Origin of the sequence: Alteromonas gracilis (assembly GCF_002993325.1) — a bacterium.
GTDB classification, from domain to species: domain Bacteria; phylum Pseudomonadota; class Gammaproteobacteria; order Enterobacterales; family Alteromonadaceae; genus Alteromonas; species Alteromonas gracilis.
Genome location: NZ_PVNO01000005.1, coordinates 57,672 through 115,342, shown reverse-complemented (window position 1 = coordinate 115,342; position 57,671 = coordinate 57,672). Strand labels below are relative to the sequence as shown.

The 57,671-nt window shown below is 46.4% G+C and carries 51 protein-coding genes and 1 riboswitch (1 of these 52 only partly in view); of the genes, 21 read left to right on the top strand and 30 right to left on the bottom strand.

What is annotated here, in order from left to right:
- Positions 1–113: 113 nt before the first annotated feature.
- Both C6Y39_RS03255 and C6Y39_RS03250 read left to right on the top strand, forming a co-directional pair.
- A complete protein-coding gene (locus tag C6Y39_RS03255) occupies positions 114–1,595 on the top strand; it encodes a methyl-accepting chemotaxis protein (RefSeq protein WP_105929893.1) in 1,482 nt (493 codons plus the stop codon).
- Between the two features lie 37 nt (positions 1,596–1,632).
- Complete coding sequence (locus C6Y39_RS03250) at positions 1,633–2,151, top strand: DUF6436 domain-containing protein (RefSeq protein ID WP_105929892.1); 519 nt, start codon at positions 1,633–1,635, stop codon at positions 2,149–2,151.
- 89 nt (positions 2,152–2,240) lie between these two features.
- Here the strand turns inward: C6Y39_RS03250 and C6Y39_RS03245 are convergent, their stop codons facing one another.
- The 6 genes from C6Y39_RS03245 to C6Y39_RS03220 form a co-directional block, all read right to left on the bottom strand.
- Positions 2,241–3,221 (bottom strand): histone deacetylase family protein, encoded by a 981-nt coding sequence (locus C6Y39_RS03245; RefSeq protein ID WP_105929891.1) that lies wholly within the window; start codon positions 3,219–3,221, stop codon positions 2,241–2,243.
- Positions 3,218–5,059, bottom strand: a complete 1,842-nt coding sequence (locus C6Y39_RS03240) for a bifunctional acetyl-CoA hydrolase/transferase family protein/GNAT family N-acetyltransferase (RefSeq protein WP_105930014.1) — start codon at positions 5,057–5,059, stop codon at positions 3,218–3,220. Before C6Y39_RS03240 ends, C6Y39_RS03245 begins: the two co-directional genes overlap by 4 nt.
- A 229-nt stretch (positions 5,060–5,288) precedes the next feature.
- Complete coding sequence (locus tag C6Y39_RS03235) at positions 5,289–5,789, bottom strand: YqiA/YcfP family alpha/beta fold hydrolase (protein WP_105929890.1); 501 nt, start codon at positions 5,787–5,789, stop codon at positions 5,289–5,291.
- A gap of 55 nt (positions 5,790–5,844) precedes the next feature.
- Positions 5,845–8,946: an efflux RND transporter permease subunit gene (locus tag C6Y39_RS03230; RefSeq protein ID WP_105929889.1), complete on the bottom strand. Its 3,102-nt coding sequence runs from the start codon at positions 8,944–8,946 to the stop codon at positions 5,845–5,847.
- A 21-nt stretch (positions 8,947–8,967) separates the two neighbouring features.
- The gene (locus C6Y39_RS03225; RefSeq protein WP_105929888.1) at positions 8,968–10,113 is read right to left on the bottom strand and encodes an efflux RND transporter periplasmic adaptor subunit; all 1,146 of its coding nucleotides are present in this window, start codon (positions 10,111–10,113) and stop codon (positions 8,968–8,970) included.
- A gap of 310 nt (positions 10,114–10,423) precedes the next feature.
- A complete protein-coding gene (locus C6Y39_RS03220) occupies positions 10,424–11,095 on the bottom strand; it encodes a DNA-J related domain-containing protein (protein WP_105929887.1) in 672 nt (223 codons plus the stop codon).
- A 161-nt stretch (positions 11,096–11,256) separates the two neighbouring features.
- Here C6Y39_RS03220 and C6Y39_RS03215 point away from each other — a divergent pair, with 161 nt between their 5' ends.
- A complete protein-coding gene (locus C6Y39_RS03215; protein ID WP_105929886.1) occupies positions 11,257–11,973 on the top strand; it encodes a DUF1499 domain-containing protein in 717 nt (238 codons plus the stop codon).
- Positions 11,974–12,093: 120 nt separating this feature from the next.
- On the opposite strand, the gene C6Y39_RS03210 is transcribed toward C6Y39_RS03215, so the two are convergent.
- Both C6Y39_RS03210 and C6Y39_RS03205 read right to left on the bottom strand, forming a co-directional pair.
- Positions 12,094–12,411 (bottom strand): DMT family transporter, encoded by a 318-nt coding sequence (locus tag C6Y39_RS03210; RefSeq protein WP_105929885.1) that lies wholly within the window; start codon positions 12,409–12,411, stop codon positions 12,094–12,096.
- 102 nt (positions 12,412–12,513) lie between these two features.
- On the bottom strand, positions 12,514–13,116 hold the full coding sequence (locus tag C6Y39_RS03205) for a LysE/ArgO family amino acid transporter (protein ID WP_105929884.1): 603 nt from the start codon (positions 13,114–13,116) through the stop codon (positions 12,514–12,516).
- 195 nt (positions 13,117–13,311) lie between these two features.
- On the opposite strand from C6Y39_RS03205, the gene C6Y39_RS03200 reads away from it, so the two are divergent.
- Positions 13,312–14,196, top strand: a complete 885-nt coding sequence (locus tag C6Y39_RS03200) for an ArgP/LysG family DNA-binding transcriptional regulator (protein ID WP_105930013.1) — start codon at positions 13,312–13,314, stop codon at positions 14,194–14,196.
- 7 nt (positions 14,197–14,203) lie between these two features.
- On the opposite strand, the gene C6Y39_RS03195 is transcribed toward C6Y39_RS03200, so the two are convergent.
- From C6Y39_RS03195 to C6Y39_RS03185, 3 genes are all read right to left on the bottom strand, one after another.
- Positions 14,204–15,748 carry a GGDEF domain-containing protein gene (locus C6Y39_RS03195; protein ID WP_105929883.1) on the bottom strand — a complete coding sequence of 515 codons (1,545 nt, stop codon included), beginning with the start codon at positions 15,746–15,748 and terminating at the stop codon, positions 14,204–14,206.
- Positions 15,749–15,943: 195 nt separating this feature from the next.
- Entirely contained in the window at positions 15,944–17,149 is a 1,206-nt protein-coding gene (locus tag C6Y39_RS03190; RefSeq protein WP_240618795.1) for a diguanylate phosphodiesterase, read from the bottom strand.
- A gap of 148 nt (positions 17,150–17,297) precedes the next feature.
- Positions 17,298–17,606, bottom strand: coding sequence for a hypothetical protein (locus C6Y39_RS03185; protein ID WP_105929882.1), 309 nt, complete (start codon positions 17,604–17,606; stop codon positions 17,298–17,300).
- Between the two features lie 245 nt (positions 17,607–17,851).
- Here C6Y39_RS03185 and C6Y39_RS03180 point away from each other — a divergent pair, with 245 nt between their 5' ends.
- Complete coding sequence (locus C6Y39_RS03180) at positions 17,852–18,319, top strand: hypothetical protein (RefSeq protein WP_105930011.1); 468 nt, start codon at positions 17,852–17,854, stop codon at positions 18,317–18,319.
- Here the strand turns inward: C6Y39_RS03180 and C6Y39_RS03175 are convergent.
- The 13 genes from C6Y39_RS03175 to gmk all read right to left on the bottom strand — a co-directional run bounded on the left by C6Y39_RS03175 (position 18,316) and on the right by gmk (position 32,238).
- Positions 18,316–19,497 carry a BaiN/RdsA family NAD(P)/FAD-dependent oxidoreductase gene (locus tag C6Y39_RS03175; protein WP_105929881.1) on the bottom strand — a complete coding sequence of 394 codons (1,182 nt, stop codon included), beginning with the start codon at positions 19,495–19,497 and terminating at the stop codon, positions 18,316–18,318. The genes C6Y39_RS03180 and C6Y39_RS03175 overlap by 4 nt on opposite strands.
- Positions 19,490–20,530: an ABC transporter ATP-binding protein gene (locus C6Y39_RS03170; protein ID WP_105929880.1), complete on the bottom strand. Its 1,041-nt coding sequence runs from the start codon at positions 20,528–20,530 to the stop codon at positions 19,490–19,492. The genes C6Y39_RS03175 and C6Y39_RS03170 overlap by 8 nt, the downstream gene beginning before the upstream one ends.
- Positions 20,530–22,053 (bottom strand): ABC transporter permease, encoded by a 1,524-nt coding sequence (locus C6Y39_RS03165; protein ID WP_105929879.1) that lies wholly within the window; start codon positions 22,051–22,053, stop codon positions 20,530–20,532. Before C6Y39_RS03165 ends, C6Y39_RS03170 begins: the two co-directional genes overlap by 1 nt.
- The gene (locus C6Y39_RS03160) at positions 22,050–23,084 is read right to left on the bottom strand and encodes an extracellular solute-binding protein (RefSeq protein WP_105929878.1); all 1,035 of its coding nucleotides are present in this window, start codon (positions 23,082–23,084) and stop codon (positions 22,050–22,052) included. Before C6Y39_RS03160 ends, C6Y39_RS03165 begins: the two co-directional genes overlap by 4 nt.
- A 9-nt stretch (positions 23,085–23,093) precedes the next feature.
- Positions 23,094–23,903: a hypothetical protein gene (locus tag C6Y39_RS03155; protein WP_105929877.1), complete on the bottom strand. Its 810-nt coding sequence runs from the start codon at positions 23,901–23,903 to the stop codon at positions 23,094–23,096.
- Positions 23,904–24,248: 345 nt separating this feature from the next.
- Positions 24,249–24,722: a peroxiredoxin gene (locus C6Y39_RS03150; protein ID WP_105929876.1), complete on the bottom strand. Its 474-nt coding sequence runs from the start codon at positions 24,720–24,722 to the stop codon at positions 24,249–24,251.
- A gap of 1 nt (position 24,723) precedes the next feature.
- A complete protein-coding gene (locus tag C6Y39_RS03145) occupies positions 24,724–25,509 on the bottom strand; it encodes a class I SAM-dependent methyltransferase (RefSeq protein WP_105929875.1) in 786 nt (261 codons plus the stop codon).
- Positions 25,502–27,574 (bottom strand): ATP-dependent DNA helicase RecG, encoded by a 2,073-nt coding sequence (gene recG, locus C6Y39_RS03140; protein WP_105929874.1) that lies wholly within the window; start codon positions 27,572–27,574, stop codon positions 25,502–25,504. Before recG ends, C6Y39_RS03145 begins: the two co-directional genes overlap by 8 nt.
- Positions 27,575–27,768: 194 nt before the next feature.
- Complete coding sequence (gene trmH, locus C6Y39_RS03135; protein ID WP_105929873.1) at positions 27,769–28,476, bottom strand: tRNA (guanosine(18)-2'-O)-methyltransferase TrmH; 708 nt, start codon at positions 28,474–28,476, stop codon at positions 27,769–27,771.
- Between the two features lie 3 nt (positions 28,477–28,479).
- Positions 28,480–28,866, bottom strand: coding sequence for a RidA family protein (locus tag C6Y39_RS03130; RefSeq protein ID WP_014975316.1), 387 nt, complete (start codon positions 28,864–28,866; stop codon positions 28,480–28,482).
- Between the two features lie 24 nt (positions 28,867–28,890).
- Positions 28,891–31,002 (bottom strand): bifunctional GTP diphosphokinase/guanosine-3',5'-bis pyrophosphate 3'-pyrophosphohydrolase, encoded by a 2,112-nt coding sequence (spoT, locus tag C6Y39_RS03125; protein ID WP_105929872.1) that lies wholly within the window; start codon positions 31,000–31,002, stop codon positions 28,891–28,893.
- Between the two features lie 151 nt (positions 31,003–31,153).
- Positions 31,154–31,426 carry a DNA-directed RNA polymerase subunit omega gene (gene rpoZ / locus C6Y39_RS03120; protein WP_105929871.1) on the bottom strand — a complete coding sequence of 91 codons (273 nt, stop codon included), beginning with the start codon at positions 31,424–31,426 and terminating at the stop codon, positions 31,154–31,156.
- A gap of 170 nt (positions 31,427–31,596) precedes the next feature.
- Complete coding sequence (gene gmk / locus C6Y39_RS03115; protein WP_105929870.1) at positions 31,597–32,238, bottom strand: guanylate kinase; 642 nt, start codon at positions 32,236–32,238, stop codon at positions 31,597–31,599.
- A 281-nt stretch (positions 32,239–32,519) separates the two neighbouring features.
- On the opposite strand from gmk, the gene C6Y39_RS03110 reads away from it, so the two are divergent.
- Complete coding sequence (locus C6Y39_RS03110; protein WP_105929869.1) at positions 32,520–33,191, top strand: alpha/beta hydrolase; 672 nt, start codon at positions 32,520–32,522, stop codon at positions 33,189–33,191.
- A gap of 2 nt (positions 33,192–33,193) precedes the next feature.
- Here the strand turns inward: C6Y39_RS03110 and C6Y39_RS03105 are convergent, their stop codons facing one another.
- Positions 33,194–34,255, bottom strand: coding sequence for a GGDEF domain-containing protein (locus C6Y39_RS03105; RefSeq protein WP_105929868.1), 1,062 nt, complete (start codon positions 34,253–34,255; stop codon positions 33,194–33,196).
- Between the two features lie 195 nt (positions 34,256–34,450).
- Between C6Y39_RS03105 and hemC the strand changes: the two genes are divergently transcribed.
- The 11 genes from hemC (at position 34,451) to C6Y39_RS03050 (ending at position 46,926) form a co-directional block, all read left to right on the top strand.
- On the top strand, positions 34,451–35,389 hold the full coding sequence (gene hemC, locus C6Y39_RS03100; protein WP_105929867.1) for a hydroxymethylbilane synthase: 939 nt from the start codon (positions 34,451–34,453) through the stop codon (positions 35,387–35,389).
- Between the two features lie 101 nt (positions 35,390–35,490).
- On the top strand, positions 35,491–36,222 hold the full coding sequence (locus C6Y39_RS03095; RefSeq protein WP_105929866.1) for a uroporphyrinogen-III synthase: 732 nt from the start codon (positions 35,491–35,493) through the stop codon (positions 36,220–36,222).
- Positions 36,223–37,395 carry a uroporphyrinogen-III C-methyltransferase gene (locus C6Y39_RS03090; RefSeq protein ID WP_105929865.1) on the top strand — a complete coding sequence of 391 codons (1,173 nt, stop codon included), beginning with the start codon at positions 36,223–36,225 and terminating at the stop codon, positions 37,393–37,395. It abuts the gene before it with no gap.
- The gene (locus tag C6Y39_RS03085; RefSeq protein WP_105929864.1) at positions 37,392–38,567 is read left to right on the top strand and encodes a heme biosynthesis HemY N-terminal domain-containing protein; all 1,176 of its coding nucleotides are present in this window, start codon (positions 37,392–37,394) and stop codon (positions 38,565–38,567) included. Before C6Y39_RS03090 ends, C6Y39_RS03085 begins: the two co-directional genes overlap by 4 nt.
- Before the next feature lie 150 nt (positions 38,568–38,717).
- Positions 38,718–38,829: riboswitch (TPP riboswitch) on the top strand.
- A 261-nt stretch (positions 38,830–39,090) separates the two neighbouring features.
- Positions 39,091–41,007: a phosphomethylpyrimidine synthase ThiC gene (thiC, locus tag C6Y39_RS03080; protein WP_105929863.1), complete on the top strand. Its 1,917-nt coding sequence runs from the start codon at positions 39,091–39,093 to the stop codon at positions 41,005–41,007.
- Positions 41,004–42,563, top strand: coding sequence for a thiamine phosphate synthase (thiE, locus tag C6Y39_RS03075; RefSeq protein WP_105929862.1), 1,560 nt, complete (start codon positions 41,004–41,006; stop codon positions 42,561–42,563). The genes thiC and thiE overlap by 4 nt, the downstream gene beginning before the upstream one ends.
- Positions 42,556–43,371 (top strand): HesA/MoeB/ThiF family protein, encoded by an 816-nt coding sequence (locus C6Y39_RS03070; RefSeq protein WP_240618794.1) that lies wholly within the window; start codon positions 42,556–42,558, stop codon positions 43,369–43,371. The genes thiE and C6Y39_RS03070 overlap by 8 nt, the downstream gene beginning before the upstream one ends.
- Positions 43,358–43,567 carry a sulfur carrier protein ThiS gene (thiS, locus tag C6Y39_RS03065; RefSeq protein ID WP_105929860.1) on the top strand — a complete coding sequence of 70 codons (210 nt, stop codon included), beginning with the start codon at positions 43,358–43,360 and terminating at the stop codon, positions 43,565–43,567. The genes C6Y39_RS03070 and thiS overlap by 14 nt, the downstream gene beginning before the upstream one ends.
- Position 43,568: 1 nt before the next feature.
- Positions 43,569–44,339, top strand: coding sequence for a thiazole synthase (locus C6Y39_RS03060; RefSeq protein ID WP_105929859.1), 771 nt, complete (start codon positions 43,569–43,571; stop codon positions 44,337–44,339).
- Positions 44,336–45,469, top strand: a complete 1,134-nt coding sequence (thiH, locus tag C6Y39_RS03055) for a 2-iminoacetate synthase ThiH (protein WP_105929858.1) — start codon at positions 44,336–44,338, stop codon at positions 45,467–45,469. The genes C6Y39_RS03060 and thiH overlap by 4 nt, the downstream gene beginning before the upstream one ends.
- Positions 45,470–45,699: 230 nt before the next feature.
- Positions 45,700–46,926 (top strand): threonine/serine exporter family protein, encoded by a 1,227-nt coding sequence (locus C6Y39_RS03050; RefSeq protein ID WP_105929857.1) that lies wholly within the window; start codon positions 45,700–45,702, stop codon positions 46,924–46,926.
- Positions 46,927–47,031: 105 nt separating this feature from the next.
- Here C6Y39_RS03050 and C6Y39_RS03045 read toward each other — a convergent pair whose 3' ends face one another.
- From C6Y39_RS03045 to C6Y39_RS03030, 4 genes are all read right to left on the bottom strand, one after another.
- Positions 47,032–48,144 (bottom strand): YcjF family protein, encoded by a 1,113-nt coding sequence (locus C6Y39_RS03045; protein WP_105929856.1) that lies wholly within the window; start codon positions 48,142–48,144, stop codon positions 47,032–47,034.
- Positions 48,141–49,532, bottom strand: coding sequence for a YcjX family protein (locus C6Y39_RS03040; protein ID WP_105929855.1), 1,392 nt, complete (start codon positions 49,530–49,532; stop codon positions 48,141–48,143). The genes C6Y39_RS03045 and C6Y39_RS03040 overlap by 4 nt, the downstream gene beginning before the upstream one ends.
- A gap of 212 nt (positions 49,533–49,744) precedes the next feature.
- Entirely contained in the window at positions 49,745–50,506 is a 762-nt protein-coding gene (locus tag C6Y39_RS03035) for an MBL fold metallo-hydrolase (protein ID WP_105929854.1), read from the bottom strand.
- A 195-nt stretch (positions 50,507–50,701) separates the two neighbouring features.
- A complete protein-coding gene (locus C6Y39_RS03030) occupies positions 50,702–51,637 on the bottom strand; it encodes a LysR family transcriptional regulator (RefSeq protein ID WP_240618793.1) in 936 nt (311 codons plus the stop codon).
- Between the two features lie 221 nt (positions 51,638–51,858).
- Between C6Y39_RS03030 and C6Y39_RS03025 the strand changes: the two genes are divergently transcribed.
- The 3 genes from C6Y39_RS03025 (at position 51,859) to C6Y39_RS03015 (ending at position 55,052) form a co-directional block, all read left to right on the top strand.
- The gene (locus tag C6Y39_RS03025; RefSeq protein WP_105929853.1) at positions 51,859–53,079 is read left to right on the top strand and encodes an acyl-CoA dehydrogenase family protein; all 1,221 of its coding nucleotides are present in this window, start codon (positions 51,859–51,861) and stop codon (positions 53,077–53,079) included.
- 162 nt (positions 53,080–53,241) lie between these two features.
- Positions 53,242–53,778, top strand: a complete 537-nt coding sequence (locus C6Y39_RS03020; protein ID WP_240618805.1) for a heme NO-binding domain-containing protein — start codon at positions 53,242–53,244, stop codon at positions 53,776–53,778.
- An 8-nt stretch (positions 53,779–53,786) separates the two neighbouring features.
- On the top strand, positions 53,787–55,052 hold the full coding sequence (locus tag C6Y39_RS03015) for a sensor histidine kinase (protein WP_105929851.1): 1,266 nt from the start codon (positions 53,787–53,789) through the stop codon (positions 55,050–55,052).
- 101 nt (positions 55,053–55,153) lie between these two features.
- On the opposite strand, the gene C6Y39_RS03010 is transcribed toward C6Y39_RS03015, so the two are convergent.
- Positions 55,154–57,247: a TonB-dependent siderophore receptor gene (locus tag C6Y39_RS03010; protein ID WP_105929850.1), complete on the bottom strand. Its 2,094-nt coding sequence runs from the start codon at positions 57,245–57,247 to the stop codon at positions 55,154–55,156.
- A 109-nt stretch (positions 57,248–57,356) separates the two neighbouring features.
- On the opposite strand from C6Y39_RS03010, the gene C6Y39_RS03005 reads away from it, so the two are divergent.
- Positions 57,357–57,671 carry the beginning of a class I SAM-dependent methyltransferase gene (locus C6Y39_RS03005; protein ID WP_240618792.1) on the top strand. It continues 375 nt past the right edge of the window, so the window shows 315 of its 690 coding nt (coding positions 1–315); it begins with the start codon at positions 57,357–57,359; the stop codon falls past the right edge of the window.

Below are 57,671 nucleotides of genomic sequence, written 5' to 3'. Positions count from 1 at the left end.
ACTAGACAAAAGTTAAATGGTTAGAAAACGTCAGTTTTCATAAAATAGCGAAAATTAGCACAGTTTGAACTTCTAACCTACAATTTCAGTTCAAACACTCGTCGGAGATTGACATGCAGTACCCTTGGCTTCTTGATGGACACAAGATTTTTCGAGTTGTTATCGTTGTGCAGCTTATTATCGCTGTCGCAATCGGACTCTTTACCGGGGAACTCCTTGCCGCATTCATTTTTGGAGTTCCGATTGCCGCTGTGCCTTTGATGTTGAGTTTCCAAGACCCTTACTCGTCACTGAGTCGCCACGCCATGGCCATAGGCGTGCAGTTGCTGACGGCGTTGCACATACACCAGTCATTTGGCTTGATTGAAGTTCATTTTGAAATTTTCGTATTGCTAGCCTTCTTATCTTGTTTTAGAGATTGGAAAGTCGTGGCTACGGGTACCGCAGTAGTTGCTGTCCATCATATCTCCTTTTTCTTGCTTCAAGCCGGTGGCGCACCGCTTTTCATATTCGAAGAGGGTCACGTTAGCTTTTCTATTCTACTGATGCATGCGGCCTTTGCACTCGCTGAAGGTGGCGTATTAATGTACATAGCCAAACAAAGCCACCAAGAGGGTGCTGGTGCAGCAGAACTGCGTTTAGCCATTGAAACCATGCAGAAAAGCGATGGCAAGCTTGACTTGGGCGTTGCGCTCAACCGCGAACATAAAATTATAAGACCGTTTGCCGATCTTATCGACCAAGTGAGAGCGCTGGTCGAATTAGCTTCAAACCTCACCGAAGATGTTGTGCGCGGATGTGGAAAAATGGAGCACGCCGCCAATAACATGTTCGAGATAAGTCGCAATACCGACCAAGAGATCGCGATGGTGTCTGCATCGTCTGAAGAAATTGCACAGACTATGCAGCTTTCTACTGAACAAACAACCCTCGCAAGTGATAAGGCATCATCTGCTGAGGCGTCTTCAAGAAGCACCCGTGACACCATTTCTAATACAAGCCATACCATCGACTCATTACGCAACACTCTGAATGCGGCGGCGCAGACAAATTCAGCGCTCAATGAACAATGCTCTCATATTTCAGAGGCGATGCGCTCAATCACTGCGGTTGCGGAGCAAACGAATCTTCTAGCATTGAATGCAGCTATTGAGTCAGCGCGGGCGGGGGAACATGGTCGCGGTTTTGCCGTAGTTGCAGACGAAGTCCGCACCTTGGCAATTCGCTCTAAAGAAAGCGCCGACCAGATTACCAGCATTACTGAACAACTGGTCGCTCAGACAGCGAGCTCCGTTGAACAAATGCAGAAGTGCATTTCGCTTGTTGATGAAGCGGTTATATCCAGCAATGACGCTACATCTGCCATGACCGAAATCATGCAGCAAATTCGAGATGCCAGCGAGAGCATGACAGAAATTGCAACATCGGCGGTGGAACAAGAAACCGCTTCAGCCTCTATCGCAGAGAGTACAGCTCGATTAAGCGAGTTTACCTCTGAAGAGCTTGCAACCGCAGAAGGTCTTGCTAGAGAAGTTGACGTACTGTCTGAGATTTCAAAGCGCATGCGAAGCGCCATTGAGCGTTTCAAATTGTAATGTGTAGCCTTGCACTGAAATTGAGGCCTTAGACAGAATGCGTACACGATGGGGCTGGGCACTTTTAATGCTTTGGGCGGTGAGTTTACTTACCGCCCTCTTAGTTTATGGGCAACGTCAACTGTCGCTATTTGACCCAGACGGAAAGCTCCTTCACCTTACCACCGCCACAGAGTTTGATACGCAACTTGTAGCAATACTCAATGATGCAAATATTGAAGCGGGGTCTATTTTGCACGTCGGCACGTCCTCTCGTTGCTATTGTGAATCTTTGACCACACCTCACCAAAGCCAGCTTTCAGACAAGCTTGGTACCAATTATGAAATGGTGCGCCTTAACATAGAAGATGTTCCAGAATTACAAAACATAATTCCTGCTGTACCCGCATTGATTGTGGTGGACGAACTCAACCATCTGCGATATTTAGGCCCCTATGCAACGGGTTACGGCTGCTTTACCGGTGAGGACCTCGTAGATCAAGTAGTGAGCTATTCCCGTCAATCTCCATACACAGGTGCAGTTATTAATGCCGATGCTGAAGGCTGTTTTTGCTAACGACTGGCACAAATCATGTGGGCTCAACTATGCTTTTGAACTGGCTAGCTCTCTAGCGCAGCTCATTTATAGCAGATAACACCACGCTTTTACGCGGTCACTGACGAAGGGCGACTCATTCCTTTGATGTGCGATACAACGCTACGACCCAGTGCACTCAAGTCATAGCCTCCTTCCAGCATGCTAACCATGCGACCATGACAGCACTCATCGGCGATGAAACGCAATTGCTCACTTATCCAGAAGTAATCGTCCTCAACCAAGCGCAAATGCGCCATAGGATCTTCTGCATGAGCATCAAAGCCTGCAGAGATAAAAATAAGCTCCGGTTGAAAGTTGCGAAGTGCATCAAACCAATGCTGCACTTTTTCTCTAAACACATCACCTGTGGCCCCAGCCTCTAAGGGAACGGATAAAATATTACTTGCTGATACTGGTGAGCCACTATGTGGATAAAAAGGATGTTGAAAGCTACTGCACAACATAATGCGCTGATCACCAGCAACAATTTGTTCAGTTCCGTTGCCATGGTGAACATCGAAGTCAATAATGGCAACCCGTTTCAATTCATAGGTTTGAAGGGCATAACGAGCAGCAATAACAATGTTATTAAACACGCAAAAACCCATAGCGCTGTCGTAGGTGGCGTGGTGCCCAGGTGGTCTGGTAGCACAAAAAGCTTGCCTGTCGTCACCATCCATTACCCAGTCTACGGCATTGCAGCCTGCCCCTGCCGATTCTAACGCAGCCGTTAGGCTGTGGCGCATAAGACCAGTGTCTTCATCAAGCCACGCCACGCTGTCTTTATTTTCTGAATATTGCGTTTTTTCGTGATCACTAAACATCGCCTGCGCAGCGTGCTCAAACACGCTTTTTACATAGTAAGGATCATGCGCCAGCGACAGGTGAGCTTCAGCAATCGGTGTAGCATCAGCGTGCTCACACACCATATCTAAACCAGAGGAAAGCAGCTGATCATCTATGGCAAACAACCGGTCGGGTGACTCTGGGTGGTCTTTACCTAAATCGTGTTTTGTACCGTGCTTGCCTCGAAATATTTTTACTGTCATGTCAATGATGCCACATCTAAAACTAACTCTATATCACTGGGGTCGCCAGTGAACTTTCTTTTAAATTTCGCCTGTTCAAAAATGGCGATCATCGGACTATTGTCACCGCGGACATAAGCCATCATTTTTGCTATGCCACGCACCTTTGCAACATTAATCAACTCGTTTAGAAGCCGGCTAGCCATACCTTTGCCTTGCTGGGTTTCTCGCGTTACAAAAGCGGCTTCGCACGTATTGTCGTGAGGGTTATAGTAAAAGCGCCCTACCGCATGAATAGTAATGCGCGACCCTTCTTGTCTTACAATACACAGTGCAGCATCTGAACTTTGATCAACCGAAACCAAGTTACATGACTTCTCACGGGACATTTGTTTAGGATCATAGTTGTATCTGAGTCTGAGCGTTTCCTTGGTGTGAGAGTAGAAAAACTCTTGAAGACGTCTTTCATCGGCTGGATTCAAAGGCCGCATGTAAAATGTCTCGCCCTGAATATTTAGCTTTTTTAACTGAATTACGCCTAATTCAGGAATGTCAGTCGGATACTTTTCTTGGTAATGAGGCACCCAATAGTGCTGGCGAACATCTTCAAGCAGTGCTGCACGAAATTTAGGATGTGCCACACGTATAAGCTCGAGCGCTCGCTCTCGAATGCTTTTTCCCTTTAGCGATGCTATGCCGTATTCCGTTACAACATACTGAACGTTTCCTCGTGAGGTGACGACCCCTGCGCCTTCGCTGATGCGCGGAGTTATGCGAGAAATCGTTTCGTCTTTTGCAGTGGACGGCAGCGCGATAATGGCTTTACCGCCTTTACTAATAGACGCACCGGTGACAAAGTCCACCTGCCCGCCTATGCCGCTATAGAAATCGTACCCCAGCGAATCCGCTACCACCTGCCCCGTCAAATCAACTTCAAGTGCACTGTTTATTGCAACCATGTTATCGTTTTTGGCAATGTTGGTGGGTTTGTTCACATAGCTACTAGGGTAAAACTCAATGTGCGGGTTACTGTCAATTAAGTCGTAGAGCTTACGGGTACCAATCGCAAAACTAGTTACAATTTTACCGGGGTGGAAGGTCTTCTTTTTATTGGTAATAGCGCCCGACTCTAGCAACTCAATAATGCTGTCTGTGAGCATTTCACTATGAATCCCCAAATCCTTGTGATTACACAGATACTTAAGGGTAGCGCTTGGGATTTTTCCGATGCCAAATTGCAGCGTTGCGCCATCATCAACAAGCATTGATACATACTGACCGATACGCTCGGCGACCGAATCAATCGGCGGCGGCGTTACTTCCACCAAAGGCTCTTCCGCTTCAATACAGGCAGTAATTTCGCTGATATGAATGTAGGAATGTCCGGCGGTTCTGGGAACCTGAGGATTAATTTGAGCAATAACTTTCTTGCTTTGCCTGATTGCTGACATAGCGATATCTACCGCTGGACCTAGTGAGCAATAGCCAAACTCATCAGGTGGGCTAACATTTACTAAAGCAGCATCTAACGCTAGGGTACCATCGCTAAATAAGCTTGAAATTTCTGATAGAAAAACCGGCGTGTAGTCGGCGCGTCCCTCATCGACAGCTTTACGCATGGCCTCTCCACCGATAAAGAAAGTATTCGCCTTAAACAGGTTTTTATATTCTTCTTTAACCCAGCGGGTATCGCCTAAGGCCAGCATATGCACAAGCTCAATGTCACTAAAGCCTTCGCTGTTATCAATTAGATGCTGTACAAGTGCATGAGGAACCGACGCATTGCCGCCCACAAAGACGCGGCAGCCAGACTTTATTAATGATGACCACTGTGGTGCTTGAGGTAAACTAAATGCCATATCCATCTGCCCTTTTTCTCGCAATATCTCATCATGCCATAAAAACAAACGATTTCCTGCATTAGCTCAAACGCGGGCTATAAGCGATTGGTCGTAGACATAGGCAATATAAATCGACAAAAAAGGCCCAGCAGTATTCACCGCTAGGCCTCTGAAATTTTCAGGCTAAGTTCGCCCCAGGCCCTTTAACTTAACATCAAGCGCACCCGTGCAAATTTACAAAGCACGTTTACTGATATCGGAACTTTTCCAACCAGTTTCTGAAAAAGGGTGATATGACTGACTTACTATTTGCCAGTCGGTGGCCGTCATTTAATAGTAAAAGCTGCGCTTTTTGGTGTCTGGCGTATTTGAGGCTGTTTTCAATTGGCACAATATCATCATTCCAACCATGTACTAGGCTCACATAACCATCATAGGGGAACCGCTGAATTTTATAGTTCGGCAGATACAGAGCAGGCGCCATTAGAAATACGCCTCTTGCTGATATTTGACTTGCCGCGGCCAAAGAGACATAACCGCCCATGCTCGAACCAACTAAAATAACGTCATTGCACTTTTCGGCAATGGTTTCTTTCAAACGTTCTAAACGGGCTTCAGGGCAGTCGAGGTCTTGATAGTCGATACTCTCTACGCCAAAGCCCATGTCATTCGCCACGTTTGAAAGCGTGGTGATTTTGCTGCCCCAAGGGCCACTTTCTTTACCGTGAGAAAATACTACAGTGGTCATTACCAATATCCCTATTTTTGAAATAAGCGTTTTTTTCTCACTCTAGCGCACTTACTTATTGCTTGTCTTGTTTATGAAACAGTTTTTCTACCATTACGTAAAACATAGGCACAAAGAAGATTGCCAAGAACGTGGCTGCAAACATGCCACCCATCACCGCAATACCAATCGCATTTTGGCTGGCTGCACCAGCGCCGCTCGCCAATGCGAGGGGTGTTACCCCTAAAATAAACGCCATGGACGTCATCAATATAGGGCGGAAACGTTGCGATGCAGCATTAGAAACAGCAGTCATCAAATCTTCACCATTTTCATACTGCTCTTTTGCAAATTCGACAATAAGAATCGCATTCTTTGCGGCAAGACCTACCGTGGTCAAAAACGCGACCTGAAGGTAAACATCGTTGGGTAAGTTGAAGATAAATGCCGCCGTTACGGAGCCTAAAATCCCAAGCGGTACTACCAACATAACAGCAAAGGGAACAGACCAACTCTCGTATAGCGCCGCAAGGCATAAGAAAACGATAAGGATAGAAAGCGCGTAAAGCATAGGCGCTTGAGAGCCCGCTTCTTGCTCTTCGAAAGACAAACCAGACCATTCAATGGCAAAGCCCGGGGGTAGCTGCTCCACAAGCTTCTTCATTTCGGCCATTGCCTCACCCGAAGACACTCCTTCGGCTGCACTACCTTGAATATTTACTGAAGATATACCGTTAAAACGCTCTAGCTTGGGCGAGCCGTATACCCACTCTGTCGTTGAGAACGTGCTGAAAGCAACCATCTCACCGTCACTGTTACGAACAAACCATTTATCTAAGTCTTCAGGGGTCATACGATGGGGCAAGTCTGCCTGCATATAAACCCGTTTTATTCGGCCTTTGTCTATGAAGTCATTAACGTAGCTGGAGCCCCACGCAATTTGCAGCGCGTTGTTTATCTCGCTTAGATTAAGACCTAGCGCTGACGCTTTTTCGCTATCAATATTTATCTTAAATTGAGGTACATCACTTAGCCCGTTTGGACGAACGCCCGAGAGCTTAGGGTTTTGAGCGGCCATACCTAAAAGTTGATTTCGAGCATTCATCAAGGCTTCATGACCATTTCCGCCTCTATCCACAAGCTGCATATCAAAACCTGTGGCGTTACCTAACTCCATAATTGGCGGAGGCACAATTGGGAACGCTGATGCATCTTGAATTTGACTGAAAGCGCCGAATGCTCTTCGCGTGACCGCAAAGGCTGAATTATCTTCATCCCGCACACTCCAGTCATTGAAATTTAAAAACGCCATACCCGCATTTTGTGCCTGACCAGCAAAGCTAAAGCCAACCACAGCGAACATACCGTTTACCGCTTCTTGTTCTTCTTCGAGAATATAGTCTTCAACCTGTTTGATAGATTCAAGAGTTCGCCCAGCGGTCGCGCCCGGCGGTGTACTAACAAGTACCATCATGCGGCCTTGATCTTCATCTGGAAGGAATGCACCCGGCAATTGGCTGAATATAAACACCATACCGCCTACTAATAAGCCGTACACAACAAAATAGCGCTTCGCCCGTTTAGCCATATGGGTGGTAGTGCGTTGATAGCGGTCGCGACCTTTGTTGAACGTTCGGTTAAACCAGCCAAAGAAGCCTTTGTTCTTATCATGATCTTCCGGATGTTTTTTCAGCAATGTGGCACATAAAGACGGGGAAAGAACGATAGCCACCAGCACGGAAAACGCCATGGCTGACACAATAGTTACTGAGAACTGACGATAAATAGCTCCGGCTGAACCGCTAAAGAAGGCCATGGGAATGAACACGGTGGATAACACCGCAGCAATACCGACCAGTGCGCCTGTAATTTGTGTCATTGACTTCTTAGTGGCTTCGGCAGGCGATAAACCTTCCTCTTCCATAATTCGTTCAACGTTTTCTACCACAACAATGGCGTCATCTACCAACAGACCGATAGCAAGCACCATAGCGAACATGGTAAGCACGTTTATACTAAAACCAAAAGCGAGCAGCACAGCAAACGTACCAAGCAATACAACAGGTACCGCAATGGTAGGAATGAGCGTCGCGCGCCAGTTCTGCAAGAAAAGCAGCATGACTAAGAACACCAGCACCACCGCTTCAATTAGCGTGTGCACTACCGACTCAATTGACAGTTCAATGAACGGTGAGCTATCTACGGGATACACGACTTTTACCGTATCAGGCAGGTTTGAGCGCAGCTCTTCTACGCGTGCTTTCACCGCTTTGATGGTGTCTAGCGCATTCGCGCCAGAGGCTAGACTAATAGCCATACCGGAAGCTGGCTTGCGGTCGTAACGAACAATAACGTCGTAGCTCTGGGCGCCAAGTTCAACGCGAGCTACATCACGCACGCGCACTTGGGAGCCATCGGTATTAACGCGAAGAACAATATTTTCGAAGTCTTCGACAGTTTGCAGGCGGCTTTGTGCCTGAATGGTCGCATTAATCTGTTGGTTTTCAATAGCCGGCATACCACCTAGTTGCCCCGCAGAGACATCAGTATTTTGTACCTGTACGGCGGCCTGTACGTCGGTAGGCGTTAGGTTATAGCTATATAATTTGTCAGGATCTAACCAAATACGCATGGAGCGCTGTGCACCAAAGACACGCACATTGCCCACACCGTTAACGCGCGAGATAGGATCTTGGAAACTAGACACCAGCATGTCACTTAAGTCGTACTGTGTCATGGTGTCATCTTCTGAGTAGAACCCCACGGCCAGCGCAAATGCACTGTTCGCTTTGGTAACGGTTACACCCTGCTGTTGTACTTGAGTAGGCAGAAGCGGCAACGCACCCTGCACCTTGTTTTGTGTTTGTACCTGCGCAATATCTGGGTCTGTGCCAGGCTCAAATGTCAAAGTAATCGACATCGTGCTGTTCGAGCTACTTGCCGAGAAATAACGCAAGTTATCAATACCGGTTAGGCTTTGCTCAATAACCTGTGTAACGGAATTTTCAACGGTTTCCGCTGACGCTCCAGGGTAAGATGCAGAGATGGTTACCGACGGTGGCGCCACCTTTGGATACTGCTCAATTGGCAGCGAAGTAATGGCTAAAACACCAGCCATCATAGTGATAATTGCGAGCACCCATGCAAACACGGGCCTGTCTATGAAAAAACGAGCCATATTACTTAAATTCCTTGTTTGCTATCGTGAGCCACGTGACGACGGTTGCCACTCTGATGGATTCACTTTCGCGCCAGGCTTAACCTTCTGATAACCGGTTACAATAACTTTTTCACCTTCGCTCACACCGCTTTTCACAACGTATTGGTCGCGATATATTTTGCCAATGTCTAGAGTGCGACCTACAACCTCATTGTTCTGATTCACCACATAGACTGACAGCGAGCCATCTGGCTGACGGGTTGTGGCTCGTTGAGGCACTAACAACGCGTTCTCGCGACCTGTAATCACATGGCCCTTTACAAACAAACCTGGAAGTAAAACACCGTCGGGGTTCGGCATTTCAGCACGGAGGGTAACTGAGCCAGTGGTTTCATCTACGGTGACTTCAGAAAACTTTACACTGCCCGTCTGGTCATAGCGCTCACCTGTCACCTCGTCTACCGTTACTTCAACGTCCATTGAGCCCTGCTTTCGCATAGACTGACGAAGGGTGATGATAGAAGAACCAGACTCCTGCATATCGATATACACTGGATCTAACTGAGTTATGGTCGCTAATTGCTGCGCTTGATTTGTAGTAACCAAAGTACCTTCGGTAACAAACGAACGGCTGATACGGCCACTGATAGGTGCATAAACCTTGGTATAACCCATGTTTACTTTAGCCACATCAACAGCGGCCTCTGCCACACTGATCGCTGCCTGCGCTTGGTCTTTTTGGGCAATTACATCATCATACTCTTGCTTACTTACGGCATTTTGGGCCACTAAGTCATCGTAACGACGGGCCTTTGCTTCCAACGTTTTAAGGTTTGCTTCCACGCTCTTAAGATCGGCCTTAGCACTATTTAACTGCGCTAAGTACCGTGCTTCATCAATTTGATAAAGCTGCTGACCTTTTTCTACGTGAGCACCTTCTTCAAATAAACGGGCCGTAATCACGCCGTCTACCTGAGGGCGAACTTGCGACTGTCGAGAAGGACTTACCCGCCCAGGCAACACCATTTCATGTACTACAGGCTGCTTTTTCAGTGTAACCACCGATACCGACGGCGCTGGCATGCCTTGCTGAGCGCCCGCCTGTGCTTGCTCACCTTCGTTTGAACACCCAACAACACCAATTAGTGTTATCAGTGCTGCAGTAACATAAAAAATGCGACCCATAAATTTTCTATTTCCCAATAACTATTACAGAGCGCGATACGTGCTCTGTGCTTCCAATATAAACTCAGTGACTTTTGCTTGTGATATGCCGAATCTTTTTGAGCCTACCGAAATCTCAAAAATAAAGCGCGGTGGAGACTCGACATAACAAGCACTATTTATTACGAATCTAAACGTAGATAGCTCATATTGTGCGCATTTATACATCACAATAAAAGAGAATGAAGTCGAAGTTACCGATGTTGTCGGTCAATCACCGGAGGGTTTGTACTTTATACGAATAATACGAAATCAGTTAGGCACAGACGTCCTATTTAAACGAATAGTACTTTAAAAGCACTTGGTAAGCGTGAATTACATTTTGTGCTTTTTCTTGCTCACCGCCCTTGTCAGGGTGCACTAACTGAAGGTTTTTCTTGTATGCGCGCTTCAACAAAGTGAGCGTCATGGTTCCTTCTTCAGACAACCCCAGCAACTGGTGAGCCTCATCAATTTCACCGGGCTGCACAACCGTGACCTTTTCCCCAGCCATTCGCTGCCAGAATTCATCGAGCAAATTATCAACGCTGTTGCGGTCCGCTTTCTCAAAATTAGACCAATCCAAATAGTAATCAGCGAGGTTATCGACCTCTTCTAACTGGGCGCTGTGAACTGTGTAGTCGCATTTTTTCTCTACCACCGATTGTTTAGCTACTAACTTAATATTGAGCGCGTGAATACTGAGTTCACCCTCGTTTTCGCTTCGCCAATAATGTTTGAGCTTATAGAGCACATGAAACAAAACAAAATGTGTTTTAAAAAGCACCAGAGGATCTCGAAGTGCGTCTTCATCGAAAAATTGATAAGGTGCTTTTTTTAATAATTCAATGAGAGCGTATTCGCTCAATCCCTCTCTAAATAACGCTTTTTGCGTCGACAATACATCGAATAATAGGTCCGCTTGCTGAGCGCCTATACTTTCATTGTCGGTGTTTGCGTGCAAATTGATTTTCTCCCGCTTGAAAGACAGGCTCCTCTGGCTGAATCTCAAAATGTTGCCCCATAAATAGCGGCGGCAATATTTATTATAAGAAACTAATCCAAAAGACCCGATTGACTGTTAAAGTAGGTTGGTCAAACTAAAATAACAACCTTGGAGTTCACTTGAAAGCACTCATTGCCCTTACCAGTATCGTTGGATTTCTGATGGTCGTATTGCCCGGCCCACTTTATCAATACGCCGGGGTGAGCCTTGGCACAGCGTTTACCTCATTGCGCTTTGGCGTTTATGTAGGCGGAGCCGCCATAATATTGATCATCTTGCAGATATTAATTAATCGCAAAAACGTGAGTTGGGGAAGTACATTAATATGTGCCATCTTGGCTTTAGTTGCGGTCGCCATGCCCGTTAGCATGATGAGTAAAGCGAGCGCTGTTCCGCCAATTCATGATATCACCACCGATGTTACGAACCCGCCAGAATTCGTGGCCATCGCTCCACTTCGAGAAGGTGCGCCTAATTCGGTCGCCTATGAAGGCGGTGATGTAACCAAACAGCAGCTAGAAGCATACCCTGAAATCAAAACCCAGCTTCTTCCACAACCAATTAACGAAGTCTATGTCGCTGCCGAAAGCGCGATTGCGGCGCTAGGTTGGGAACAAGTCACCGAAGGTGCTTTACCAAATACCCTTGAAGCGACCGACACTACCACGTGGTTTGGATTTAAAGATGACGTGGTGATAAGGCTCACCGCGAAAAGCGATGACACCCTGGTTGATGTGCGCAGTAAATCACGAGTAGGAAAAAGTGATTTAGGTAAAAATGCAGAGCGTATCGAAACCTTTATGGCCGAGCTTAGAAACCAACTGGGCTACAACTAAATTTTACGCATTGCCTGTTTATGTGCGACGCAAACAAAACGAAAAAGCCCGGCAGCGATCCTGTCGGGCTTTTTTTACTCAATAATTTGTGGGTCAATTTTAACCACGTTGCAGAAGGCGTTAATGCGCAAGTTTTAAGACCACTACCCCCGCAACAATAAGCGCGACGCCAAAATAACGCGCTAACGAAGAAGGGTCACCATAAAACATGACGCCAACTAAAAACGTACCTGCCGCTCCAATTCCCGTCCATACCGCATAGGCAGTGCCAATAGGAATGTGTTTTTGTGCCATCCACAGGCAAAAGCCACTTGCAGCCATAAACCCTATCGCAAGCAAGATACCCATTACTCGGGTCTCCGCTTCCTGCGACATTTTAAGCCCAACAGGCCAGCCGATTTCCAGTAGGCCCGCAACAATCAAATACATCCAGCTCACTACTCTATCCTTTTACGTCTGTACATATCAGCACTAGGGTAACCGTTAAGTCTCAAATGAACACTCTACGCGTCTTGAAATTCGGTTACCTAACCTTTTTATTTACAGACTTGCCAATTGAAGGCTGACCATACCCAAAACTGCCGCATTTAACCGGTTGAACCAGCGCCAAAAGTTCGGACGCTGCATATGATGCGCAAAGCGTGCAGTCAGCGTACTTAAACCAATAAACCAAACAATTGATGCGCCAATGGCGCCGCCAACGAACCACCATTTGTTTTCCTGCCACTGACTTGCCAAATTACCCATTAGCAGCAAGGTATCTAAATAAAAGTGAGGGTTCAGCCAAGTGACTGCTAACGCAATTAAAAGGGCTTTTTTGAACGAAAGCTGTTTTTTTGCCATTTGCAAAACTAACGCGTCATTTGCCATAGAGGATTTAATCTTGTTGAAAGCAATCCATAACAAAAATGCCACGCCAGCCCATTTTGTAATGGTCACCAGCATGGGATATTCCTGAAGTAATAGGCCAAACCCCATAGCGCCCAAGCTTATGGATATTGCGTCACTTAAGATAAATAGCAGCACAAATAAGCTTGTCCACTGTCGCTTCATTGATTGCTCGATAAGAAAGCTATTTTGCGCACCCACCGCGATGATAAGGGTTCCGCCCATCACGAAACCACTTGTTACTGCCGCTAACATGTTACCTGCCTCTTAAGTAAAACAATTATAAAATTTAAAACGCTCTGGCTGGTGCAGCTTTAAAATCAAAGATGCTGTACAACCAAATAATTGCCTTGATTTTATACACATTGGAGGACTAAATTAAATTAATGATATTTGTTTTTGATAAGCAAAATTAATATTTATAACCTTCTTTTCACAGGTGGCTTTTTTATGCTTGATTATGATGCGTTGCGGTGTTTTCACGAAGTGCTTCGCTATGGTGGCTTTGAAAAAGGAGCTCAGGCCCTCAACCTTACTCAATCTGCTGTCTCGCAAAAGATTAAACGGTTAGAGCAAAGTGTCGGTGGCCCGGTTATGGTGCGAACAAAGCCCTTAAAGCCTACTCCGCTGGGAAAAGAACTGCTCGCGCACATACAAAAGGTTAGTGTGTTAGAAGAAGCGTTAAATATTAAAAGCGGGCTTGAAGCCTCCGCTGCCCCGCTAAGTGTAGCGGTGAACAATGATGTATTGGCGACGTGGTTTTCCCAAGTGATGGCTGCATTTTGTGACAAGCGCGCTAACCCTGTCCATATCGTTAACGCAGACCAAACACAAACCCGTGATATTCTTCAGCAGGGGCGCGTTATGGCCTGCATAAGCCAAACGGGCACACCGGTCACCGGCGGCCAGTCAGTAAGGCTGGGCACTATGCGCTATCAACTTTACGCGTCTCCCCGCTTCATAGAGCGCTATTTGCACAAAGGCATATCACCAGCACATGTTATGGCTACACCAGGGTTACTTTACGATGAGTATGATGTCACTTTACTTGCTGACTATCAGAGGGAATGCCTTAACATTGCGCCAACCTTCACCTCCTGTCATTGGTACCCCTCATCTCATGGGTTTGTAAAAATGGCGTTAGATGGCGTGGTGTGGGCACTACTTCCAACACTACAAGTTGCGCAAGAAGTAGAAAAAGGTGAACTTGTTCCCCTATTCCCTGATCAGGAATTAGGCGTGCCTCTGTTCTGGCACTGGACAACCCTTGAGTCTGCTGCACTTGCCGATTTAACCAGGGCAGTTAAACACATAGCCAAAGCTCAATTAATATAGGAACTGGTTAAGAGACCGCGGGGGCCTCGTCTTTTTTCTGCGCTTTAACGCGATACATAATTTTATCGGCTTTATCCAGCAAACTGGTTAAATCCTTACATCGCTCTTGAGTGATATAGGCGCCAACACTGGCTGTTACGGGTATAACATAGTTATCTGTTCTAATGTCTCTGTCGCTCAAACTAGCTTCTACACGAGCCGCTAAACGCTCCGACTGCCCTTCACTGTAACAATGACTCAACACCACAAATTCATCCCCACCCAAACGACCAACTGCATCCTGTTCTCGACACCGACTCTTTAAAATCTTGGCAATAACCTGAAGCACTTTATCTCCGGCATGGTGACCATATTGATCGTTAATTTCCTTGAAGTGATCAACATCAATAAAGAGAAGCGTAAGATATCCTCGCTCCTTGTTGTAAGTAGACAAAATAGTATTCGCCATGCTTTCCCATCCGCTGCGATTGAGTAAGTTACACAAAGCATCTGTCGAAGCTCGCTTAAAAGCCCCCACTCTATCATCGTCTAGTTTTTTTACTTTTCTGCATGTCGCCATAGCAAATATAAATGCTTCCAGTGTGATACCAACAACCAGTCCGTATCGATACATAAATTCTGACGTGTCTACGAAAACTAGACGGAAAAGCATGGTTAGCACCATTACCGCAATGCCAGTCATAACAAGGGCTGAACAGTGAACTTTTCGATAAGTGGCATATACGCAACTTGATAGCGTACCAGTCATAGTGATTAGCGTTATCAGACTTAGCGTGTGATTAACGAGCGCTGCCCCACTGTAAGGAAGTACAAGTTGCAACATAGATAACGCCAAGGCTGTATTCGCCATTCCAAGTAAGAAATGACGCTGCCAACCCATTAATAACACTTTGAAATCGAGCAGTTGATCAAGAAATCTAACAGCAGCAAAAACAGTGAGCCCAGCAAACAACAAAATAAGCTTAAAATTGGAAAAAAGACTTATATCGGGGAAAATAATGTTTAACAGTCCCTCTTGAAGGGAAAAAAAGATGGCCGCACTGAACACGTAAAAACTGTAGGAATAAAAGCCATAGTTGCGCATGCTGCTTCCTAACATGCCTACGTAAAGCACGAGTGCGAAGCAAAAACCAATAAACAAGCTCATCGTAAGGGTGTGAACAGAAGAAAATCTTTGATAATCGGCTAGCGTAGAGACATTTAACGTTAAAAACCTTTCAACTTGAGAGCTTAAGTCTAAGTAAAATAGCTTATTTGATGGGTCGAGCGGATAAGCTTCAAAAGCGCCAGGGAGGGCGGAGATTTTGCGCATGTCCTTATCATACAACTGATTGAACGAGATAAAATTATCAGAAAAATAAAGTATATGGGGCGAGTCAATATCACAGACAAAAGAAAAACGTTGCTGTCCCGCCTCTACCGGCACCTTAGCGGTAATAGCAAGCCCATCTTCTCCGGCCATTTCACATGCAGCGACCCCTTGAAAACTAACGACTAACAGTCCGAGGCAAAGCCATAAGCGGGAAAAAACGTGTGAGACATTACTTGTCATAAATGAATTCCTACCGGTACTACTGCCAAATCCGTGTAGCAAGCATATCCCTGTAAACCATCACATAACGAGTGTTACGCTCCGCGGGTGTTAATGATAAAATTTTATACCTATAAAGCGTAGTTGAGAAATGAGAAAACACAGCAAAATCTCACCGAAGATTAACTCAGTGGCTAGGTTTAATAAGATTTCCTGCTAGAGAGTTTCGCCGCCGTCCACCTGAAATTTGACCTCTGCAATACCGTTAAGACAAGGCTTTGCAAATAAAAAACCTTGGAATCTTTGCACGCCCATGTGTTGTAACCACAGCCACTCTTCTATTGTCTCTACCCCTTCAACGACAAGCGGAATCCCCATTGCATTAGCAAACTCTAATACCGCTTCAGTAATAGCTTGCCGATGGCCATTCTCGTGAATTCCTGTGGTAATTTTTCTGTCTAGCTTTATTTTGTCTGGGGAAAAGTCAGCAAGCAGCGATAGCCCTGCGTAGCCAGCGCCAAAATCGTCTATGGCAATTCTGATACCGCGAGACCGAATGCGCTCGATAGCTTCGAAAAAAGCGTCGTTCTCTTTGATTATTTCTGTTTCGGTTACCTCTAACACTAATTGTTCTGGCTTGAGTCCGTTTTGCTTCAATAATTTATATAAATATTCGCCCACATCAGGTAAGTAAGTAATTGCGCCGGGACATAAATTAATAGAGAGTGACTGAGTTGGGTTGAGTAACTTCGCCCCTTGAGCAATAGCAATGGCTTTACTTTCAAGGTCAAACTTATACTTCTCTTCACCGTCTAAGCAATCGAGTATCGCTTCAGGAAACTTGCCATCGTCACTTCTTATCAAGGCTTCTAATGACGTGATTTTGCCTTTAAAGGTGTCGATGATTGGCTGAAACGCAAATTGGATGTGTGAGCTCTCAAACTGAGCAATCGAGGTAGCCTTATTGATGACTTTAGCACTTACCCGCTTGCGTTCCTCATTGCTCAAACAGGTGCGCCATTTTCCAGAGGCAAAGCTGTTTAATAACGCAAACATTCTTCCTTCTCTACTGAGACTGAGGTCTGGTGGTAGCCAGTAGCAACGACTGCCCTCGTTCACGGCCAGAGTCCTTAACGACCATTCACCAAAATCTCTTTTATGAACGACAAGTTCAGTCACCTTTGCGATATTGGTGTGCCGACTATCTTCTTTGATGTGTTCGAAGAGCGATTGAACAACTTCGCCATTCCCTTCAAGTACCTGAAAAAAATAGTCACCATCAAATAACAAGATACCTGTAATGTTGTTTTCTTGATTAAAAGGTAGAGAGTCTGATGTGATCTTGAGTAAGTCATCCTCACTAAAGTTTGCCGTTGCTTTGCTTCTATAAATTAGCTGTTTAAGCACTAATGCCCCGCTCATTTAAGATTGCTACTTTCCATGTGGTGGATTTGCCATACGTTAAAGGGCATGCCGTCAGAGTTAATGTTAACGACACTACTTCAGTATAGACATTACTTAAAAAACTCACCAATGTGAATCGAGATGTATTTGGCTGTGAGGGGGATATTTAGCGTCTTTCTATAGCAGGAATTTCTAAGTAGGCGTCAGGGTCTGACTCTTTTAACGCATTGAGTTTTCGTTTTCTGTCGGCACGCGCATCAATGGTTTCTCCAAACACTTCAATGTGTAAGTCGGCGATGAGTGCTTTTCCTTCTTCCTTAGTGAGCAGCCCCATTAATTCACCTGCGTGCATAAAGCCCTGCACTCTGTATTTGTCTGCATCCACGTTTTTACCCGCTTTACTTGCCGAATATAGTCGCATTAGTTGTGTTGTGCATGCATCAATAAAACGCGCTTTTTCACCATGGATGGACATGACTCTTTTCCTTTAAAACAGACGCTAAAAACTCCACTCTAGCGAGTTTCAACGTATATAGATAGATAACAAGGTCTATAAAATAACACCATAAACGCCCTTATTTTCAATAATTTTCGACTAAAGTTCATTAGCGCAAAAGCCTCACGAAACCTATTCTTACACCCACAACAGCCAGTCCACCTAAGGTGTTAGAGACAACTGCTCTCTATGAAGTCACGGCGAGAAGGTAAATGAGGCGCGTTATGCAAGTAATTAAAGCAATAGTCCTGTTAGCTGTTTTGTCATGCTCCCCATTTACTTATGCCAAAGACGCGGGACATCACTGGCAGTCAGCACCCCACCATTTGTCTGCATTGGTAGGTACAACCTACACCAAAGATCACGGGAACGCGTTCACATTAGGCATAGACTACGAATACCGAGTGAGCGATTTTTTAGGTGTGGGGATTGTCGCAGAGTACGCTTATGAAGACCTGGATGCGTATACTTATCTATTGGTCGCAGACCTTCACATTACTCACAATTTTATTGCACAAATTGGCCCTGGCGTAGAGTTTCACGGCAGCCATAAAATGGAAGTGGTTCGATTAGGCTTTTTGTACGAGTTTGAAGCGTCTGGCTTTACCCTCTCACCACAGCTTCATTATGATTATCACCGCAACCATAAAAGCGCAGTGGTTGCAGGGCTTGCTATTGGTATGTCGTTTTAAACCACTTGCCCAGCAGCCCAGCCACTGCTCCACGCCCACTGGAAGTTAAAGCCGCCGAGCCAGCCGGTAACGTCAACCACTTCGCCAATGAAGTAAAGGCCTTCTACATTTTTAGCCATCATGGTTTTTGATGATAGGTCATTAGTATCTACACCACCTATAGTAACTTCGGCGGTTCTATATCCTTCTGTACCATTGGGTTTTACCTGCCAATTCTCAAGCGTGTCAGCAATGGCGTCACATTCCCCATGAGTAAGCTGTTTTACCGGTACGTTGCGCCAGTTATGATACTCAATAAAGCTCTGGACCATTCGCTTGGGGAATACTTTATTTAGGCAGGTAGCCAGCAGCGCATCTGGCGTTTCTGTGCGCGCGTTTTGCAAAAGTGCAGCAGCATCGTCATTGGGTAGCGTGTTAATACTTAGGCTGTCACCCGCCTCCCAATAGCTGGAAATTTGCAGCATAGCTGGGCCACTTAACCCTCGGTGGGTAAAAAGCATCGCCTCTTTAAACGTGGTGCCATTACAGCTCGCATAAACGTCTACGGCAATTCCGCTAAGTTCAGCCAGCGTTTCTTTGTCTTTATCGTGCAAAGTAAATGGAACGAGAGCAGCACGAGTAGGTAAAACATTAAGTCCGAATTGTTCAGCAACTTTGTAACCAAATGGGGTAGCACCAAGCTTTGGCATACTCAAGCCGCCAGTCGCAATAACCAGCGACTCACACTCATAATCCCCATTTGTAGTAGAAAGTAAGTACCCACTTTCAGTTTTTTCTACCGTCGATATTTCGCAGCGCGTGGTGATAGTCACGTTTGCTTTATCACATTCCTTAAGCAATAAGTCGACGATTTCTTTGGCACTGTCGTCACAAAACAGTTGGCCCAAGGTCTTTTCGTGATAGGCAATACCGTATTCGGCAACCAAGTTAATAAAGTCCCATTGGGTGTAGCGGCTAAGTGCTGACTTACAAAAATGTGGATTCTGCGATAAAAAGTTCTCGGGGCTGGCATACATATTTGTGAAATTACAGCGGCCACCGCCTGACATCAGGATTTTTCGGCCTACTTTTTTGGCATGATCGAGCACTTCTACGCTGCGCCCGCGTGCCCCGGCCTGGGCTGCACAAAAAAGCCCTGCAGCACCGGCACCAATAACAATCACATCGCGCTTAATCACGGCGGTCCTTAGGAAACACCGCTAGTGGGTGTGTGGTAATAAGCTGAACGAAAGCGCGGTTACCCGGCTTTATGGCATTTTCGTGGCTAACACGTACTTTTAGCTCGTCGCCGCTATCTAACCTCACTGCGTATAGTCGGCTTTCGCCCTCGTATCGTACCCACTCAATGGTGCAGTTAGTTTCATTAAGCCTAGCGTCTAAGCTTAAATCATCAGGGCGAACCAGCAAATCTACATTGCCGTTAGCACCGTGAAGCGGCGTGCCTGGCACCTTGCCAATTTCTGTAACAACCGTTTTATCAGTATTTGCTTCGCTGCTGTCGAAAGTTGCACTTAAGAAACTGGCCTCTCCCATAAAGCGCGCTACAAAACGGCTGGCTGGCGAAGAGTAACAGGCTTCTGGCGTGTCTAATTGCTCTAGCACGCCCCTATTTAAAATTCCCACTCTGTCGCCAACGCTAAGCGCTTCTTCTTGGTCATGGGTTACCCAAATAGCGGGCACACCTGCTTTTTTAAGCGCATCGCGAATTTCCCAACGCAAACTATCTTTAAGCGCGGCATCTAAGTTTGAAAGCGGCTCATCAAGCAATACATAAGCCGGCTCGTGGGCCAGCGTTCTTGCTAATGCTACCCGTTGCTTTTGTCCGCCAGATAAACGCGCGGGTTTGGCATCTCGAAAGTTATCCAGCCCTAATAGTTCTAACCAGTGATCAGCCAGCTTCGTATCTTTTAAACGAAAACACACATTCTGCTGCACGGTGAGGTGTGGAAAAAGCGCAAAATCTTGAAACACCATACCCACGTTGCGCTTTTCAGGCGGAACATGCTTGCTAGACGTACTTTGCCATTTACCCAAGCTCATGGAACCCTCGGAGATGGGAATAAGCCCTGCAAGTGCTTGCAAAATAGTAGTTTTACCGCAGCCGGTTGGCCCCACTAGCATAAGGATTTCGTCTTGACCAAGCTCAAGATTTAACTTGTCGACAACGCGGGTAGACCCATAATTCACTGACAAATTACTAACACTTAGCATTACGAACGATCATCCTCAGTAACGGTGAATTGGGCTTTTCTCTCGCCCGATAGCATGAGTATTAATCCCATACCTGATAATAAAACTAATAATAACCCCGGCACAGCGGCACGACCAAAGTAGCCTGCCTCATAAACCCGCCACATATACGTGGCTAGTGTTTCAAACCCGGTAGGCCCCAACATTAGCGTGGCCGGCAGCTCACGCATGGCTTCTAGGAATACTAACGCAGCGCCTGCAATCATACCACGTAGGGTTAGCGGTAGCGTAACGCGTATAAACGCTTCCCGTGGGCTAGCACCGAGTACACGGGCAGCTTTCACTAGCCCTGAATCGATATTTTCGGCAGTGCTTCTTACGCTACCAACCGCAAGGGGTATAAAGCGCAGCACGTAAGCCATCACCAGCAAGCTTAGGGTTTGATAAAGGGCTGGAAGATATTTAAGACCAACGTAAACCAAGGCTGTTCCCATAACAATACCGGGGACACCAAAGCCAAAATAGGTGATACGTTCCATAAGTCGCCCCGCTTTCCCGGCAATCGCAGCATGAGCGACGGGAATAGCGAGTAATACGGCAACAATGGCGGCTATAAATGACGCATGAGCAGAATTCCACGCATAGCTAAATTCAAAACCGCCTGTACCTTCTCGCACTAACCACAGCGTAAAAATAGCAAGTGGAAGTACAATAGCCATAAATACCACCGGCATGGTGGATAGCAGCATCAGGTTGCGCTGCCAGCGAGCTGGAAATAACGATAAATGCCTGCCTGGACGCTCTTGAGCGCCGCTCACGCGGCTTTCTATGAATAGGATTAGCCCAACGATAACCATAAGCTGCAGACTTAGCATAGCTGCCTGGCTCAATCCGAACGCATTGTATTCAACAAAAATTACGCGGGTGAACGTGTCGAAGCCCATTATGGCTGGTGTACCGAAGTCAGACAACGCATAAAGTGCAGCAAGTAAAGCGCCCGCCGCAACACTATTAACGACACGCGGCAATACAACACGCCAAAGGCTAGCGCCTAGGGATAAACCCAACGTGCGGGCAGCATTGACTAAACTAGCATCTAAACTCAAAAGGCTGGAACGAGTTGTCATCATCACGAAAGGATACGTGTACAGACTCATTACTAACGCAGAGCCCCACAAACCGCTAATAGGCGGCGTTGAAATACCCAAAATGTTTTCTATTTCTCCGCCCCGACCAAAGGAAAAGTACATTGCAAACGCGCCAATATAACTAGGTAGAGCTAGAGGGGCTGCGAGTAAAATAAGCCAGAAGCGCTTAAACGGCATTTGCACATAGGCCGTGAGAAAGGCTAGAGGCACACCAATAAGCACAGACCCAATTATGGTAAGTGCCACCAGCGAAACAGTGTTGCCTAAAACCCGAAGATTATGAGTATCGAAAAGCTGCGCACTATCTTGAGCTAAAGAAAACAATACGCCGACGGGCAATAAAGCCATCAGCGCGATAAGTAGTGCCAGTGGATACGACTTTGGCCAGTTTGTCACAGTACGCCAACTTCCCTCATAAGATTAAGAGTGGGGCGTAAATCAGCCAGTTTGCGAAGGTCCATTTCTGGCGGAGAGAGCGTGCTCAAACTTGCTAAGCCTTGAGGCTGTTCAACGCCTTGAACCAAAGGTATTTCGTAAGCTTCACGAGCAAGATACGACTGCACTTCTTGTGACAGCAAATAACGAATAAAGTTAACCGGTAAGTCGCCTTCACTTAACGCGACAATACCAGAAGCGTTAACCAAACAGCCCGCATCACCCTTACTGTAAGCGAGGGCTACATTGGCGTTGGGTTTACCCGACTTAAGACGAAGCGTGTAGTAGTGATTGGCAAAACCAATATCCACTTCACCACGTTCTACGCCCATCACCACGCCAAGCTCGCCGGCATATTTTTTGGCGTGCTTGTTAATTCCTTTCAGCCAGGCTTTAGTGGCCTTGTCGCCTTCTAAAATGCGCATTGCTGTTACAAATGACTGGAACGACGAATAAGCCGGTGCCCAACCCACTTTTAAATCGCTATCGGCCAGCGCCATTACGCTTTCTGGAATTTGCTCGGGCTTAACACGCTCTGTGTTGTAAGGCAGTGTGCGTACACGACCTGTTACCGGTGACCAGCTAGGATACTGAAAATCTTCGCGAAGCTGCGAACGCAGGTCGTTTGGCAAAGGTTTGGCAGCGCCAGCATCAGTGACTACACCAATTGAACCGGTATCCACCGCCCAGAAAAGGTCCGCGCGCTTTACGCCCGCTTTCGTCTCAGCAACAATGGTATTTGCAAGTGCTGCCGATCCGCCCCTTCTTACCTTTAAGTTAAGTTTTGGATTGCGCTTTTCAATCGCTTTTAGAACATTCTCGTATAGACCGCCCTCGCCGCGACCCAAATATAAGGTAAGCTCGCCTTCTAATTTTGGTAATGATTCAACAGACACGCTACCTGTTTGCGTCATTGCCTGAGCAAGACCAAAGGGCAAGCCTGATAAAGCACCCGCTGCTGCTAAGCCCTGTAAGAATGTTCTACGTTGCATACACCTTCCTTAAAATACGTCTTTGCGACTTTGCTCTACTTCGACTAACAGCGCTCGGGCGCGATCAAGCTTGACCTGCATAGACTCGACTACTTTGCGCACAGCATCTACGCCTGTATCTTTCGAGATAGCCTGAGGAAGCGTAACGTTAAAGTCTTTTTCAAGGTCTTCAACCAATGCTGCGTCTTTTGCAATTAAGTCACCTTCCACGCCTTCGAAGCGCTGAAGATAAGTATCGTGAACAAGCGTTGTTGCGACCTCGTGCAATTGTTCTGCATACTTCGCAACCACGCGATCAAGACGTGTTTTAATATCATCGATTACTTCAGGGCCAGTGGTCGGTTCTTTTGCAGTGGTTTGAACCTTGTTCACTAACCCTTTCTTTTGATACTGGGCTGCAAGTTTAACTGCGCCTAGCGCCTGCCACAAGGCATGATTTAAGTTCTCTTGCTCCACGCGAACAGCGTCAACAGGCTTACCTTCATCTATTGCCATTTTCACGCCGTAAATACCTTGCCAAATAGAGGCATAAATCGGCACGTACTGGGTTTCAATCGCAGAGTGGAAGTCCACCTCTTCCCAATATTCGATGAGCGCGTCTGACTTAACAGACTTGTCTTTTGCTTCATACGCATCAACAACACTGCCAAACTTCTCTTCTAGCCAATGCACCTCTTCCGTGTATTCACCAAGGTGCGCGTGAAGATTGTTCACGTGATCGCCAATCGCACCGTTTGCAAATGCTTGAGACGATAGCATTGAGAATGTCACCGCTGATGCCAGAACCAGAGCACCCATTTTTTTCAGTGTTGTTGTCATAATTATTCCTAAAACGTTTGTCTTTTCGCGCAAATGATACTTATTATCATTAAGAAAGTAAAGGTAACTGAACGAGTCCACACGCTATGTAGCTTGGCGTCCTCGCCTAGATGACATGCGCCTAAAAACCTCTTAACCATAAGCTAAAGTAAATTAATGTTAGCTGAACGTGTTGATATTTAACGCAATTCCTTAAGCGGGAGATCATATTCTGATGACATTTTAATGAATTTCAATGTTAAGTATACGGATATGTAAATTAACGAATATTCACGAACGCTTAAACGAAAAAAGCCCGCAACCTAGGTTGCGGGCTTATCTTGATGTTTATACTGAAAAGCGTACTTACAGGCTATCTAGCATGGTTTGTGCGTCGCTTACGTCAAACCTACCTGGGTCTTCCACATTCAGCTTTTTCACTTCGCCATCTTCTACTAGCATTGAATAGCGAAGCGAGCGCAAGCCACCGAAATTACCTGTGCTCATATCCAGACCAATTTGTTTAGTAAAGAAACCGTTGCCATCAGCTAGCATTACAATTTCGTCCGCATTGTTCGCTTTACCCCATGCATCCATCACAAATGCATCGTTAACACTCAAGCAGATAATAGTATCAATGCCTTTCGCTTTGATTTTATCAGCAAGCGCTACATAGCCCGGCAAGTGTGCTTGTGAACAGGTCGGCGTAAATGCGCCTGGCACTGCAAACAACACAACGCGTTTTTCCGAAAACAACTCATTCGTTCCTGGGTTGGTTATTTCGCCATTTTCTAAAAGGCTAAAATCTACTTCAGGCAAAGTGCCCCCAACTTGTATCATGCTACTCTCCTAGATTTTTTTGACACAAATACACATCAAATCTGTGTTTTTTGCTTTCAATAGCCATTGATGCTTTCATTCCTGCCAGCACGTCTGCACTGTTTGGGCGTTTAACCACTACCCGGTGCGTAGCTAGCTCTAGTGCTGGCGGTAACAGCGCATCTGCGTCTGGATCATGACCAAGCAGTTGCTGAAACAGCCGCATTTCCTTTTTCACCAAGGCTGACTTCTTTTTGTGTGGGAACATGGGGTCTAAATAAATAGCGTTCACATTCTCACCACTGAAGTATTGCATTACCTCAGCACTATTTCCATGCCGTAAGCTCATTTGTGAAGCAAGTTCTGGAAAACTAAGCGCTAACCTGCGGATGCCGTCTTCAAGCAGCGCCGCTACAATAGGGGAGCGTTCTATCATTGTCACTTTGCAGCCCACACTCACAAGTACAAAAGCATCTCGTCCTAACCCGGGCGTAGCATCTACAACATGCCACTTTTCATTCCCCTTAAGGCCAATGGCTTTAACAATAGGCTCTTTACGGCCACCGCCATGCTGCTTTCGGTATAAACTGGCGGGTGACGCAAAGTCTACTTCTACTGGCAATACCTTTTTATCACTCGCGTCAGCAAGACCAAGCACACCATTTCTGACCTGAAGGTAGAACCCTTCATTATCTTTTTCACTATGAGTGATAATAGGGAAATTCCACTTTTCACTTACCACATTCACTAGCGCAGTATCATCACTACTGCTATTTTCAGCAAGAACTAAAGGCACACTATTAAGCATGGCCGTACTGCTCCTTGTGCCCTATCCATCTATTTATAATGGCTTGAGCGTGAGAGGGGTATTTGTCCCACAGGGTATAGGCTATTTCCTGTACTTTTGGAATAAGTGCAGCGTCGCGCACTAAATCCGCTATTTTAAGCTCAGCCATACCGGTTTGTTTGGTGCCCATAAATTCACCTGGGCCTCTAATTTCTAAATCTCGCTGTGCAATATAAAACCCATCATTCGACTCACGTAACACGCCCAGACGCTGAGTCGCCGTTTTAGATAATGGGCTTTGATACATAAGTACGCACTGACTTTCAACAGCACCTCGCCCCACCCTGCCTCTAAGCTGATGAAGCTGCGCCAACCCTAAGCGCTCTGGGTTTTCAATGATCATGATACTGGCGTTAGGCACATCTACGCCCACTTCAATAACCGTAGTGGCTACCAGTAAGTCGAGTTTGCCGTCTTTAAAGTCAGCCATAACTTGGGCTTTTTCCGCAGGCTTTAGTCGCCCGTGTACTAATCCTACCTGCAAGTCAGGTAGCGCGGTGCGCAATGTAACGGCGGCATCTTCTGCGGCCTGACACTCTAACACTTCAGATTCATCAATAAGGGTACATACCCAATAGGCTTGTCGACCATTATCTTTACATGCCTGTCGCACCCGCTCTATCACGTCGGCGCGGCGTGTATCGGGTAGCACAACCGTTTGCACTGGCGTTCTCCCGGGGGGGAGTTCATCAATAATCGACGTGTCTAAATCGGCATAGGCTGTCATGGCCAACGTTCTTGGAATAGGCGTCGCCGTCATAATTAGCTGATGAGGGTAGCGACCTTGCTGCTCGCCTTTATCGCGCAGGGCCAAACGCTGATGTACCCCAAAGCGGTGTTGTTCATCTACAATAACCAGCGCTAGCTGCTGGTAGTTCACGCTTTCCTGGAAGATGGCGTGAGTACCCACCAGCATTTGAATATCGCCAGCTTCTAAGCGCGCCATTACTTCATTGCGCGCTTTTCCTTTAAGCTTTCCAGCAAGCCAGCCCACTTCAATGCCCAACGGCTCCAACCAGCCGCGAAAGTTGTTCGCGTGCTGTTCTGCCAAAAGTTCTGTAGGAGCCATCAAGGCCACTTGATGCCCTGCACCTATGGCAGACAATGCGGCGAGTGCTGCCACCAAGGTTTTACCCGAGCCCACATCGCCCTGGACCAGACGCATCATGGGCCGCGCATGCTGCATATCGTTTTGTATATCTTTAACCACGCGCGACTGGGCCCCTGTGGGTGAAAATGGCAGCTGCGCTAACATTTTATCTATCAGAGGCTGGTTCACTTTAATGGGAATACCTGGCTGGGCGTCAGACAGCTTACGCACTTTAAGCACGCTTAAGTGATGTGACAGTAGCTCTTCTAATATCAACCGATACTGGGCAGGATGAAGCCCCTCTTCCATTTCATGAACGTCTACATCAGGTGGCGGGCGGTGCACTAAATGCAGAGCTTCGTTGAGGCTAATTTGCTCGTCGTAAATACCCTCAGGCAATAAATCTGCAAGTGCGCCTTTATCTAACAGCTTTAACGCTTGGTCGGTTAAATTGCGAAGGGTTAACTGCTTAACCCCGTCGGTAGTGGGGTAAACCGGCGTGAGCGACTCTTCGGTAGGTGGAGCGTCCTCATCAACTAATTTAAATTCTGGGTGCATCATTTCAATGCCCCATTTCCCAGTGCGCACTTCACCAAAGCAGCGTACGGTGTTGCCCGGTGTCATCATCGACCGCTGTACAGCACCGAAGTGAAAAAAGCGCAGCGTAATAGTGCCCGTGCCGTCGCTTAGCTTAACCACTAACATGCGCTTTTTACCATACTGAATATCAGCGCTCATTACTTCGCCCTGCACGCTAACGTGAGTAAAGGGGCGACATTCGGCCACGCTGTATATACGGGTTCTATCTTCGTAGCGATGTGGCAGATGAAACAAGATATCTTGAAGGGTAAACAAGCCAATTTTGTTGAGCTTTTCTGCCACCTTTGCGCCTACGCCTTTAAGCGCAGTAATGGGTGTAGTGGCCAGTGCTTGCATCAAGCGATATCCTTCTTTTGGAACATTAACTATTTAACCTTTGGATTGGCACAAGCTGGTGTTAATCAACGTGTTATAGGAAAAGAAGTGTAAAGGATTGTTGAGGGGTTGGCGAGTACGCTTTAGGCCAGTTTTTTACGCTGGCCCCTATACAAGTAAGAGCAAAACTAAAAGTGCAACCAATAGGTTAGGCCCTAGTCGGCCTCTAGCGCGTTTGCTTCTGCTTTTGTGATCTGCATTTCTTTCCACCAGCTTTCATCGGCATCCACTTCACCAATGGCGTTAATAGCAGGCAAAGGCAAACCTTTGCGTTGGCAAAGTTTATACAAACGCGGGTAACCATTTTGAAAGGCCAATGCTTGGCACTCTTCTTCTGGTAACTGCTGGGTGTTATACATACCTGCAATTGTACGTTGGCGCTGGGCTTCGTAAAGTACCAACGCTGCAGCTACCGATACGTTCAACGACTGCACCATGCCCATCATAGGAATAACAATGTCATGGTCGGCAACGGCTTTCGCCTCATCAGAGGCACCGTATTTCTCTTGACCAAACAAAATAGCCGTTGGCTTGGTGTAATCAATATCACGAAAATCGACAGCGGTATCAGATAAGTGGGTTACCAGCACCTGCATGCCTTGACCTTTTAGTTCAGCCATCGCATCGTTGATATTATCGTGATTGGTTTGACGCACCCATTGTTGGCTGCCCATAGCGGTGCCGCGACGAAACTGGTATTTCTTTTCCCACACGGTGTGAACGCGATGAATACCCACTGCATCACAGGTTCTCACTACTGCAGATACGTTATGCGGCTTGTGTACATTTTCAAGGCAAACCGTAAGATCTGTTTGCCTTCTTTCCAGCACTTGTCTTATGCGCTGGTAACGCTCAGGTGACATGGCTTACTCCGGCAGTTCCATTACACCATCAATTTCAATTTGTGCACCTTTAGGCAATGCCGACACCTGAACGGCAGCACGCGCTGGGTAAGGTTTCGTGAAGTAACGGCTCATGATTTCATTAACCGTTGCAAAGTGACCAAGGTCGATAAGGAAGATGTTCACTTTCACCAAATCGTTCGTTGTGCCGCCTGCCGCGTCACACACCGCTTTGATATTTTCAAAAACTTGAACAGCTTGCGCTTCAAAATCATCAGATACCATTTCCATGGTTTCAGCAACCAGCGGGATTTGGCCTGAAAGGTAAACAGTAGTACCCGCTTTTACCGCTTGGCTATAAGTACCAATAGCAGCAGGTGCCTTATCGGTCTGAATAATAGACTTAGACATAGTAGTTCCTAAATAGTGTAGTAATTAGTGTCGAGATTGACTATGACGAGACACTTTCTGAACTTCCGGCATGGTGCGTATTTTCTTCATCACGCGCGCCAAGTGAACACGATTATGTGTGGTAAGTTCAAGGTCGATAAAGTAGATGTTACTCTCTTTTTCTTCAGTTTGCAGGCCAATGATATTGGAATCGCACCCTGAAATGGTGTTCGTTAATGTTGCCAGTGTGCCTTGATGGTTAAACAATTCAATGCGAAGCGACGCCTTAAATTCACCTTGTGGATTATCGTCCCACTGCATGGGCAGCACTCGCTGCGGCTCTTCTCTTGTGAGCTTGCGAATATTATTACAGCCAATTTGATGTATAGTCATTCCGCGGCCAGGGCTTAGCACCGCTACAATTTCATCATCTGGAATGGGGTGGCAGCAACGAGAATAATGAACAAGCAGGCCTTCGGTACCCCGAATAGCAACATTGCCTTTCTTATCTGATAAATCAGTTGTGCTTTCGCCAAGTAAACGACGAGCGACAATAGCGCTCAATTCGTTGCCAAGCCCTATATCAACAAGTAAATCATCGAAACTGTCGTGTTTGGTCTCTGCAACAACCCGTTCGATATCTTCGTTTGGAATATCATCTAGCTTAACGCTTCCTAACGCATGGCGAAGAAGGCGGTTCCCCATGTTTACCGCTTCTTGAGAATGCTGCTTGCGTAAGTACTGACGAATGCGCGTACGCGCACGAGCACTTACTACAAAGTTCAGCCAGTTCGCATTCGGTTTTGCTTTAGGAGAAGTAATGATTTCAACGGTTTGACCGTTCTCTAGCGGCTTGCTCAAGCTAAAGTTTCTGCGTTCTACACGCACACCTACACAGGTATTACCCACATCGGAATGAACTGCATAGGCAAAATCGACGGCAGTTGCACCGGTTGGTAATTCAATAATACGGCCGTCTGGTGTGAACACATAAATTTCATCAGGGAAAAGGTCGGTTTTCACCGATTCGATGAATTCAAAAGACGAACTGGCCGATTGCTGAAGTTCAAGCAAACTTTGCATCCACTTACGTGCGCGAAGCTGCGCAGTAGTGCCATTGTCGCCTGGCTCTTTATAAAGCCAATGTGCGGCTACCCCTTTGTCAGCCATTTGGTCCATTTCCTGTGTACGAATTTGAATTTCAACAGGAATTCCGTGTGGCCCAATCAATGATGTATGTAGCGACTGATAACCGTTAGTTCGGGGGATCGCAATGTAATCTTTGAAACGATTTTCAATGGGTTTATAAAGCCCATGCATAGCACCGAGTGCGCGATAGCAATTATCTACCGAGTCAACCACTATGCGAAATGCGTAAATATCCATTACCTCATTGAACATCAGTTCTTTGTTTTTCATTTTGCGGTAAATGGAATAGAGGTGCTTCTCACGCCCTAGCACGTTCGAGTCGATTTCGTAGGCGTCTAAGCGCGTATTAAGCTCTTCACGGATATTTTCGATGATTTCTTTACGATTACCACGCGCTTGTCGAACTGCCGATTTTAGGGCGCGATGTCGCATCGGATACATGGCTTGGAAACCCAGGTCTTCTAGCTCGTTTTTAATATCGTGTATACCCAATCGATGGGCTATCGGCGCGTAAATCTCTAAGGTTTCAAGAGCGATACGTCTGCGCTTATCTGGACGCAGCGAACCCAGAGTGCGCATATTGTGCGTGCGGTCAGCAAGTTTGATGAGAATAACCCTGATGTCTTGCACCATGGCCATCATCATTTTACGAAAGTTTTCGGCTTGCGCTTCTTGTTTGGTACTAAACGCTAACTTATCTAGCTTACTTACGCCTTCAACCAGTTCTGCAACGGTATCGCCAAAGGCTTCAGCCAAGTCTTCTTTGCTGTAATGGGTATCTTCGATAACATCATGAAGCAGCGCCGCCATGATCGTCTCATGATCAAGGTGCATATCCGCCAGAATACCCGCAACAGCAACAGGGTGTGTAATGTAAGGGTCGCCACTTGAGCGCATTTGTCCATCGTGCGCTTCTTGCGCAAGCACAAAAGAATCCTGAACCAGCTGCACGCGCTCGGCCGGCAAGTACTCTAAAACTTTCTGCTTTAAACCTTCAAACAAATACACAGCGAAGCGTTACCCTAATCACTCTTACAAAACGTTATAACACTAAGAATACGTTTTATTGTGCAATAAGCCAATACACCAAAAGCAAAGCGCCAGTGCTTTTTTCAAAGCACTGGCGCCAAATTACAGCTAAAACCGTTGAAAGTAAGTTTTACTGATCAGATAAAATGTTCGCAACAGAGGCAAACTCAGCGTGTTCTTGCTGTTCTTGAGCTTGAAGATCCGCTTGTTCTAGCGTAGCAGCAGTCACTAAACCTTCTTCAATTTCGCGAAGTGCTGTTACAGTTGGCTTATCGTTTTGAACGTCAACCATAGGATCTTTTCCTCCAGTGGCAATTTGACGTGCACGGCGTGCAGCAACAAGCACTAGGTCAAAGCGGTTACCAATTTTATCTACGGCATCTTCTACAGTTACGCGAGCCATGTATTTCTCCGGAAATTAGGTTGAGCAATTTATTCAAAAAACGGCCGCGTAGTATACACAAACACACTGCGCGATCCTAGTGTTTTGTTTGAAATTGAAGCAGTCAGATCTGGGCGACGAATTGCTGATCTTCAGGCCTTCAAGCAAACGCCATACACGATATGGTAAACCTACGCGTTACCCAGTAGTTCGTCCAATAGCACCTGATGTCGCATTTGCTGTTTCATTGTGCGAAGGCGTCGTGCGGTAACGATAGACTCTAAGTCATTTAACGCGGTAGCAAAATCGTCGTTAATAATGACGCTATCGAACTCGTTAAAATGCGACATTTCAGCCACCGCTTGTGCCATACGGCCCGCGATGACCTCTTCAGAATCTTGTCCGCGACTATTTAAACGCTGCTCTAGCACCTCTAATGATGGAGGTAAGATAAATATCCCGCAAGTATCTGGCATAAGCGCTTTAACTTGGCGTGCGCCCTGCCAATCGATATCTAGAAACACATCTATTCCGCGGTGCAACGTCTGCTCGATAGTTACGCGAGAAGTGCCGTAGTAGTTACCGAAGACTTCCGCATACTCGAAGAATACGCCTTGCTCAATAAGCGCTTCAAACTGCTCACGACTGACAAAATGATAGTGGACGCCATCAACTTCACCTGGACGAGGTTGACGCGTGGTATGAGACACAGACACCTGCATAGGCGCGCTTTCATTGCCTTCGTACTTTTCCATTAGTGCCTTTATAAGGCTTGATTTTCCTGCTCCAGACGGAGCTGCAAGAATGAATAAGTTGCCAAGTAGTGAAGCCATAGGATATTAAAATTTATCAAAATGTGGTGATTTCAGGTGGCAATGATAGCATATTAAGCCATTGCGCCGTAACTCTGATTATTCAGTTTATCCATCAATGGAAGATGTTTACCTTCGTTTAAATCGAAGGACGGTAATAGCAAATAACTAAAAATAATAAATTTCTATATGGTTGGGTCAGAATCATAACTCTGCCGCCACCATTTGTAGAAAGATAGAGATTGCCTGTGAGAAAGGAAGCCATTGGTGATAAAGCAACAAACTTAACTAGGAAATAAAGAATGACTCAGCAACTTCTGCCGTGCGTAGAGATTAATCCAACTGCTGCGCCCGATGCCTGCGTTATCTGGCTTCACGGCCTTGGCGATTCAGGTCACGGTTTTGCTCCTATCGTGCCAGAACTTAAACTTCCCGAATCTTTGTCCGTTAAGTTTCTTTTTCCCCATGCCCCAGAACGCCCTATCACTATTAACAACGGTATGCGTATGCGAGCTTGGTACGATATTAAGTCATTAGACTTCGAAAGCCGCGCAGATTTAGAAGGTGTTAAAGCATCAGCAGAGCAAGTTGAACAGCTCATTGAAGCGCAGATTGAAAGCGGCATACCATCAGAACGCATCATACTTGCTGGGTTTTCACAAGGGGGAGTTATCGCGCTTCATTTGGCACCTAGGTTTGCACACAAACTTGCCGGTGTACTTGCGCTCTCTACTTATATGTGTGAGCCATCATTGTTAAGTAATGAAGCAAAAGATATCAATCGCGATACACCGATTATGATGGCTCACGGCGAACAAGACGAAGTAGTGCCTGTGTTCATGGGAAATGCAGCGTTTAAAACGCTAAGCGAATGCGGATTTAATGCCACGTGGCAGACCTATACCATGCAACACAATGTGTGCATGCAAGAACTCAACGATATTAGCGCGTGGCTTCAAACCCGTTTGAAATAGGGCTACTCGACAACGCGGTTTCTACCTCCGTTTTTAGCTTTGTAAAGGTTGTCGTCTGCCTGCTTTAAGCATGCATGCAAGCTGGTGTCAGTGAGAGCGGTCGCTACACCAAAGCTTGCTGTAATGGGGTGATTGATGTCACCCTCTACAAAGGGGTTGGCCTCAATCGCCTTTCTCATTTTTTCAGCTAACTTTACGGCTTGACTAAGTGATGCATGGGGAAAGAGCACTAAAAACTCTTCGCCGCCTGTTCTTGCAACAACGTCGGTCGCTCTGACGGTTTCTTTCATCAAGCTGGCAAAGTGAATCAACACCTCGTCGCCTATATCGTGACCGTAGGTGTCGTTAATCTTTTTAAAGTAATCGATATCAACCACCACAGCGCTCAACGGAAAGTATGCTGCTGGGTCTTGCATCGCCTTTTCAAAAAACACTGCTTCAAGAAAACGCCTGTTGGGTAATTTTGTTAGCGGATCGGTGTTCGCCTGACGCATTCTTTCAAAATTCTCACGTAGCATTTCTCTACGGCTTTGATGCCAAAAATTTTCGCCGATAAAGGCTACGCAAATGAAACAGAATGTCGCAATAAGAAAGCGTGAAACATGCTCGTCGGGATAAACTGCCAGAATATGGTTTTGGTTATAAAGCATGAAAATGGCTATCCCCACCGTAATCGCTACGTAGGCCAAGGCAGGTTTAAATTGCACCACGACAATCTGAACGAAAAGCAAAGGAAAGATAAAGTAGAGGCCCGTATTATTAAGCCCGCCCGTGTAAATTAAGCCGTTTATTGTAAACATCACCACAAGCCCGGCAATGTAGTAAAAGATATCTGCGCGCGGAAATATGTGAGAAAGCATGACATTTGCGTACACAAACGCGGCAGACCCCGCTAGCATGCCCACTAAAAGTGGGTTGTCCGTGCCCACATTGAGCCACGCCATGAAGGCCATAATTGTGCCGCCTACATAGGAAATGAAGTACAGGGTTGCTCTTCTGCGTTTCCTTTCTGCCTGATCTTGCTGGGCGCCTTTAAGAAGCTGCCTCAGCGATGCATTATCCATAAAAGGATGCTCTCCATAATTGCTCAAATACTTCGTGACAGTTCCTAGCATAGACTGTTTACTTACTAATAACAAAGAAGAAAACTACTGCTATTTTCAAACATTAATTCAGAAAATGCGTATACTACGAGTATCTCGTATGACGTTCAGTGATACGTCGCTTTAGTTCATCTTTTTTATTAGTTTGGAATAATCATGAGTCACCTCAACACCACCCGCACCGTTCGAATTGCTACTAGAAAAAGTGCGCTAGCACTTTGGCAAGCAGAGTATGTGAAGGCTAAATTGTTGGAGCATTATCCTTCAATGACTGTTGAGCTTGTTCCCATGAGTACGCAGGGCGACAAAATATTAGATACGCCTTTGGCAAAAATTGGCGGTAAAGGCCTGTTTATCAAAGAGCTTGAAATTGCCATGCTCGAGGGCCGCGCTGATATTGCCGTGCATTCAATGAAAGATGTTCCTGTAGCGTTTCCTGATGGATTTGGTTTGCATGCCATATGCGAGCGTGAAAACCCGTTCGATGCCTTCGTATCCAATCATCACGACAGCTTAGACGCCCTACCCCAAGGTGCTGTGGTTGGCACATCAAGCCTTCGCAGACAGTGTCAAATTCGTAAACACCGTCCTGACCTTGTCATTAAAGATCTTCGCGGCAATGTGAATACTCGTATAGCAAAACTGGATGCCGGTGAGTATGACGCCATCATATTGGCCTCAGCAGGCCTTATACGCCTTGAAATGGAATCTCGAATTCGCATGCCATTACCGGCGGATATTTCATTACCCGCAGTAGGGCAAGGTGCAGTAGGGATCGAATGCCGTAACGATGACGAAGAGTTAATCGCTTTACTTCAAGCCTTAAACCACGTTGACACTAATACCCGTGTTACGGCAGAACGCGCCATGAACGAGCGACTAGAAGGCGGATGCCAAGTACCGATTGGTAGCTTTGCTACACTTGATGGTGACGTGCTAACGCTAACCGGCATGGTAGGTAAACCAGACGGCACTGAGCTTCTTTTTGCCTCAGCGACAGCATCTAGAGAAAACGCCAAGGACATAGGTGTTGAGGTTGCTGAAGCCCTTCTAGAACAAGGTGCAGGAGAAATTCTTAAGGCGCTTTACAACTAAAGCGCTTTTTACTCACATTGGGAAGCTATGTTTAATTTGCCCATGCGCTAATTTATTTCGCGCGATATGGCGAAAACCAAAAAGGATGAAGCTTCGTTTACATGCTACTGTTTACTCGCCCCTTACCGAAATTAAAAGCCAGTGCGATAGCTTTTGAAAAAGCTGGCTTAGATGCCGTGGGCATAGCCACCTCAGATATTACGCCGGTTTCTTCAGAAAGTAGCGCTGCCGCTGAATTTCTGCAGAATAACCCCGTTAATGTGATTGTAGTGACCAGCGTATACGCAGTGAAATCTGCAATAGCAGGCCTTAATAAAACTTTTGAAAACCCACCGCTCATTGTGGCAGTGGGTGATGCGACATTGCGTAAACTACAATCTGAGCTAGACGTTTTTCCGATAGATAAAATTGTTACGCCTGACGTTCATACATCGGAAGGTATATTGGCAATGCATCAACTTAATGAGGCAAACTGTCAACACGTCGTTATTATTAAAGGCGAAGGTGGGCGAAGTGCAATTGCTGACGGATTAAACGAACGAGGAATTCTAGTAAATTGCTTTAACGTTTATAAAAGAGAGCTACTTAGCCGTCCAATTTACACAAAACGGTGGAAAATGAGCGACGTTAGCGGCATTATCGCTACAAGCGAAGCAATGGCACTACAGCTGTTAGCACACTATGGTGACGCATTATTCGACTTTCCGTGGTTAACAGTAAGTAGTCGTATTGCCAACACCCTGACTGTTAAAGGTATTAAAAAGGTTGGCATTTGTCAGCGAGCCACCGATCAGGCGCTCATCGCCTGGGTAAAGGATAACTGGGAGTATTAAATGGCCAATAATAACGAAAATAGCCCACAAGTAGAGGAACGCGTAAACGTGGATGCTGAAAAAGAAGTAATTGAGTCTTCTGCCACACAGAGCGAATCGACAAAGTCTGGCGCTAAGCAAAAGAAATCATCAGGCAATGGCCTATTATGGTTCGTTGTAATCATCCTATTTTTAATAGTGTTAGGCATGGCTGGCGCTGGTTATTGGTATTATATGCAGCAGCAGTCGGCAAGCGCTGACTCTGCCACTACCCAGCAAAGTAACGCGACGAAATTGAACGCCATTGAACGTGAGCGCGCTGACATTTTAGCGACGCTACAAGACGTAGCGCGAACAAACCAATCCTTACAAAGCACAGTGGACGAACTGAAAACGCAGAACGAACAACTCTCTCTGCAAGCTGAGTCTACACTGCAGCAACTTAACAATATGGAAGGTCGCCGCCCCACAGACTGGTTAATAGCCGAAGCCGACTATTTAGTGCGTATGGCAGGCAGAAAGCTGTGGTTGGAAAACGACGTACGCACCGCCATTTTACTTCTTGTTAATGCAGATAAGCGCTTGAAGTCTCTAGCAGACCCTTCAGTACTGCCTGTTCGCGCAAGCCTAGCGGAAGACATTCAAACACTGCAGCAGCTTAACCCTGTCTCTCAGAGCTCGGTCGCCCTTGCGCTTACCGGCATGATGGCACAAATTGACAAGCTTCCTCTTGATACCTTTGAGAAACCAGAAGACGCCAGCGCCGAAGACACTACCTTGTCGGAATCTGCTGACGATTGGCAAGACAACCTTGCAAAAGTATGGCGCTCTTTGGTTAATGATTTCTTAACCGTTAAAACCATTGAAGGTCCGATTGAGCCAGTGCTTTCTTTAGAAGCGCAATTTTTAGCGAAAGAGCAGCTTCGACTGCAGCTCATGCACGCACAAACTGCCGCACTTCAAGGCGACGCAGGCTTATATAATCAATCACTGCAATATGCCCAAACGCTAATTATCGAAAAATACGATACAGAGAAAAGCCAGGTGACCGGCTTTGTAGAAGCGCTACAAAATCTTATTGCCACTGACATTTCCCGTCCTATTCCTACTGAGCTGGCCTCGCAAAAGCCTTTAGAGCGTTTGCTAGATAGCCGTGTTAAACAGGTATTTGGACAAGGAGCAAGCGCACTATGAAATGGTTAGCTATTGCCCTTGCGGTATTAGCCGCATTCGTTGTTGCACTGATTGTTGGACCAATGCTACTTGGCGATAAAGGTTACGTGCTTATTTCTCTTGGCAGTACTGCCATTGAAATGACGGTAATCAGCTTTTGTATATTGGTGATTGGTGCCGTTATCGCTTGGTATGTACTATCGAGATTTGTTGTGTGGGCGTTAAGCCTGATAACGGGCTCTCATAAGTGGTTTGGTACACTGGGTGAGCGCAAGCGCAAACGCGCTTTTTATGATGGCCTTCACGCTATGGCGTCTGGCGATTTCGAGAGCGCTCAAAAGTCGTTAAGCAAAACTACAAACGGAGATTTTGAAGGCGTTAACTATTTAGCATCAGCTCAAATTGCGCTTGCTAATAATGACCTGTCAAAAGCCCGTTATTTCTTAGTGCAGGCCTCTGACTTCCCTAACGCAAAAGTAGCCGCTACAGTCATGCACGCCCGTGTCGATATGGCCGAAGAGAAATACGACGCGGCCCTTGAAAAGCTTGATGAACTTGAAGAAAAAGAGCGCGAGAACAAGCAAGTTGTTCAGCTTAAAGCGCGCATTCTTGCCAAGCTGGGTAAGTGGCAAGTATTGCAAGACAATCTTTCTGCCTGGCGCAAGGCGCTACCTAAAGACGATTACACAGCATGGAGCCAGCGTATTGCCAAAGGTAAATTTGCAGAAATTGCCAGTAAGCAAGGTGCTGTTGAGCTTAAATCATATTGGGAGACGCTGCCGCGCAAACTGCGTCATGACGATGCATATCGCGCTGCGTATGTTCAGCAGTTGCTTGACCAAGGCATGCATGCAGACGCGCAGCAACTGTTGGTTGAATGGCAAAAACGTGGCCCGAATAGCGCCCTGTTCCCGTTGTTCACGCAGCTTAATATCCCTGACGCATCGCCCTCATTACGGTTGTTAGAAAGCTGGATTAAACAAGACGACGAAAATGTTGAACTGTATTCAACGCTAGGCCAAGTTGCGTTTAACTCAGGCGACGATGTGTTGGCTGAAAAAGCCTTGCTCAAAGCAACAAAAATGAAATCGCGTAAAGAAGATTTGCTGTTGCTTTCTGCTATCAGTGAGCGCCAACAAGATACAGCTACAGCCCTGCAGCTTTATAAAGAGGGTCAGCAATTAGCTGGCTAGGTGACGTTTCATTTAACCTAGCTGGTAGTACTTGTATTAACCGTAAAATTGAAGATATAGTAAAAAGGAACAGTAAATTCGTGCTCTAAACTTGTGTCTAAAAACACTCAGTTCTAGTGAGCAGACCTTGTTTTAAGCGCGAATAAAATAAATTACTTGTCGGAGTGCTTCACTGGTAACCCAGTAAGCTGAGACCGCGAAAGTGGGATCCGTTGAACCTGATCAGGCTAATACCTGCGAAGGGAACAAGAAAATGCAATGCACACAGTGCTTACAATAATCACAACACTGTGGCTCGTTTGTATAATAAAGCGAGTGATGTAAACGTTAGAATAGGTTAAGCGTAGAAAGCGAGCGCAGACAGCGGCGCAAGCATCTAGGCTAAAGCAACGATAACACTCATCACACAATTGTTATTACCCTCGAGTTGAAAGCCGGGTTTAAAACCTTAACCCTCACACATTGTATTCTCCTTCACTCCTGACAAGCATTTTTAAACCTAAACTTAAAAGGCCAAAATGCTATGTCGAACAGACGCGAACAGCGCCAACAGGCGCAACAATTCATCAACGAGCTAGCTGGCGAAGCTTACCCCAATTCCACACGCCATTACGAAAATGGAAGCCGAGATGACATCCGCGTTGCCATGCGCCTTATTCATCAGCACGACAGCTTAGTCGGTGGCACCGAAGACAACCCTATTCTAAAACCAAATCCGCCGATCCCCGTGTACGACACTTCTGGCCCCTACGGCGACCCTGACGAAAACATCGATGTTCATAAAGGCTTAGCGCCTTTGCGCAGAGCGTGGATTGAAGAGCGTGGCGATACTCATGCTCTTGATGGTGTTTCATCACATTTTGCTAAAGCGCGTGAAAACGACATTTTTACCGAAGACTTTCGTTTTATACGCAACCGCAAACCGTTAAAAGCGAAAGCGGGCAAAAACGTAACGCAACTGCACTACGCCAGAAAGGGCATTATAACCCCTGAAATGGAATACATTGCCATTCGCGAAAATATGGGTCGCCAAGCCATTAAAGATGCAGAACTTACGCAGCAACACAAAGGCGAACACTTTGGCGCAAATTTACCCGAGACTATAACCCCCGAATTTGTGCGTCAGGAAGTGGCTGCAGGGCGCGCCATTATTCCGTGCAATATTAATCATCCTGAGCTAGAGCCAATGATTATCGGCCGCAACTTCTTGGTGAAAATTAACGCCAACATTGGTAACTCAGCGGTGACCTCTTCCATTGAAGAAGAGGTAGAAAAGCTGGTGTGGTCGACCCGCTGGGGCGCCGACACAATAATGGATTTATCCACCGGCAGAAACATTCACGAAACCCGCGAGTGGCTTCTGCGAAATAGTCCGGTTCCACTTGGCACCGTGCCCATTTATCAGGCCCTTGAGAAAGTAAACGGCGTTGCCGAAGGTCTCACATGGGAGATGTTTAAAGACACGCTTATCGAGCAGGCCGAGCAAGGGGTGGATTATTTCACCATTCATGCTGGTGTACTGCTTGAGTACGTGCACCTTACGGCAAAACGAGTTACCGGCATTGTATCTCGCGGCGGGTCAATTATGGCGAAATGGTGCTTAAGTCACCACCAGCAAAGCTTTTTATACGAGCACTTTCGCGACATCTGTGAAATTTGCGCCAAGTACGATGTAGCATTGTCGTTAGGTGATGGCCTGCGCCCTGGCAGCGTTGCCGATGCTAACGACGATGCACAATTCTCTGAGTTACGAACCCTTGGAGAACTGACAAAAATTGCGTGGGAATACGATGTTCAGGTAATGATTGAAGGCCCCGGGCATGTGCCAATGCACATGATTAAAGAGAATATGGAAGAGCAATTAAAGCACTGCCATGAAGCGCCTTTCTATACCCTTGGCCCCTTAACTACCGATATCGCACCGGGCTACGACCACTTCACATCCGGCATTGGTGCCGCCATGATTGGTTGGTTCGGCTGCGCAATGCTCTGCTATGTAACACCTAAAGAGCACTTAGGTCTACCCAATAAAGAAGATGTAAAACAAGGCTTAATCACCTACAAAATCGCCGCTCATGCCGCTGATTTAGCCAAAGGTCACCCAGGGGCACAAATTCGCGACAACGCCATGTCGAAAGCGCGCTTTGAATTTAGATGGGAAGATCAATTCAACTTAGCCTTAGACCCGCACACGGCTCGTGCCTATCACGATGAAACCCTTCCTCAGGCCTCCGGCAAGGTTGCTCACTTTTGCTCAATGTGCGGTCCTAAGTTCTGCAGCATGAAAATTTCCCAAGAGGTACGGGATGTCGCTAAGCAGGCGGAACATCATGCGCATGAAGAAGAAAAGAAAAAAGGCATGAAAGACATGGCAAACGCGTTCAATGAATCTGGCGCTGAACTCTATCATACCGCCGACAGCAAGGTTGAATTGCCATGACAGACAACGCCTTGCAGCAAACCGCGGTTAAACAGCCGGTTGTATGGTGTATAGGCGGCATAGACTCTAGTGGCGGCGCGGGTATAACCCGCGACGCCATTACCCTTGCCGACTTAAAGGTTCACGCCTGCGTCATTACTACACAGGCCACGGTGCAGTCGAACACGGTGATGTTAAGTAAAGAAAGCATGACGGCCTCGGCGCTGAATCAGCAGTGGCAGGTGCTAAGTGAAAGTACTCAAGCTAGCGCCATAAAAATAGGGGCTATTGCTAACGATGAGCAGGCGTTATTACTGTGCGCCCGCATTCAATCTCTGGCTATGCCACGACCGTTTGTCGTATGGGACCCGGTATTGCGCACCTCATCAGGTGGAAAGTTAAGTGAGCTCTCTGAACCGGTGGTAGAAGCACTTTTAAACACCGTAGATTTGGTTACCCCTAATACTCAAGAGCTTTCTTGGTTAACTAATATGCCAGTAAAGACCGATGATAGCCTACGCGCGGCGGCATACCAGCTTATCGAAAACGGCGCACACGCTGTTTACATAAAAGGAGGGCACGCAAGTTGGCAAACACAAGCATGTGATACTTTTGTAAGCCCAACACAAACTATACAGTTCACTCAGCCAAGAAAAGACACCGGCAAGCTTCGCGGTACAGGGTGTATGTTAGCCAGTGCTATTGCTGCATTTGTTGTACATGATTACTGTATTGAAGATGCGCTCACCCTGGCAAACGCTTATGTTAGCCAGGTCAGAAGCGACTCTTGCTCAAGTTCAGCACATACGCCTGCTTTTGGGCGTTGCGTTGGCTTTCCGCGTAATCCAGCGAGCTTCCCTTTAGTAAAATTTTCTCCTCGAGAACCACTGGCAACGCAAACCTTTTCATTAGACGCAGAAAAAGCGCCTCTGCCTCAAAGCAATACAGTAATAAGCCCTTTCAAAACCCTTACCCAAACTCATCTAGGTTTATATCCTGTGGTCGATAGCGTTGAGTGGATAGAACGATTATTACCTACTGGCACTAACATCATTCAGTTTCGTGTAAAACAGGGAACGCAAGAAGACATTCGCCAGCAGATAAAAGAGGCAATAGCACTCACAAAGCACACACACTGCCAACTATTCATTAACGATTATTGGGAGCTGGCTGTTGAGCTAGGTGCTTTCGGTGTGCATTTAGGGCAAGAAGATATCGATACCGCCGATTTGCACGCTATTCGAAAGGCTGGTACTAGACTGGGGATCTCAACCCATGGCTTTGCAGAAATTCAGCGAGTGCGACAACTGAAGCCATCATATATCGCCCTTGGGCACATATTTCCTACCAATACCAAAGAAATGCCTTCTAAACCGCAAGGCATAGAACGCTTATCCAAATACGTTGAACTATGTGAAGGCATTCCTACCGTTGCTATAGGTGGTATTAATTTAGCGCGCATTGCCGATGTGGCTAAAACAGGCGTTAACGGCATTGCGGTAGTCAGTGCGATTACCCAGGTCGATGACCCCTTACACGCGTTTTATGCTTTGTCTAAGGAGGCGGGTTTTGCATAGCCACTCATTCATCCAGCCCACTGCTCACTCGGCAGGCCAAGTATTTGAGCACTCATTAAACACGCAAGACATAAGGCGCTACAGCAGACAACTCATGCTTGATAGCGTTACAGATGAGGGACAAGCAAAGCTTGCCAGTTCCCATGCAGTGGTAATTGGCCTTGGCGGATTAGGTAGCTTAGTCGCTCGGTATTTAGCTGGGGCCGGTGTAGGAACCATTACATTAGTTGACGGCGACACCGTAGATATAAGTAATCTGCAGCGCCAAGTGACTTACAATGAAATGCACCTTGGCGAGCTAAAAGCAAAATCGCTATTTAATGAATTACGCAAAGTTGACTCCAAACTTAACATCATAATTAAAAGCATTTACGCTGATAGTAAGAACTTACCAACATTAATTTCTACAGCCGATTGCGTACTTGATTGTACCGATAACATCGAAACGCGTAAGTACATTAATGCCGTTACCCATCGTGCCTCTATTCCGCTTTTTATTGCGGCGGCAAGCGGGCTACGCTGGCAAGCATTGAACTTACCTCAAAACAACAAACGCATCGGTTGTTACGCTTGTCTTGTTGAACACATAGACGTGCGCGAAGACTGCCTAAGCAAAGGCGTGCTAGGCCCAGTAGTTGGTATGGCCGCCTGCCATCAAGCTACACAGGCTTTGCTGTTTTTAGCTAAAAGATTCAACGCCGACATAAAGTGGGGCCATTACCTAACCGGGAATGCCAGTCAAGGTTCGCTCCAAAGCTTCATACTTCCCCCCTCTTCAACCTGCGAGGTATGTCATGACCCAAATTAAAGTAAATGTGAACAATCAACCTTTAAACGTGATTGCCCCCATCTCATTAAGCGAACTCATTGCGCTTAAGCAAATCGACGTAGACGGCACTGCTATCGCTAAAAATACGGCTATTGTGAGCAAACGAGAGTGGTCGACTACTTACCTCAACGACAACGACACCGTTGATATCTTTACCTTAGTGGCAGGAGGCTAAAATGCTAACGCTCGCAAACCACACGTTTACATCACGTCTTTTAACCGGTACGGGAAAATTTAGTAACGCCACCATTATGAAAAATGCGGTGGCTGCCGCACAAAGCAATATCGTTACGCTAGCCATGAAACGCGTAGCGAGCAGCAGCGGGCAAGACCAAACGTTAAAAGCACTTCGAGAATTAGGAGTGACTTTATTACCTAATACATCGGGGGCTAAAAATGCACAAGAAGCTGTTTTTGCGGCTGAGCTTTCCTACGAAGCATTAGGTAGCCCTTGGATAAAGCTAGAAATTCACCCTGATCAGCGTTATCTATTGCCCGACCCTATCGAAACGCTTAAAGCCGCTGAGATTTTGGCAAAAAAAGGGTTTCACGTCTTACCCTATTGCGGCGCAGACCCTGTTTTATGCAAGCGATTAGAGGATGTAGGCTGCGCCGCGGTTATGCCCTTAGGCGCACCTATTGGGAGTAATCAGGGCTTACAAACCAAACCTTTCTTACAGATTATTGTTGAGCAGGCGTCAATTCCGGTAATTGTGGACGCTGGGATAGGAAAACCCAGTGAAGCCATGGCCGCCATGGAAATAGGCGTAGATGCAGTACTGGTAAATACCGCCATCGCCACCGCCCAAAACCCTGTCGCCATGGCAGAAGCCTTCGCCAGTGCGGTGGAAACGGGCCGAAAAGCGTTTGAAGCAGGGCTTGGCGCAACGTTTAGTCAAGCACAAGCTTCCAGCCCATTAACTGCATTTTTGGAGCCGGCGGTATGAAAGTAGCGCAAGCGCTAATACAGCAAGATTTGTCGCATTTAGCTTTATCGATAAACAGTAAAAACGCGAGTGATGTAGAGCGAGCGTTAAACGCTAGTACACTTTCACTAGACGACTTTATGGCGTTGATTTCCCCCGCTGGCGCACCCTATCTTGAGGACATGGCAAATCGCGCACAGGCGCTTACTCGTTATCGCTTTGGCAATACTATGCAGCTTTTTGTGCCTTTGTACCTGTCGAACCTATGTGCCAATGAATGTACCTATTGCGGCTTTACCATGAGCAATAAAATAAAGCGCAAAACCCTATCTATAAGTGAAGTGCTTACCGAAATCGAAGCCATTAATGATATGGGATTTTCTCAGGTGTTGCTGGTGACTGGTGAACATGAAACTAAAGTGGGCATGGACTATTTCGAACGAACCCTTAGCGCTATTCGTGACAAGGTGAGCTACCTTATGATGGAAGTGCAGCCGCTAAAAAGGGAGCAATACGAAACACTAAAACACCAGGGGTTAGATGCTGTTTTAGTGTATCAGGAAACCTATTCGCCACAGCATTACGCCAGCTACCACACCCGGGGTAAAAAACAGGATTTTTTATGGCGCTTAGAAGCCAGCGATCGTATAGGGCAAGCCGGTATAGATAAAATAGGTATAGGTGCGCTACTTGGTTTAGGCGACTGGCGGGTTGATAGTGCTATGACGGCTCTTCACGGCAAGTTGATACAACAGCACTATTGGCAAAGCCGCGTATCTATTGCCTTTCCTAGGCTTCGAAGTTGTGAGGGAAACAATACTGGCGGTAACGCACTTACCAATAGCAAGCTACCTAATGAACGTGACTTGCTTCAGCTGATTTGCGCCCACCGATTGTTTAATCCACAAGCTGAACTATCGCTTTCTACCCGCGAGTCGGCCGCATTTCGAGACGGCGTAATGCCGCTGGGGATAACATCAATGAGTGCAGCGTCCCAAACGCAGCCAGGCGGCTATAGCGAACCTTCACAGGCATTAAATCAGTTTGATATAGACGACAACCGTTCGGTGCCAGACGTGGTAAACGCGATTGCAGCGAGAGGATTAGAGCCCGTCTGGAAAGATTGGATGCCCTTTAAAGCCCGCGCCTAGCCGTTCAACTCTGCATGAGTACATGCACGCAAAGCGTAATAAAATGGCTGCTTTGCAATCAGTTAAACGATTAGTTTTTTTAAGGCAAAATAAATAAAAAATTTGTTTTGCTTTCCCATAAAACCCTCCGTAGAATCCGCACAAATTTTAGCCAGACTCTTTTCCTATGCGTCTGGCTTTTTTGTCTTATTTATCTCATATTAAAGTTATCAAAACTTAAGGGCAGTGTGTTGGATACCGTTGAATTTATTCAAATTCGTAAATTTATAGTGAAGCTAGGAAAAATGCTGCACAAGTACGGTACCCCTGCGTTCCGTCTTGAAGCTTACCTTGGTGAAGTCGCCAAATATTTGGGCGTCCACGCTTCATTTATTTCAACGCCCACGTCACTAACTTTTGTTATCTGGAGCGACCGTCACGAAGACGAATACAATCATGCGGCCCGTTTGTTACCTGGCGATCTAGACATGAATGCATTGTCCCTCACCGACGAACTAGCCAGCGAACTCCTATCGGGCAAATTAACACTAAGTGAAGCAGACAAGCGTTTAGACGAAATTGACGCCATGGGTAGCCCCTACGGGAAATGGGTAACCGGTGTTGCCTTTGCCATGGCTACTGGCGCATTTGCCATGCTGATGGGAGCTAGCTGGAGTGAAATTGGCTGGTCGGGCGCGCTAGGTATTGTGGCCTATTTATGGACCTTATGGGCACAGCAGTCTAAACGCGTAAACTTAATGCTAGAGCCAGTTACCGCATTTGTAGGCGGTATTCTTGCCTGCGCTATCGGTCAGTACGTTGACCCAGGCATCAACATTCCGCTGGTTGTGCTTTCATCGGTCATTGTGTTTGTGCCAGGTCTTGCCTTAACCATGGGCCTTGCCGAGCTGTCATCCCGTAATATGGTGTCGGGTACCGCCCGCACCATGGACGCTATCATGCAGCTGTTTAAATTGTACTTTGGCGCGTTTCTGGGTGTGTCTGTGGGCTTTAGCGCGTTCGGTGAAAACGTGTATACGCCAGCAGAATCATTGCCTTACTGGGCAACGTGGCTCGCGGTATTCTTACTGTGTATTGCCCTAGTTGCGATATTCAGAACGCGTATTAAACATATTCCTTGGGCGCTGGCAGCGGCATTTATTGCCTACAGCGCTACCGCATGGAGCTCAGATTACATGAGCCCGGGGCTAGGTGCATTCGTGGGTGCATTCGCATTAGGTATTTTTGCTAACGCGTTTACTCGCATTGCCAACCAACCAGCTACCATTGTTGCCATGCACGGGCTTATCGTGTTGGTGCCGGGGTCTAAAACCTATATTGGTTTGAACTCGTTTATGACCGGCCAAGACTTTGTAAAGGCCGATCATTTAGGCCAAGAAGTGTTTCTTATTTTTATGTCGCTAGTGGCGGGGCTTATTTTTGCTAACGTGGTTGTACCCACTAAAAAGGCACTATAACACTGGTACGCCAGCGAGTAGATTTCGCGCTAAATTACTTAACGCACCACTGGCAGTTAGGATGCACAACGTCCTTAGCGCAGCCTAACAAATGAGAAAGTCGCGCTATTTAAGCAACTTAATTAGTGCGCGCCCTAAACGGGCGTTAAGTGCGCCTGCAGCTATGGCTTCGGCCGAGTTTTCCATAAACTTGGCCGACAAGCTGCCACCAATTTGATTGGCGACTTCATCGGTAGCCAAGTCAAATACGCCCTGCGCCGCAATGTTTTGAGCCAGCACTTTTAGCAATTTCCAGTTTCCTGCTGTACTTGGCCTTAGCCCATATACACGGGCCATACGGCGAATGGTACGAAAGCTAATCCAAATCACAGCAAAGGTTTGAATAAGATTGTTTGGGCTAATAAACGCCAGGCTTCCAGCCGTTACCGACTCTTTATTGAGTACCTTATGGGCCTTTTCCTGTACAGGCTTTAATACCGTATCTTCGTAAAGACCAAGTCGTTCTGGCCCTGTCATATCGTCTTGAAGTTGCTGTTTATATCGGTCGAAGCAGTGCGCTGCGTAAGAGCCCCGGGAAAAGCGTTTTCCGTGCTGACTTAACACCCGGTCTATTTTTTGTGGTGAAGTTTCATTTCGCTTATTAACCAGCAAATTTCGAATAACACCAGCATCTTCCATCGCCGTATTCACTTGCTTGTAGCCGCGCCACTCTTTGAAACTTAAAAAGCTAAAACAGCTAACAAACCCCACCAGTAGCGCACCTAATACGCCTGTTCCAATGGGATGGTCAGAAACGTTAGCAGCAAGGGTGGTATAGGCTTCAAATACAAAAAAGCCAATTAACGAAACAACGCCAAACCCCAAGGTTGCCGCACCTAAAGAAATGCCCTCTTTATTTACATCTACTTCCCACACGTCTTCACTAACTTGCTGTGGAAGCTTGGTCTTGGGCTGTGCAATATCTAAGGTTTGTGTTTTTACCTTAGTTTTGTACTGCGGTTTATTCACAGAGCCTGATTTGTGCGTTGGCTCGCCATCTTGATAATCATTACCGTCATCAGCGGTTGTTTCATTTAGCTGCTCATCATACTGATCACGTTGTTGAGACACGTGTTCCGAATAAGCCGTGCCGTCTTGCTCGCCAAACCCATTATTTTTAAGCGTAGACGGGCCAGTAGGTTCTGGGCTTTCATCAAATTTATAAGGTTTATCGCTCATTCTTGCTCTCCTTTGCCCAGTAAAAACTGAAGCAGTCTGTCTACGCCCTTACCTGCTAAAATGCGCGCTTTAAAATCATTAGGCACACTCACATCAGGTACTGGAAAATGGCTGCCTTCTTCCATTTCTTTCAGCGTGCTTGGAATGGGTTCAAAAATAGATTCGACATAGCGGCCATCAGTGTCTTGATAGCGAATAGCATCTTCGTTACTGCCATCATCGGTCACTTGCATGCTAGATACTAAAAAGTGTTCGAATTGAATAGGCTTATCATCGAACCGAGCTCTGGCTCCTTCAGTAATTTGAGTAAGTAAACTGAGTAAGTTTGCACGCTGACTTACTGGCACGAGATCTGACTTGGTCGCTACAAACGCCACTTTGCCTATTTGTTCTTTTTTCAGCACATTGCGCGAAAACCACGTGCTTTGTCCGTACACAAAAGTGTCGGCCAAATGGCTTAAAGTTTCCTTTAACTGATACAAGTGCTGCCTGCTGTGGTTAAGCCCTTCAAACAAATCCACCAGAATAATTTGCTTATCGGTTTCTTTAAAAATGGACTGTTTTAACGGCGTTAGCCATCGACTTTGAAATTTCGAAAAATGCTTATCAAAAATTTTGAACCACGGGTGCGATACATCGCTGGTAATGCTAGACGGTAGTGGCGTGAAACCAAACGCCTGCCAATCGAAATCGCTCGATTCTAATAGAAAGCTGCCTGGCTGAAGTAGTGATATACCGTTCGCTTTGGCGTTAATAAGGTAATCCCGATAGGCGTTAACGAGTAGCTTAATACGCTGCTCTGTAGGCTCTTGCTCGAAATCGAATTGATTGACAAACGCTTTCCACTGACTGGCAAAATACTGCTGGGGCCCGCTGCTTAACTGCGCCCACGCAGAGTCTGACCAATGGGCGTAGGTTTTACTTAGCATAGGAATATCGGTCACCCATTCCCCTGGGTAATCGATAAACTCAAACACTACATCGCTGTGAGGCAGTACATGACGTTTTAGCGAGGCTGTTTCTTTAAGTCGTACTACTAGTTTAAAACCAAATGCTTCTTCGGTAGCTTTAGGCCACTGGCCGTTTTCAAGATCAGTAATATTCTGCAAATGAGGAAAGGGTTTATAGCCTTCAATGGGCTCTATTCGCATGTCTAGCACTTGAGAAGGCGGTAAATAACGTAGTAGGGGCAAACACGCATAGCCTTCTTCACTGCGGCTTTTTAGCATAGTGATAAGGCTGGTAAACAGCATGGACTTACCGCTTCGGCTAAGCCCGGTAATAGTGAACCGGTGGGTTTCTTTGTTAAACGCACTGCTTAGCTTGTCGCCAGTTAGCGACGCCATTGCCCGAGTTTTGTCAAAAAGCGTAGCGATATTCTTTTGCATTATTTTTGTTTGCTGCCTTTGCAGTTCCTGTTCCCTTGAACCTATACCTTAAAAATAACGTTCTGAGAGCGCGCCTTTCGCTTGATTGCTCTCACTTCATTGCTCTCACCTAATTTTAGGTACGACCTAAAGAGTAATGTGGTTATTAAGAGGTAAAAGCAAGGGCAGTGCCAGCTAAGTTATCACTGTGAAACAAAAAACGCGTTGTTTATTTAATGCTCGCGGGTTTGGTTGAAGAGCTTTTTCTTTATGCGATTTTTACTGGAATGCCAGTGATTCTTTGGCTTGCGCGGTGCATTTTCGATAACGTGTTCGAAATCGATATCTGATTTTTTGGTGGGCGGAACGTGGGCGCAAAAGAATGTATCAATTTGTGACTGCGCCAGCCTTTTTAAGCTTTCACGGTATTGGTTCGGGTGACACAACGGATACGGTGGAACGAGTTCGCCCTTCACCTGCACTAGCACGTCAGCAATGTAAGCCTGCTGCGTAGGAATGTGCGCAAGGGTTAAATCATGATCGGTGTGACCCGGCGTGTAGATTACCTGCCAGTCGGGAAAACCAGGCAACGTTTGGTTGTCTTTAAGCGTCATGTCTGGCGCTAAAATTGGATTATACCAAATTGGCATTCTTGGTTTGCCAATACGATTTGCCACCCACCAGGTTAACAGCAAATCGATACCGTGAGCAGTACGCCCTGCAAAACCAGCGTACCAATTAACCGCTTTAGGATGAGACGCCACTTGCGCGCCTGTGCGCTGACGCAACTTAATAGCGCCACCTGCGTGATCGGGATGCATGTGGGTAACCACAATAAGCTTTAAGTCAGTTAACGGTCGACCCAAGGTTTGCGTAATGTATTTGCACACATTGTCTACGTCGGCTCGGCTACAGCCATCAAGCAACAGCAAGCCATTGCTGTCTTCAACAAGATAAATATGCTGTATGTAGCCTGATAATGTGTGAATTTTCATTACTGCTTCCTGTTCACCAGTACGTGCGAGCTTACCAACAGTGACAGTCGATATGGCTGTGCATTCGTTTTTCCACGCTCTGTTTACTGCACGTTTTTCACAAAGTATTCAATACGTTAAACGCAAGCAGCGAGTCAGCACTGCATCTAACTCGATGGCGTTAGCACTATTGATTACGCCAAATCCTATCAGAATCTATCTGGTAAGACCAGATTCAGCGAACAAGTGTAGCATTAAATCGCGAAGCCACATCAGCCCGGGTTCGCCTTCTTGCTGGCTATGCCAGTAAAGGTGCGTTTCCAGTGCAGGTATTTGATAAGGCAGTTTAGTGCTTATCAGGTTATCGTCGCTTACCGCATCGGCCACAGAACCCGGCAAGGTTAACAAAGCCTCGGTATTAGCCACCACATCTGCTGCAGCCCGGTAATTTTGGCAACGCCACAAAGAGGGCCGACTTACGCCTAATTGTTGCAGCGCAATTTCTTCTACCGACGCGCCTTTAGCGCGGTTAGATACCGTAATATGACGTGCAGCCACGTACTTTTTCTTATCTAAATTCTGCGCCAAGGGGTTTTGCTTATTCATAAGCACTTTGTAGGTATCTCGACGTAAGAGAGAATGTGAAATAGGTGCTGCAACGGCGCGGCCAATATCAATAACTAAGTGAAGGTTTCGATTGGTTAAATCAGCCAGCATGGTGTCACGATGTAAGCGAGTGCTTACTATTTCGATATTAGGCGCCTGCTTTTCAAGGGTAGAGAGTAAAACTGGCAACACACCTAATTCTAACGACTCTTGCATGGCGATAACAAAGCGCTGATGGCTGTGTAACGGGTTGAAGTCAGCAAACTCCCCTAGCGCTTTTCGAATATCGCCCAAGGCTTTCAATATAGCGGGGGCTAACCGTTCGCAGGCAGCGGTAGGCAGCATACTTTGCTTTTCTTTTACAAAAAGCGGGTCGCCTAAAATATCCCGAAACCGGCGCATGGCATGGCTAACTGCCGACGGCGTAATGTGCAGCGCTTCAGCCACCCGGGTCATGTTTCTATGCTGCCAAAGGGCTTCAAACACCTTCAGCAAATTCAAATCGAGCTTTTCAAATTGTCTGTCTTCAAGCATTCGCCAAACCATGAATAAAATTCACACCATTTAAGGATTATATTTCATTTCATTCACTGAGCAAGTTTCTCTAGTATGAGCCTAACGAAGTACATTCGCGCGCCCTATTCGATGATCACAATACATGGTTTTGCGCGCTTGGATAAACAACCCGACCATGTGATGCGAAACTCAAATACGCTGTTTCTAAGCATTACAAACTAAAGCGAACAATATAAAGATAAAGGTACCCTATGGATTTCTCACATAACGACAAAACCAAAGCCTTATTAGAAAAACTTGATAACTTCATTGCTGAACATATAGCGCCAATTGAAAATGAAGTTTACGACTTTCATCATAAAGAAAATAATCACGGCGACTGGAAAAACTGGAAGCTGCACCCTGGCACTGAAGCACTTAAAGCCAAAGCACGTGAAGCAGGCTTAGCGAATTTATTCTTACCCGATGCTAAGCTAGGCCAAGGCCTGACTACGCTGGAATATGCGCCGATGGCTGAGCGCATGGGGAAATACTTGTTTGCCCCGGAAATCTTCAACTGTAATGCGCCTGATACCGGCAACATGGAAGTGCTGTATCACTTTGGTAGCGATGCACAAAAAGAACAGTGGCTGACACCATTGCTGGCTGGTGAAATTCGTTCAGTATTTGGCATGACAGAACCTGATGTTGCATCGTCTGATGCGACCAACATGGCCGCCACCATTATTGAAGATGGTGACGACGTTGTTATTAACGGCAAGAAGTGGTGGTCGACAGGCTTAGGCCATCCTAACGCGGCATTCACGATATTCATGGGTCTTAGCAACCCAGAAAATGACAAGCACAGCCGCCACAGTATGGTAATTGTGCCGCTAGACACACCCGGAATTACTATAAAGCGTATGCTAGATGCTTACGGCGATTACGACGCGCCATACGGCCACGGCGAAATGCACTTTGATAATGTTCGCGTAAGTAAGAACAACATTATCATGGGATTAGGCAAAGGGTTTGCTATAGCACAAGGTCGCTTAGGCCCAGGCCGCATTCACCACTGTATGCGCGCTATCGGTATGGCAGAGAAAGCATTAGAGCTTGCGCTTAAACGGGGTCACGAGCGCGTTGCCTTCGGTAAACCTATCATTCGCTTAGGTGGCAACCTAGAGCGTGTTGCGGATGCTCGTATGGCGATTGAGCAAGCGCGTTTGCTTACCCTTCACGCAGCATGGAAGATAGATAACCTTGGCGTTAAACACGCTATGACAGAGATCTCGGCCATCAAAGTAGTAGTGCCGAACATGCTACAAAGCGTGGTGGATATGGCACTTCAAATTCACGGCGGCGCAGGCATGTGTAGCGACTTCCCACTAGCACGCTTTGCGGCTGGCGCGAGAGCCCTTCGCCTAGCTGACGGCCCTGACGAAGTACATAAAGGTATGGTGTCGCGCCTAGAGCTTAAAAAATATCAGTAGCAAAAACTAACACAAAAAAATGCGGCTTAATGCCGCATTTTTATTATCTGCCGCCTACCTTTGAATAAAGTAGTCATCAATCTGACAACACTTAACTCGCAGTTTCAAAACCCTGTGCTATTTTTTTCATAGGTAGTGTAAAGGAGATGCCCCGTGTACGGCATGATAAACAAATTTATATCCACAACAGTGATTAATCGATACGGCCAATCTGCATGGGATGAAATAAAAACATCACTGGGGGATTACGAGTCGACCTTTCTTGAAGTGCAGCCATATAGTGATGAAGTGACATTCGGTATTGTAGGTGCTTCTGTTGAGCATTTAAACGTAGACTTAGCCGTATTTCTTCGTCAAATGGGGGAAGACTGGGTAAAAGAAACATCGCAAGGCAGCTACAAAGAAATGTATTCGCTGGTCTCAGGTGGCGCATTTGAATTTATTTCCAACTTAAACAACATGCACCAAGTAATCTCAGCCCAGCTGGAAGAACTAGTGCCCCCATCGTTTCTATGCGAGAAAAACGACGATGGCAGTATCACTATTCATTATCACTCATCACGAGACGGCCTTGAGCCTTTTGTGGAAGGCCTATTAATGGGTGTGTGCGAACACTTTAATCAACCGGCAATAATCTCAACCGTTAAACTGCGAGACGAGAACAACCCGTTTAGCACCTTTCGCATCGACTTTAAATGAGCTAGCCAGTGCAATCACAAACGTTTCAATTAGATTTTGATGAAAAGCTCAACATTGTTAATTTCAGTAATGCGTTTGGCAAAGTCTGCCCTGAGCTTACGGTAAACGCGCCGTTTTCAGAGCTATTTAAGCTTGTAGCACCACAGCTGCCTTTAAGCACCCAAATTATAAAAATGTTCAACGGGCAGCTAATTACTCTTTGCCCCATTAGCAGCCCCTCATTTGTTTTTGGTGGCGCGTTCTACGAAGTAGATGGCAACTATTGCTTTATCGGTTATCCGCAGCTAACCAACATGGGGCAGCTGTCGAAAATGAACCTGGCGTTAAACGACTTTGTGCATCACGACCCCATCAACTTTTACATTGGCACGCTTCAGCTAAAAGAAAGCATGTATCAGGAAATGATACAGCTTAATGACGAGTTAAAAGCTAGCGCGAAACATTTAGAGAAATTGGTAGAACAGCGCACACAGGAGCTATTGCATGCAGAGAAAATGGCGTCGCTTGGTGTGCTGGCAGCTGGTGTAGCCCATGAAATAAATAACCCGATAGGCTTCTTGTTAAGCAACTTAAATACGCTAAAAAGTTATATGGACGATATCGCCCCGCTTCTTACCAAGCTTAACAACTTGCCTGACAAAGAAAAGGAGCAACTCGATACGCTTACCAATATAGCAGTGAACTGGGATAACATTGATTTTATTTGCGAAGATATAGGGCCTTTAATTGACCAAAGTATTGATGGCAGTAAACGGGTAAGTAAAACCGTAGCGGGGCTGAAAAACTTTGCCCATCCGTCAGACTCTAAACAAGAAGTCATGTCGGTTCAGCAGGCTATCGATTTAACCCTGTCGCTACTTAATAACGAACTAAGGCACAATGTAACCCTTCACTATGAACGGGAAAACGATGTATATATCACCGGCAATTTAACCGAACTAAGCCAAGTTTTTATTAACCTTGTAATGAACGCTACCCAGGCAGTAGAAAAAGACGGCGTTATTTCAATTAAAACTGAAGAACTTGATCATTCGGTAAAAATTTACATCGCCGACAATGGCTGCGGTATTTCATCAGATAACCTACCCAAGCTCTTTCAGCCATTTTTTACAACAAAGGAAGTGGGCTCGGGCACAGGACTGGGTTTAGCCATTAGCCACGGCATTATTGAAAATCACAATGGCAGCATTTCCGTGGAAAGTAAGGAAGGCGTGGGCACCACGTTCACTATTGAACTACCGCTTGCTGACAGCGAAGCAATAGCAGAAAGTTAACTGGCGACGCCTTCGTCACAACCGTCAGTGAATGAAGACGGCACAATACGCCCACCGCATTACGCTAAAACACGTGTTAATACGGCGGGTGTATAGCGTAATTAAAACGTATACGACGCACTTAGCTGGGCGTTAATACCCGCGCCGTAATAACCCACGGTATGCAGGCTGTTAATGTACTTCTTATCGAAGATATTGTTGATGTTCATGCGAACGGTGAGGTCTTCATTAAACGCACGTGATGCATACACGTTCCCTAGGAAATACGAACCTTGCTCAACGTTGTAATCCACATTGCTTATTTCAGACTGCCAGCGACCACCAAAGCCTACTTCCACTTCTGGTGCTTGGGGAATGGTGTACCCTAGCTGGAACGTAACCACATCGCGCGGTGCCCATAGGTTAGCATCATTACCCTGCTCGTCTTCTACATCAATATTGGTGTAAGACGCATTAACACGCAGAGCATCGGTTACCTGCCCCGCTACTTCAATTTCAAAACCGTTAGACTCTACCGACACGCCTTTGTAGTAGAACTGAAGGGTGTCTGGATTAGTACCTGCGTAAGCTGCCAAGTTATCTTGCTCTGCTGTAAAGTACGCGAACGTTGTTAATAAACGGTCGTCGAACCACTGGGCTTTCACGCCGGCCTCAAAGTTTTGGCCTTTGGTTGGGTCTAGGTACTGACCGTTAATGTCGTACTGCTCTTGCGGCTGATACACGTCTGAATAACTCACATACGCGTTAATATATTCAGTTACCGCATAGGTTGCACCCACATAAGGGCTGGCTTCGCTTTCTGAGTTATCGATAACCGCACCAGCGTTTTGCCCTGTACGCTCAAAATCAATAGCGTTAAAGCCAGCAATGATATGCATTTCATCGGTAATGCTAAAACGGGCTGAACCGAAGTAACGGGTTAGGGTTTGTTCAATGTTTGAATACTCGGAAGCGGCCAGCCACTCTGGCTCTGCAATCGCATCTAGCGCATAAGGGAACGCTGGTGTGGGGCCGTAAGCAGGGGTAGTAGCATAGTCAAAGGCGTGAACGAAAGATACGTCATCGCTGGTAGCGTGGCTTACCCCAAAGTTTACTTCGTGATTACGGCCAAATAGGGAAAAGTCACCAAATACACGGCCTTCAACAAGATGAGAATCGCGCTCTGAGTCATAACGACCCGGCCAACCAACCAGGCCTAATCCCGTATCTTTATCAATAGCGCCGTAGGCGTAAAACAGTTTGCTTTGATCTTCAAAGTCGCGGTAGTTATAGCTAAGCAGCAATTGCCAATCGTTATCGAACACATAGTCTAGCTCTACAAAAGCATTGGTGGTTTCCGTATCCCACTTCGTCCACTCTTGAGAGGTGGTATCGCTAATGTCCCACTCGGCTTGGGTGCCATCGGTATAGTTAAACACTAGCCCGCCCCAGGTGTTGCCGTCGGTATTCGCATCTTGGTAAGACAACCCAAAGGTAACCGTAGCGTTATCGGTTAACTGGCCGTCGATAACACCGTACACAAAGCTGCGATCGTTCTCTAGGCCATCTAAGTGCGACTCTTTATCTTCAACGCTTGCTACTACGCGGGCTGCCCAGCTGCCATCTTCGGTAAGCAGCATTGAATAGTCGCCCTGTACGCGCTTAAAGTTGTACGAGCCAATGCTTGCGCCAATTTCACCCCCCTCTTCATTGGTTGGGCGCTTGCGCACATAGTTAATGGTACCCGACGCATTACCCACACCGGTTAGCAGGCCGTTGGCACCACGAATAACTTCAATTTTTTCATAGCCGTAGGCTTCCACAGCACCGGTAACAATGCCCCAGTCGTTCGGCAGGCCAACACCGTCTATTTGCGTGTTTTTAATTTCAAAACCACGGGCGGTGTAGTTAGTACGGTTAGTTTCCCACTCTTCTACGTTAATACCCGGCGCAAGCTTTAGCGCATCGTTAATATTAAACGCACCAAACGACTGCATTAAGTCTTCAGACAGAATACTAATAGACTGCGGCGTTTCGCTAATTTCCATGGTTAAGCCCGTTGCACCGCGGCTAACGCGGTTTTGACGAACCCCAACAATACGAATTTTTTCTACATCTGCTTCTTTAGCTTCTACCGTATCGCTTTGTGTGGTTTGCGCATTTACCGACAATGCAAACGCGATAGGCGTTAGTGCAAATAAACTGCTTAGTTTCATGGTTTTCTCTGCTATTGGTTTTGAAGGGTTGTATGTTTTCGGGGCAGGAGTATAAAACAGCTTAAACTTAATTTAAATGATAATTATTACTATTTACAATTGAGCAAAAGTGAAATCGCTAAACGCTGGCTGCGCTGAGGGTAATGCGATAATCTGTACTTTAGATCAGGGAGGCATCGACGTTTTGACTAGCAGTACAAAAGACACCATTACGCATTACAGCGAAAAAGCGCAGCACTATTACGATTTGTATAACTCGGTAGACGCCGAAAGTGTGCACGGCGATTGGAAAGCGTTTTTACAAAACGCCAAAGCAGGCACCGCGCTAGATGTAGGCGCAGGTAGTGGCCGCGACGCCAACTGGCTAGCCGAACAGGGCTGGAAAGTAACAGCCGCAGAGCCTGCCGATGAGTTAAGAAACCTT

Bases quoted from the DNA above. Each gene is read 5' to 3' on its own strand.
- C6Y39_RS03255 (WP_105929893.1), top strand. From the start codon at position 114: ATGCAGTACCCTTGGCTTCTTGATGGACACAAGATTTTTCGAGTTGTT.
- C6Y39_RS03250 (WP_105929892.1), top strand. From the start codon at position 1,633: ATGCGTACACGATGGGGCTGGGCACTTTTAATGCTTTGGGCGGTGAGT.
- C6Y39_RS03245 (WP_105929891.1), bottom strand. From the start codon at position 3,221: ATGACAGTAAAAATATTTCGAGGCAAGCACGGTACAAAACACGATTTA.
- C6Y39_RS03240 (WP_105930014.1), bottom strand. From the start codon at position 5,059: ATGGCATTTAGTTTACCTCAAGCACCACAGTGGTCATCATTAATAAAG.
- C6Y39_RS03235 (WP_105929890.1), bottom strand. From the start codon at position 5,789: ATGACCACTGTAGTATTTTCTCACGGTAAAGAAAGTGGCCCTTGGGGC.
- C6Y39_RS03230 (WP_105929889.1), bottom strand. From the start codon at position 8,946: ATGGCTCGTTTTTTCATAGACAGGCCCGTGTTTGCATGGGTGCTCGCA.
- C6Y39_RS03225 (WP_105929888.1), bottom strand. From the start codon at position 10,113: ATGGGTCGCATTTTTTATGTTACTGCAGCACTGATAACACTAATTGGT.
- C6Y39_RS03205 (WP_105929884.1), bottom strand. From the start codon at position 13,116: ATGTTAGCGGCAGTAACAAGTGGTTTCGTGATGGGCGGAACCCTTATC.
- C6Y39_RS03200 (WP_105930013.1), top strand. From the start codon at position 13,312: ATGCTTGATTATGATGCGTTGCGGTGTTTTCACGAAGTGCTTCGCTAT.
- C6Y39_RS03195 (WP_105929883.1), bottom strand. From the start codon at position 15,748: ATGACAAGTAATGTCTCACACGTTTTTTCCCGCTTATGGCTTTGCCTC.
- C6Y39_RS03190 (WP_240618795.1), bottom strand. From the start codon at position 17,149: ATGAGCGGGGCATTAGTGCTTAAACAGCTAATTTATAGAAGCAAAGCA.
- C6Y39_RS03185 (WP_105929882.1), bottom strand. From the start codon at position 17,606: ATGTCCATCCATGGTGAAAAAGCGCGTTTTATTGATGCATGCACAACA.
- C6Y39_RS03180 (WP_105930011.1), top strand. From the start codon at position 17,852: ATGCAAGTAATTAAAGCAATAGTCCTGTTAGCTGTTTTGTCATGCTCC.
- C6Y39_RS03170 (WP_105929880.1), bottom strand. From the start codon at position 20,530: ATGCTAAGTGTTAGTAATTTGTCAGTGAATTATGGGTCTACCCGCGTT.
- C6Y39_RS03160 (WP_105929878.1), bottom strand. From the start codon at position 23,084: ATGCAACGTAGAACATTCTTACAGGGCTTAGCAGCAGCGGGTGCTTTA.
- C6Y39_RS03155 (WP_105929877.1), bottom strand. From the start codon at position 23,903: ATGACAACAACACTGAAAAAAATGGGTGCTCTGGTTCTGGCATCAGCG.
- C6Y39_RS03150 (WP_105929876.1), bottom strand. From the start codon at position 24,722: ATGATACAAGTTGGGGGCACTTTGCCTGAAGTAGATTTTAGCCTTTTA.
- C6Y39_RS03145 (WP_105929875.1), bottom strand. From the start codon at position 25,509: ATGCTTAATAGTGTGCCTTTAGTTCTTGCTGAAAATAGCAGTAGTGAT.
- recG (WP_105929874.1), bottom strand. From the start codon at position 27,574: ATGCAAGCACTGGCCACTACACCCATTACTGCGCTTAAAGGCGTAGGC.
- trmH (WP_105929873.1), bottom strand. From the start codon at position 28,476: ATGTCACCTGAGCGTTACCAGCGCATAAGACAAGTGCTGGAAAGAAGG.
- C6Y39_RS03130 (WP_014975316.1), bottom strand. From the start codon at position 28,866: ATGTCTAAGTCTATTATTCAGACCGATAAGGCACCTGCTGCTATTGGT.
- rpoZ (WP_105929871.1), bottom strand. From the start codon at position 31,426: ATGGCTCGCGTAACTGTAGAAGATGCCGTAGATAAAATTGGTAACCGC.
- gmk (WP_105929870.1), bottom strand. From the start codon at position 32,238: ATGGCTTCACTACTTGGCAACTTATTCATTCTTGCAGCTCCGTCTGGA.
- C6Y39_RS03110 (WP_105929869.1), top strand. From the start codon at position 32,520: ATGACTCAGCAACTTCTGCCGTGCGTAGAGATTAATCCAACTGCTGCG.
- C6Y39_RS03105 (WP_105929868.1), bottom strand. From the start codon at position 34,255: ATGGATAATGCATCGCTGAGGCAGCTTCTTAAAGGCGCCCAGCAAGAT.
- hemC (WP_105929867.1), top strand. From the start codon at position 34,451: ATGAGTCACCTCAACACCACCCGCACCGTTCGAATTGCTACTAGAAAA.
- C6Y39_RS03095 (WP_105929866.1), top strand. From the start codon at position 35,491: ATGCTACTGTTTACTCGCCCCTTACCGAAATTAAAAGCCAGTGCGATA.
- C6Y39_RS03090 (WP_105929865.1), top strand. From the start codon at position 36,223: ATGGCCAATAATAACGAAAATAGCCCACAAGTAGAGGAACGCGTAAAC.
- C6Y39_RS03085 (WP_105929864.1), top strand. From the start codon at position 37,392: ATGAAATGGTTAGCTATTGCCCTTGCGGTATTAGCCGCATTCGTTGTT.
- thiC (WP_105929863.1), top strand. From the start codon at position 39,091: ATGTCGAACAGACGCGAACAGCGCCAACAGGCGCAACAATTCATCAAC.
- thiE (WP_105929862.1), top strand. From the start codon at position 41,004: ATGACAGACAACGCCTTGCAGCAAACCGCGGTTAAACAGCCGGTTGTA.
- thiS (WP_105929860.1), top strand. From the start codon at position 43,358: ATGACCCAAATTAAAGTAAATGTGAACAATCAACCTTTAAACGTGATT.
- C6Y39_RS03060 (WP_105929859.1), top strand. From the start codon at position 43,569: ATGCTAACGCTCGCAAACCACACGTTTACATCACGTCTTTTAACCGGT.
- thiH (WP_105929858.1), top strand. From the start codon at position 44,336: ATGAAAGTAGCGCAAGCGCTAATACAGCAAGATTTGTCGCATTTAGCT.
- C6Y39_RS03045 (WP_105929856.1), bottom strand. From the start codon at position 48,144: ATGAGCGATAAACCTTATAAATTTGATGAAAGCCCAGAACCTACTGGC.
- C6Y39_RS03040 (WP_105929855.1), bottom strand. From the start codon at position 49,532: ATGCAAAAGAATATCGCTACGCTTTTTGACAAAACTCGGGCAATGGCG.
- C6Y39_RS03035 (WP_105929854.1), bottom strand. From the start codon at position 50,506: ATGAAAATTCACACATTATCAGGCTACATACAGCATATTTATCTTGTT.
- C6Y39_RS03030 (WP_240618793.1), bottom strand. From the start codon at position 51,637: ATGGTTTGGCGAATGCTTGAAGACAGACAATTTGAAAAGCTCGATTTG.
- C6Y39_RS03025 (WP_105929853.1), top strand. From the start codon at position 51,859: ATGGATTTCTCACATAACGACAAAACCAAAGCCTTATTAGAAAAACTT.
- C6Y39_RS03020 (WP_240618805.1), top strand. From the start codon at position 53,242: ATGATAAACAAATTTATATCCACAACAGTGATTAATCGATACGGCCAA.
- C6Y39_RS03010 (WP_105929850.1), bottom strand. From the start codon at position 57,247: ATGAAACTAAGCAGTTTATTTGCACTAACGCCTATCGCGTTTGCATTG.